This window comes from Pseudomonas sp. JY-Q, from assembly GCF_001655295.1.
Classification (GTDB): domain Bacteria; phylum Pseudomonadota; class Gammaproteobacteria; order Pseudomonadales; family Pseudomonadaceae; genus Aquipseudomonas; species Aquipseudomonas alloputida.
The window spans coordinates 973267-1017500 of sequence record NZ_CP011525.1 but is presented as its reverse complement, the minus strand read 5'-3'; the positions used below and the strand labels follow the sequence as shown (position 1 = coordinate 1017500).

39 protein-coding genes (2 of these 39 only partly in view) are annotated in these 44234 nt (G+C 61.8%); 17 read left to right on the top strand and 22 right to left on the bottom strand.

All coding sequences use genetic code 11. From position 1 onward, the window contains the following. The 9 genes from msrQ to mrcB all read right to left on the bottom strand — a co-directional run. Positions 1-566, bottom strand: partial view of a protein-methionine-sulfoxide reductase heme-binding subunit MsrQ gene (gene msrQ, locus AA098_RS04490; RefSeq protein ID WP_064613892.1) — the 5' portion only. 46 nt of this gene lie to the left of the window's left edge; the window shows 566 of its 612 coding nt (coding positions 1-566); it begins with the start codon at positions 564-566; its stop codon lies beyond the left edge, outside the window. After that, a complete protein-coding gene (gene msrP, locus AA098_RS04485; RefSeq protein WP_003250049.1) occupies positions 566-1579 on the bottom strand; it encodes a protein-methionine-sulfoxide reductase catalytic subunit MsrP in 1014 nt (337 codons plus the stop codon). The genes msrQ and msrP overlap by 1 nt, the downstream gene beginning before the upstream one ends. A gap of 79 nt (positions 1580-1658) precedes the next feature. Further along, positions 1659-2510 (bottom strand): CDP-diacylglycerol--serine O-phosphatidyltransferase, encoded by an 852-nt coding sequence (gene pssA / locus AA098_RS04480; RefSeq protein WP_003250045.1) that lies wholly within the window; start codon positions 2508-2510, stop codon positions 1659-1661. Between the two features lie 150 nt (positions 2511-2660). Further along, positions 2661-3677 carry a ketol-acid reductoisomerase gene (gene ilvC / locus AA098_RS04475; RefSeq protein ID WP_003250043.1) on the bottom strand — a complete coding sequence of 339 codons (1017 nt, stop codon included), beginning with the start codon at positions 3675-3677 and terminating at the stop codon, positions 2661-2663. A 56-nt stretch (positions 3678-3733) separates the two neighbouring features. Continuing rightward, positions 3734-4225 (bottom strand): acetolactate synthase small subunit, encoded by a 492-nt coding sequence (gene ilvN, locus AA098_RS04470; protein ID WP_003250040.1) that lies wholly within the window; start codon positions 4223-4225, stop codon positions 3734-3736. Position 4226: 1 nt separating this feature from the next. Beyond that, complete coding sequence (locus tag AA098_RS04465; RefSeq protein WP_003250036.1) at positions 4227-5951, bottom strand: acetolactate synthase 3 large subunit; 1725 nt, start codon at positions 5949-5951, stop codon at positions 4227-4229. Positions 5952-6359: 408 nt separating this feature from the next. Beyond that, on the bottom strand, positions 6360-6692 hold the full coding sequence (locus tag AA098_RS04460) for a YqcC family protein (protein ID WP_003250034.1): 333 nt from the start codon (positions 6690-6692) through the stop codon (positions 6360-6362). Beyond that, entirely contained in the window at positions 6692-7492 is an 801-nt protein-coding gene (locus AA098_RS04455; RefSeq protein ID WP_017147958.1) for a M48 family metallopeptidase, read from the bottom strand. Before AA098_RS04455 ends, AA098_RS04460 begins: the two co-directional genes overlap by 1 nt. A 15-nt stretch (positions 7493-7507) precedes the next feature. Then, a complete protein-coding gene (mrcB, locus tag AA098_RS04450; protein WP_004575791.1) occupies positions 7508-9829 on the bottom strand; it encodes a penicillin-binding protein 1B in 2322 nt (773 codons plus the stop codon). A gap of 115 nt (positions 9830-9944) precedes the next feature. Between mrcB and AA098_RS04445 the strand changes: the two genes are divergently transcribed. Further along, positions 9945-11507 carry a bifunctional aminoglycoside phosphotransferase/ATP-binding protein gene (locus AA098_RS04445; RefSeq protein ID WP_003250028.1) on the top strand — a complete coding sequence of 521 codons (1563 nt, stop codon included), beginning with the start codon at positions 9945-9947 and terminating at the stop codon, positions 11505-11507. Between the two features lie 157 nt (positions 11508-11664). Beyond that, on the top strand, positions 11665-11943 hold the full coding sequence (locus tag AA098_RS04440; protein ID WP_003250025.1) for a TfoX/Sxy family protein: 279 nt from the start codon (positions 11665-11667) through the stop codon (positions 11941-11943). A 181-nt stretch (positions 11944-12124) separates the two neighbouring features. Here the strand turns inward: AA098_RS04440 and AA098_RS04435 are convergent, their stop codons facing one another. The 4 genes from AA098_RS04435 to AA098_RS04420 all read right to left on the bottom strand — a co-directional run bounded on the left by AA098_RS04435 (position 12125) and on the right by AA098_RS04420 (position 15799). Continuing rightward, complete coding sequence (locus AA098_RS04435; RefSeq protein ID WP_004575790.1) at positions 12125-13009, bottom strand: ChaN family lipoprotein; 885 nt, start codon at positions 13007-13009, stop codon at positions 12125-12127. A gap of 104 nt (positions 13010-13113) precedes the next feature. Further along, entirely contained in the window at positions 13114-13881 is a 768-nt protein-coding gene (locus AA098_RS04430) for a heme ABC transporter ATP-binding protein (RefSeq protein WP_003250021.1), read from the bottom strand. Beyond that, positions 13881-14864, bottom strand: coding sequence for an iron ABC transporter permease (locus AA098_RS04425; protein WP_161775158.1), 984 nt, complete (start codon positions 14862-14864; stop codon positions 13881-13883). Before AA098_RS04425 ends, AA098_RS04430 begins: the two co-directional genes overlap by 1 nt. Before the next feature lie 50 nt (positions 14865-14914). After that, positions 14915-15799 carry a hemin ABC transporter substrate-binding protein gene (locus AA098_RS04420; protein WP_064613890.1) on the bottom strand — a complete coding sequence of 295 codons (885 nt, stop codon included), beginning with the start codon at positions 15797-15799 and terminating at the stop codon, positions 14915-14917. A 148-nt stretch (positions 15800-15947) separates the two neighbouring features. Here AA098_RS04420 and AA098_RS27990 point away from each other — a divergent pair, with 148 nt between their 5' ends. Next, positions 15948-16292 carry a Rieske (2Fe-2S) protein gene (locus AA098_RS27990; RefSeq protein ID WP_082431496.1) on the top strand — a complete coding sequence of 115 codons (345 nt, stop codon included), beginning with the start codon at positions 15948-15950 and terminating at the stop codon, positions 16290-16292. Here the strand turns inward: AA098_RS27990 and sfsA are convergent. Beyond that, positions 16255-16968, bottom strand: a complete 714-nt coding sequence (sfsA, locus tag AA098_RS04410; protein WP_004575787.1) for a DNA/RNA nuclease SfsA — start codon at positions 16966-16968, stop codon at positions 16255-16257. The genes AA098_RS27990 and sfsA overlap by 38 nt on opposite strands. After that, on the bottom strand, positions 16968-18140 hold the full coding sequence (locus AA098_RS04405) for a pyridoxal phosphate-dependent aminotransferase (protein ID WP_014860190.1): 1173 nt from the start codon (positions 18138-18140) through the stop codon (positions 16968-16970). Before AA098_RS04405 ends, sfsA begins: the two co-directional genes overlap by 1 nt. A gap of 210 nt (positions 18141-18350) precedes the next feature. Here AA098_RS04405 and dksA point away from each other — a divergent pair, with 210 nt between their 5' ends. The 13 genes from dksA to AA098_RS04345 all read left to right on the top strand — a co-directional run bounded on the left by dksA (position 18351) and on the right by AA098_RS04345 (position 37240). Next, on the top strand, positions 18351-18797 hold the full coding sequence (gene dksA, locus AA098_RS04400; protein ID WP_003250009.1) for an RNA polymerase-binding protein DksA: 447 nt from the start codon (positions 18351-18353) through the stop codon (positions 18795-18797). A gap of 63 nt (positions 18798-18860) precedes the next feature. After that, positions 18861-19748 (top strand): tRNA glutamyl-Q(34) synthetase GluQRS, encoded by an 888-nt coding sequence (gene gluQRS / locus AA098_RS04395; protein WP_003250007.1) that lies wholly within the window; start codon positions 18861-18863, stop codon positions 19746-19748. A 245-nt stretch (positions 19749-19993) separates the two neighbouring features. After that, positions 19994-20170 carry a hypothetical protein gene (locus AA098_RS29080; RefSeq protein ID WP_003250005.1) on the top strand — a complete coding sequence of 59 codons (177 nt, stop codon included), beginning with the start codon at positions 19994-19996 and terminating at the stop codon, positions 20168-20170. Next, positions 20154-23129, top strand: coding sequence for a sensor histidine kinase (locus AA098_RS04390; protein WP_167398651.1), 2976 nt, complete (start codon positions 20154-20156; stop codon positions 23127-23129). The genes AA098_RS29080 and AA098_RS04390 overlap by 17 nt, the downstream gene beginning before the upstream one ends. Before the next feature lie 4 nt (positions 23130-23133). Further along, a complete protein-coding gene (locus tag AA098_RS04385; RefSeq protein WP_012053739.1) occupies positions 23134-24576 on the top strand; it encodes a sigma-54 dependent transcriptional regulator in 1443 nt (480 codons plus the stop codon). A gap of 968 nt (positions 24577-25544) precedes the next feature. Beyond that, positions 25545-26927 carry a polynucleotide adenylyltransferase PcnB gene (locus AA098_RS04380; protein WP_003249997.1) on the top strand — a complete coding sequence of 461 codons (1383 nt, stop codon included), beginning with the start codon at positions 25545-25547 and terminating at the stop codon, positions 26925-26927. Next, positions 26924-27403: a 2-amino-4-hydroxy-6-hydroxymethyldihydropteridine diphosphokinase gene (gene folK, locus AA098_RS04375; RefSeq protein WP_003249995.1), complete on the top strand. Its 480-nt coding sequence runs from the start codon at positions 26924-26926 to the stop codon at positions 27401-27403. The genes AA098_RS04380 and folK overlap by 4 nt, the downstream gene beginning before the upstream one ends. A gap of 262 nt (positions 27404-27665) precedes the next feature. Beyond that, positions 27666-28466, top strand: a complete 801-nt coding sequence (gene panB, locus AA098_RS04370) for a 3-methyl-2-oxobutanoate hydroxymethyltransferase (protein ID WP_064613889.1) — start codon at positions 27666-27668, stop codon at positions 28464-28466. Then, complete coding sequence (gene panC / locus AA098_RS04365; RefSeq protein WP_047603399.1) at positions 28463-29326, top strand: pantoate--beta-alanine ligase; 864 nt, start codon at positions 28463-28465, stop codon at positions 29324-29326. The genes panB and panC overlap by 4 nt, the downstream gene beginning before the upstream one ends. A 208-nt stretch (positions 29327-29534) precedes the next feature. Next, complete coding sequence (gene pgi / locus AA098_RS04360; protein WP_003249988.1) at positions 29535-31199, top strand: glucose-6-phosphate isomerase; 1665 nt, start codon at positions 29535-29537, stop codon at positions 31197-31199. A 180-nt stretch (positions 31200-31379) separates the two neighbouring features. Beyond that, positions 31380-33314, top strand: a complete 1935-nt coding sequence (acs, locus tag AA098_RS04355; RefSeq protein WP_004575782.1) for an acetate--CoA ligase — start codon at positions 31380-31382, stop codon at positions 33312-33314. A gap of 41 nt (positions 33315-33355) precedes the next feature. Next, a complete protein-coding gene (locus AA098_RS04350) occupies positions 33356-34225 on the top strand; it encodes an oxygenase MpaB family protein (RefSeq protein ID WP_060537788.1) in 870 nt (289 codons plus the stop codon). A 78-nt stretch (positions 34226-34303) separates the two neighbouring features. Then, entirely contained in the window at positions 34304-37240 is a 2937-nt protein-coding gene (locus AA098_RS04345; protein ID WP_064613888.1) for a DUF748 domain-containing protein, read from the top strand. A 102-nt stretch (positions 37241-37342) separates the two neighbouring features. Here AA098_RS04345 and AA098_RS04340 read toward each other — a convergent pair whose 3' ends face one another. Further along, positions 37343-37756: a VOC family protein gene (locus tag AA098_RS04340; protein ID WP_003249980.1), complete on the bottom strand. Its 414-nt coding sequence runs from the start codon at positions 37754-37756 to the stop codon at positions 37343-37345. Between the two features lie 60 nt (positions 37757-37816). Between AA098_RS04340 and AA098_RS04335 the strand changes: the two genes are divergently transcribed. Continuing rightward, a complete protein-coding gene (locus AA098_RS04335; RefSeq protein WP_003249978.1) occupies positions 37817-38119 on the top strand; it encodes a putative quinol monooxygenase in 303 nt (100 codons plus the stop codon). Between the two features lie 76 nt (positions 38120-38195). On the opposite strand, the gene AA098_RS04330 is transcribed toward AA098_RS04335, so the two are convergent. The 6 genes from AA098_RS04330 to infB form a co-directional block, all read right to left on the bottom strand. Beyond that, positions 38196-38546: a BON domain-containing protein gene (locus AA098_RS04330; protein WP_003249976.1), complete on the bottom strand. Its 351-nt coding sequence runs from the start codon at positions 38544-38546 to the stop codon at positions 38196-38198. 261 nt (positions 38547-38807) lie between these two features. Continuing rightward, positions 38808-40913, bottom strand: a complete 2106-nt coding sequence (gene pnp / locus AA098_RS04325) for a polyribonucleotide nucleotidyltransferase (protein ID WP_014859357.1) — start codon at positions 40911-40913, stop codon at positions 38808-38810. A 250-nt stretch (positions 40914-41163) separates the two neighbouring features. Continuing rightward, positions 41164-41433, bottom strand: a complete 270-nt coding sequence (rpsO, locus tag AA098_RS04320; protein WP_003249971.1) for a 30S ribosomal protein S15 — start codon at positions 41431-41433, stop codon at positions 41164-41166. A 147-nt stretch (positions 41434-41580) separates the two neighbouring features. Next, on the bottom strand, positions 41581-42498 hold the full coding sequence (gene truB / locus AA098_RS04315; protein ID WP_003249968.1) for a tRNA pseudouridine(55) synthase TruB: 918 nt from the start codon (positions 42496-42498) through the stop codon (positions 41581-41583). Between the two features lie 3 nt (positions 42499-42501). After that, positions 42502-42900, bottom strand: coding sequence for a 30S ribosome-binding factor RbfA (gene rbfA / locus AA098_RS04310; protein WP_003249967.1), 399 nt, complete (start codon positions 42898-42900; stop codon positions 42502-42504). Positions 42901-43016: 116 nt separating this feature from the next. Further along, a protein-coding gene (gene infB / locus AA098_RS04305; RefSeq protein ID WP_003249965.1) for a translation initiation factor IF-2 crosses the window boundary here: on the bottom strand, positions 43017-44234 show its final stretch. It continues 1323 nt past the right edge of the window; the window shows 1218 of its 2541 coding nt (coding positions 1324-2541); its start codon lies off the right edge, out of view; the stop codon is at positions 43017-43019.

Genomic DNA, 44234 nt, shown 5'->3' with positions numbered 1-44234 from the left:
GCAACAGCAGGTATCCGCAAGACCATCAACACAGCCCCAATAAACGCATAGATCGCCCATTCCCGAAGGTCGGAACGCACGATCCACAGGAAATGCAGCAAGCCCAACCCAAGCACCGCATACACCAACCTGTGCAGCTTCTTCCACCGCGCCCCCAGCCGCCGTTGGCTGTACCGGTTCGAGGTGACCGCCAGCACCAGCAAACCCAGGAACCCCAGCGCCCCCACGATAATGTAGGGCCGCTTGCGCAGCTCCACAGCCAACTGCCCCCAATCCAGCCCAAGAATAAAGAACAGGTAATAGAGGATGTGCAGCACTATATAAGCGAACGCCCACAACCCCAGCTGCCGGCGAACCACGATCCAACCAGACCAGCCCGTCAGCTTCTGCAGTGGCGTCATGCTCAAGGTCACCAACAGGAAGGTAAGCGCCCCAAGCCCAAGGCGGTCCATCATGATCTTCCCGGGATCAGGCCCCAGCAGGTTCATCGCCGCTTCATATAGCCACCACACCGGGAACAGGCAGCCTACGACAAAGATGGCCAAGCGAAACCAGGGGTAACGCATCAGTAGTTCTTCCGCAGATCGAGCCCGGTATACAGCGACGCCACTTCATCAGCATAGCCATTGAACATCTGCGTCTCCCGCACATTGGGGCTGAACAACCCGCTGGGCAAGCGACGTTCGCGCGCCTGGCTCCAGCGCGGGTGGTCGACTGTCGGGTTCACATTGGCGTAGAAACCATATTCATCCGGCGCCAGCCCTTCCCAGGTAGTGCCGGGCTGCTCCGCTACCAGGCTGATGCGCACAATCGACTTGATGCTCTTGAAGCCATACTTCCAAGGCACCACCAAACGCAACGGCGCACCGTTCTGGTTGGGCAGTTCCCGGCCGTACATACCCACTGCGAGAATTGCCAGCGGGTGCATCGCCTCATCCAGGCGCAACCCTTCTCTATAAGGCCAGTCGATCAAGGCGAAGCCAGAACGCTGCCCCGGCATATGCTGCGGATCCTTCAGCGTTTCGAAACGCACATAACGCGCACTGGAAGTCGGCTCGACCTGCTTGAGCACCTGAGCCAAAGGGAACCCCAGCCACGGAATGACCATCGACCACGCCTCTACGCAGCGCAGCCGATAGATCCGCTCCTCAAGCTGATAGGGTTTGACGAAGTCCTCCAGTGCATAGCGTCCGGGCTTGCCCACCTCACCATCCACCACAATGGACCACGGTTCGGTTTTCAGGCTGTCGCCATTGGCCGCCGGGTCGCCCTTGTCGGGCCCGAACTCGTAGAAGTTGTTGTAGTGAGTGGCATCCTTGAACGGCGTGATCGCCTCGTCTTTCACCGTCACCGCCTGCCAGCGCGTGGCCGCGAGCTTGTCAGTGAACCAGGCCGGCGCGGCCCCCGCCTGTACATCGGCATAACGCGACATTTGCGCCGCGCCCACCCCGCCCGGCAATGCGCCTAGCGCCAGGCCAGCCAATGAGCCACCCAGCAGGGTACGACGGGAAAGGTAAATGCCTTCGGGGGTGATCTCCGACGCCTTGCACTCGGAAGACCTGGGAAGCTTGATAAGCATGAACGGCTCCATAGCACTGAGTAACGGATGTACCAGTAAGACTATGGAGCCGTGAGGTTATTCCAGCGTTAAGTGATTTTCACGCTTTGCGACGGCGCGCCTTCAGCAGGAACTGGATCGGCCCCGATGCTGCATAGGCGAGGAAGATCAACAGCAGGATACGCGGCGGGTCGCTGAACACGACGGCAAACACCAGCACCACCGCCAGGATCGCCACGAACGGGACGCGCCCCTTGAGGTCCAGCTCCTTGAAACTGTTGTACTTGATGTTGCTGACCATCAGCATGCCAGCAGCAGCCACCAGCAGCGCGACCAGGAACGACAGCTTGGAGCCCTGGATGCCGTAATCGCTGAACGCCCATACGGTGCCCGCCACCACACCTGCGGCAGCCGGGCTGGCCAGGCCGATGAAGTAGCGCTTGTCGGCGGTACCGACCTGGGTATTGAAGCGCGCCAGGCGCAACGCGGCACCGGCCACATAGATGAAGGCAACCATCCAGCCGACCTTGCCCATGTCACCCAGCGCCCAGCCGAAGGCCAGCAAAGCCGGGGCCACGCCAAAGGCGACCATATCCGACAGCGAGTCATACTCGGCACCGAAGGCACTCTGGGTATTGGTCATGCGCGCAACGCGGCCGTCCAGGCCGTCGAGCACCATGGCCACGAAGATGGCGATAGCGGCAAAAGCGAAGTACTTGCTCGCCTCGCGCGGGTCGCCGGCACTCAGGGCGCTCTGTGCGCTCATCGAGCTGATGATGGAATAGAAACCGGCAAACAGGTTGGCGGTGGTAAACAGGTTGGGCAGCAGGTAGATGCCGCGGTGGCGCACCTTGCGGCCTTCGGCGTCATGCCCTTCTTCAACGTGCTCATCGACAGGTAGCAGGCTTTCGGCGTCGGAGGGCTTGTTCGGCTCTTCGGGACGTTCGCTCATGGAGGGTACCTTGCAACAGGATGGAAAATGTTCGACACGGGCCCGCGAAACAGGTTCTGACAGCGAGCCACTGGTCTGCTTTATACCAGAAGCTGGATGCCAGAACGAAAAAACGCGGCCGAAGCCGCGTTTTTCATCTTTCGATAAGACTTAGTTCTTGGTCTTGTCGACGATTTTGTTAGCCGAGATCCACGGCATCATCGAGCGCAGCTGCTCGCCGATGATTTCGATGCCGTGAGCGGCGTTGTTGCGGCGCTTGGCGGTCATCGATGGGTAGTTGGTAGCACCTTCGGAGATGAACATCTTCGCGTACTCGCCGTCCTGGATGCGCTTCAGAGCATTGCGCATGGCCTTGCGGGATTCTTCGTTGATGACTTCCGGGCCAGTGACGTACTCACCGTATTCGGCGTTGTTGGAGATCGAGTAGTTCATGTTGGCGATGCCGCCTTCGTACATGAGGTCTACGATCAGTTTCAGCTCGTGCAGGCACTCGAAGTAGGCCATTTCCGGCGCGTAGCCAGCTTCGACCAGGGTTTCGAAACCGGCTTTGACCAGCTCGACGGTACCGCCACACAGAACAGCCTGCTCACCGAACAGGTCGGTTTCGGTTTCGTCCTTGAAGGTGGTTTCGATGATACCGGTACGGCCACCACCCACGCCCGAAGCGTAGGACAGTGCGACGTTCTTGGCGTTGCCGGAAGCGTCCTGGTAGATAGCGATCAGGTCAGGGATGCCGCCGCCTTTGACGAACTCGGAGCGAACGGTGTGGCCCGGGGCTTTCGGCGCGATCATGATCACGTCGAGGTCGGCACGCGGAACAACCTGGTTGTAGTGGATCGAGAAACCGTGAGAAAAGGCCAGGGTAGCGCCCTTCTTGATGTTCGGCTCGATTTCGTTCTTGTACAGAGCGCCCTGGAACTCGTCCGGGGTCAGGATCATGACCAGGTCAGCCGCAGCGACAGCGGTAGCAACGTCGGCAACTTTCAGGCCGTGGGCTTCAGCCTTGGCAACGGTAGCCGAACCTTTACGCAGACCGACGGTAACGTCTACACCGGAGTCTTTCAGGTTGCACGCCTGAGCGTGGCCCTGGGAGCCGTAACCGATGATGGCGACTTTCTTACCCTGGATGATGGAAAGGTCGCAGTCTTTATCGTAGAAAACTTTCATGAAAATACCCCTGGTTATATCTCGGCCCCTGCGGAGCCATCGCTAATTTTTTGGATTTAGATGCTGAGCACTTTGTCGCCACGGGCAATGCCGGTAACGCCGCTGCGCACGGTTTCCAGAATCGATGCAGTGCCGATCGCCTGGATGAAGCTGTCCAGTTTGTCGCTGGTACCGCTCAGCTGCACGGTGTACACGCTGGCGGTCACGTCGACGATCTGGCCACGGAAGATATCCGTGGTGCGCTTGATCTCGGCACGCTGGGCACCGGTGGCCTTGACCTTGACCAGCATCAGTTCACGCTCGATGTGAGCGCTTTCCGACAGGTCGACAAGCTTGACCACTTCGACCAGCTTGTTCAGGTTCTTGGTGATCTGTTCGATCACTTCGTCATGGCCAACGGTGGTCAGCGTCAGACGCGACAGGGTCGGGTCTTCGGTTGGCGCTACAGTCAGGCTTTCAATGTTGTAGTTGCGCTGGGAGAACAGGCCGACCACGCGGGACAACGCACCTGGTTCGTTTTCCAGCAGCAGGGAAATGATGTGCCGCATATCAGGTACGCTCCGTCTTGCTCAGCCACATGTCACGCATCGAGCCATCCTTGATCTGCATCGGATAGACGTGCTCACTGCGGTCAACCGCGATGTCGATGAACACCAGACGGTCCTTCATCGCAAACGCTTCTTCCAGCTTCGGCTTGAGGTCCTTCAGGCTGGTGATGCGGATACCCACATGGCCATAGGCCTCGGCCAGCTTGATGAAGTCAGGCAGCGACTCGACGTACGAGTGCGAGTGACGACCGTTGTAGGCCATGTCCTGCCATTGGCGGACCATGCCCAACACACCGTTGTTCAGGTTGACGATCTTCACCGGCAGGCCGTATTGCATGCAGGTAGACAGCTCCTGGATGTTCATCTGGATGCTGCCTTCGCCGGTCACACAGGCCACGTCCTGATCCGGGAAGTTGAGCTTGACGCCCATCGCCGCCGGGAAGCCGAAGCCCATGGTGCCCAGGCCACCGGAGTTGATCCAGCGGTTTGGCTTGTTGAAGCGGTAGTACTGCGCGGCAAACATCTGATGCTGGCCCACGTCGGAAGTGACGAAGGCATCGCCATTGGTCACTTCACACAGTGTCTCGATGACTTTTTGCGGTTTGATGACGTTGCCATCGCCCTTGTCGTAAGGGAACAACTCGCCATTGCCACGCCATTCGTCAATCTGCTTCCACCAGGCATCCAGCGAAGCCTTGTCAGGCTGCTCGCCGATTTCCTTGAGGATGCCGAGCATTTCGCTGAGCACGCTGTCGACCGGGCCGACGATTGGCACGTCGGCCTTGATCATCTTCGAGATCGACGCCGGGTCGATGTCGATGTGGATGATCTTGGCGTTCGGGCAGAACTTGGCCGGACCGTTTACAACGCGATCGTCGAAACGCGCACCGACGGCAAAGATGACGTCGGCATTGTGCATGGCCATGTTGGCGGTGTAGCTGCCATGCATGCCGAGCATGCCGAGGAACTGGCGGTCGGTACCCGGGAAGCCACCCAACCCCATCAGGGTATTGGTGACCGGCAGGTTCAGCGACTTGGCGATTTCAGTCAGGGCTTCGGAGCCACCGCCGAGGATCACACCGCCACCGGAGTAGACGACCGGGCGCTTGGCCGCCAGAAGCATCTCGGCAGCCTTGCGGATCTGGCCGGAGTGACCACGGACCGCCGGGCTGTAGGAGCGCAGCTTGACCTTTTTCGGGTAGACGTATTCGAACTTCTCAGCCGGGTTGGTCATATCTTTTGGAATGTCGACCACGACTGGACCTGGACGACCGGATTGCGCCAGGTAGAAAGCTTTTTTCAGAACTTCAGGGATCTCGGTCGGATTCTTGATCATGAAGCTGTGCTTCACGATCGGCCGCGAGATACCGATCATGTCAGTTTCCTGGAAGGCATCGGTGCCCACCATGGTGCTAGGCACCTGGCCGGACAGAATGACCATCGGAATCGAGTCCATGTAGGCGGTGGCAATACCGGTAATGGCATTGGTTGCGCCAGGACCGGAGGTTACCAGCACCACACCGGCCTTGCCGGTGGCGCGAGCGTAACCGTCCGCCATATGGGTGGCCGCCTGCTCGTGACGAACCAGGATGTGTTCCACTTCCGGTTCTTTGAACAGTGCGTCGTAAACATGCAGGAGAGCACCACCAGGGTACCCGTAGATGTGCTTAACGCCTTCGTCACGCAAAAAGCGGACGACCATCTCAGCGCCAGATAAAAGCTCCACGTTGTTCACCTCTAAAACGCCAGAATACCGCCCTCACTGGACGGGTCTTAATAGGTTTACTGCCAAGCAGAGCATGAGCGAACGTCAGCACTGACTGAGCAAGTATTGGGAAATCCCCAGAGTGTTGCGGGGGTTTCCCACCCAGCGCGAGGTAACGCGTTGCGGGGTGTAACAGGTCGGCGCGGGTGTGCACCTCATGATCTGCTTAGCGGGTCTGCTTCTGGCAGTCCCTCTACAGCGGAAGTTGGATTCTTGTGATTCGGCGCCAACAAGTCAAGAAAAATTATTGCCAATTTTTCCTCAAGATGAATTCCTGCCACCACTAAAAATCGCTTCAGCAGCAGAATTAAGAAGATTTCCAAAAAAAAGGGCCACAATCTGCGGCCCTTGACGGAAAAACTGAAGAAATCAGGCGGAAGGAGCGATCAATTGGTCAAAAGCTGCCAACAGGCGGCGTAGCTCACGACTTTGCTCCGGCCGGTCGGTAAACACGGTTTCGGCCATGACAAGGATGCTCGATGCGTTGGGCAGCGGGTGGCCCAGCTCGATGATGATCTTCATGCGTGGCAGGAAGATCCATTGCAGCCACTGCTCAAAACTGAGGGTATCCACGGCGAACGGCACCGTACTGGCCAGTGCCTCGTCGCTTGGCGGCTCGTCATCCCACCAGCCTTGCACCTGCAGCTCGCGCTCGATCAAGAGCAGGTGGTCGGCAATATCCAGCACGCGTTGCTCGATCATCACGAATTGACCCGCGCCTTTTGCCGGGCCAGCGCAGCGCCGGCGCTGTCACCCTGCTTTTCACGGGCCTGGGCGATCGTGTTCCAAAGCTCTGCCTGCAGGCTTGGGCGGCCGTTGGCGTAGGTCAGGGCGCGGCGCGCCAACTGCTCGGCCTGCGCCGCATCACCTTGCGAGAGGCGCACCTGGGCCAGGCGATACAGCACCTGCGGCTCACGCGGAGCAATGCGCTGGGCACGCTCCAGGCTAGAGGCGGCACCGTTGAAGTCGCCACTGCCCTGCTGCGTCTTCGCAGTGGTCAGCAGTGCCAGCACAGGACCGTCCAGCTGCTCGTCGGCCGACAGGCCACCGGCGGCGGCGCTGCGCGGAATACCGGTTGGCGCACTGGCGCTTTGCGGGGTGCTGTTCATCGCAGCGATGTCGAAGGGTTCATCGGCAATCGGGTTGGGATTGGTGGTCATCGGCGCCGAACTGACAGGCCCTGCACTGATCGGCCCCGGGGTGATCGGCGAGGTACTGATCGGCGCAGCGCCATTGCCCGCCGGGAATGTCTGGATGCCCGATGCGCCTGCGCCCTGCGGGATCATCACAGTGACACCGGAATCCTCCGGCAGCGTCTGCGCCTGGGCGGTGCCGGTGTTATAGCCACCCGCCGAGCGGTTGGCCGTCACGCGTTCGCTGTTGGACACGCGGGTGCTCGAGTCGACCACCGGAATATTGCCACGCGGGACGCTGGAGCACCCCTGGAGCACAGCCAACGCCGTCACGGCAGGAAACAGCCACTTGTTCACGTCACACCTCATCAATGCAGCCTGTGCTTAATTCATCCAGCCCTTGACCCAGTCCATTACCGATTCGACTGGGTCCTGCTCGCCGCCACAGGTTGCGCCGGCCGGCGGCTCACTCCCGCGAATATACGGCATCTGCACCGCTCCCGGACAGCTGGCATCAGACCCGTGGCCTGTGTAAGGGTCGATCCAGGCCTGCACCACGTTATCCGGTTGCGGCATATCCAGCGGCAGCGGGTCGGCTTTCTTCATGAAGCTGGTCCACACCTGCAAGGCGCCGGTGGCGCCGGTAAACGGTGTCTTGCCGTTATCGTCACGGCCCATCCACACCACGGCCAGCAGATCCTGACTGAAGCCGGAGAACCAGCTGTCACGCGAGTCGTTACTGGTACCGGTCTTGCCCGCCAGAGTCAGCGAGCGTGGCAAGGTGTTGTACACCGAACGCCCTGTACCTTCGCGCATTACACGCTGCATGGCGTTCTGCACCAGGTAAATGGCACCCGGGTCGAAGGTTTGCTGGATCTGGAACGGGTAGCGCTTGAGCGGCTCGCCCTCGGCGGTGAGCACGCTGCGGATACCGCGCATCGGCGTGTTGAAGCCGCCGTTGGCGATGGTCTGGTACATGGTTGCGACCTGCATCGGCGACATGCCACCCGCCCCCAGCAACATGGCCGGAAACGCTGGCCAGTCGACATTCACGCCCAAACGACCAATGGTCTTGATCACGTTCGGCACACCCACTTCCAGGCCGAGCTTGGCGGTCGACAGGTTGTAAGAGTTGGCCAGCCCCTGGTACAGGTAGATAGTGCCATGCGGGCGGCGGTCATAGTTTTGCGGGCGCCAGACCTGGCCGTCAGCCCCTTTGACCGAAAATGGCTCGTCCTGCACCCAACTGGTCAGGGTGTACTTGCTCGGCTGCTCCAGCGCAGTCAGGTATACCGACGGTTTGACCAGGGAGCCGATCGGCCGTACAGCATCGATGGCCCGGTTGAAGCCGGCAAAACCTGCCTGGCGGCTACCGATCAGCGCCTGTACTTCACCGGTTTCAGGGTTGGTCACGACCATTGCCGCCTCGACATCGTCTGCCCCCTTGCGGCCCGCCAGGCGCTTGAAGGTCTCGCTCATCGATGTTTCGGCCTTCATCTGCAGGATAGGGTCGAAGCTGGTAAAGATGCGCAGGCCTTCTTCGGTCAAGTCTTCGTCGCGGTAGTCCTGGCGCAACTGTCGCTTGACCAGGTCGAGGAAGGCAGGGAACGAGCTGTCGGCCAGGCTGCCACGCTTGGTCACGCCCAGCGGCATTTTCTTCGCCGCATCGACTTCTGCCTGGCTGGCCACGCCCTGCTCGGCCACCAGGTCGAGCACCAGGTTGCGGCGAGCCAGGGCACGCTCGGGGTGACGCCGCGGGTTGTAGTAGGACGGGCCTTTGACCATGCCCACCAGCAGGGCGATCTGATGCAGTTTCAGCTCAGACAGCGGCTGGCTGAAGAAGAACTGGCTCGCCAGACCAAAGCCGTGCACCGCGCGTTGACCGTCCTGGCCGACGAACACCTCGTTGAGGTAAGCCTCAAGGATTTCGCGCTTGTCGTAGTGCAGTTCGAGCAGGACCGCCATCATCGCCTCGGTCAGCTTGCGGCTGAGGCTGCGCTCGCTGCTGAGGTAGAAGTTCTTCACCAACTGCTGGGTCAGGGTACTGCCACCCTGGCGCATCGAGCCGGACGACGTGTTGACCCACATGGCCCGGGCGATGGACTTTGGCGACACGCCGTAGTGGCTGTAAAACTCGCGGTCTTCCGTGGCCACCAAGGTTTCGAGCAGATATTTGGGTACCTGATCGATCTTGATCAGGATGCGGTCTTCGAGATTTTTCGGATAGATGCCGCCGATCATCAGCGGCTCCAGCCGCACCACGTCAAGCGCCTTGCCATTGGCACCGGAAAGGCCTGCAACGTAATCGCCAGAGAAGCGTACACGGACGAACTGCGCCGGCTCCATGCCCTCGTAGAACTGAAAGCCACGGGTATTGAGGTCGACGGTATTGCCGCTGACGGACGCAGCGCCCGGGCCGTTGGCCGCGTTTTCGCGACGGTAGCCGAGCGCATCGAGCTCGGTGAGGAAGTCGTTCTTGCTCAACTTCTGGCCGGTGAACAGCTCCAGCGGTCGGGCATACACTTTGGCCGGGATGGTCCAGCGCTTGCCGGAGAACTTTTCCTGGACGACGGCATCGAGGTAAACCGCGAAGCCGGCGACGATCACCAGGCCAACCAGGCTGAGCTTCAAAGCCCAGCCCAGCCAGGCGCGGGAGCGGCCGGTCGGGCGTTTCTGAGGGGTGCGGGGATTTCGGGTTCGGGTCATGGCGGCGGATTATACGCACTTTATAAAGGCTGGGCAGACGGCCCGGCGGTAGGCAGGGACGGCACCATTGACCATAATGGCGCATTCGAATTCCCTTGCCCCGGAAGGATTTGCCGTGAGCCAAGCTCTTATTACTGCGTTGCAGAACCCTGCCCTGTACCCTCACCCCGTGGAGGGGTTTCAGCTCATCGAGACGCATATCTCCTGGGTCCTGCTCACTGGCGAATACGCCTACAAGATCAAGAAACCGATGAATTTCGGCTTCCTGGACTTCACCGGACTGGACCAGCGCCAGCATTTCTGTAACGAAGAATTGCGCCTGAACCAACGCCTGACCGAAGGCCTGTACCTGGAAGTGTTGCCCATCACCGGTAGCGTCGACGCACCGCAGATCGGTGGCGAAGGCGTAGCCATCGAGTACGCGCTGAAGATGCGCCAGTTCCCCCAGGGACAGATGCTCAACACCCTGCAGGCCAATGGCGAACTGAACGCCACGCACATCGACCAGATGGCCCGGCAGATTGCCGATTTTCACCTTCAGGCTCCGCGTGTGCCGATGGAGCACCCGCTGGGCACGCCAGACAGCGTGATGGCCCCGGTGGAGCAGAACTTCGAGCAGATTCGCCCATTCCTCAGCGACAAAGCCGATCTGCAGCAACTTGACGCCCTGCAGGCCTGGGCCCGCAGCAGCTTCGAGCGCCTGCAAGGGCTGCTGGAAAAGCGCAAGGCCAATGGCTTCATCCGTGAGTGCCACGGTGACATTCACCTGGGCAACGCCACCTTGATTGATGGCAAGGTAGTGATTTTCGATTGCATCGAATTCAACGAGCCTTTCCGACTGACCGACGTCTACGCCGACACCGCCTTCCTGGCCATGGACCTGGAAGACCGCGGCCTGAAATGCCTGGCCCGGCGCTTCATCAGCCAGTACCTGGAACTGACGGGGGATTACGAAGGCCTGGAACTGCTCAACTTCTACAAAGCCTACCGTGCGCTGGTGCGGGCCAAGGTCGCACTGTTCAGCATGCCGGCCGACGCCGATGGCGTGCAACGTGCCACCACCCTGCGCACCTACCGCAACTACGCCAACCTGGCCGAAAGTTACAGCGCCATCCCGTCGCGCCTGCTGGCCATCACCCATGGTGTTTCGGCGGTGGGCAAAAGTCACGTGGCCATGCGCCTGGTCGAGGCCTTGGGTGCAGTGCGCGTGCGTTCGGACGTGGAGCGCAAGCGCCTGTTCGGCGAACAACAGCAGGCCGACGCCGGCCAACTGAGCACAGGCATCTATGACCAGGACGCCAGCGCTGCGACCTATCTGCGCCTGCACGAGATAGCTGCGACCGTGCTGCGCGCCGGCTTCCCGGTGGTGCTGGACGCCACCTACCTCAAGCGTGAACAACGCCAGGCTGCGGCAGAGGTTGCCAGCCAGACCGGCGTGCCGTTCCTCATCCTCGACTGCCACGCGCCAGAGGCGGTCATCGCCAGTTGGCTGGAGCAGCGCCAGGCTGAAAACAGCGACCCCTCGGATGCCACGCTGGAGGTGATCAAGGCCCAGCAGGCCAGCCGTGAGGCGCTGGATGCGCAGGAGCTGGTGCACAGCACCCGCGTCGATACCCAGGCTGCCGGCAGCATGGATCAAGTGATCGAGCAGATTCGCCAGCGGTTGCCTGGCCTGTAAGTTCGTCATCTTCCTGTGCCTGCCCGCGAAGGGGCAGGCACAGGCCGCTCATCACCCGATGGCAAAAAGCCGCATATTTCCCAACGCCCGCTACACTCCTCTCAGACCTGCTCGCGATTTATCCCCCATTCCCGTTCAGCCATCGCAAGGAGGCTCGATGAACGATGAATTGCAGCATCTGAAGAACCTTGGCAAGACGTCTGCGCAGTGGCTGCATGCAGCCGGCATCCACAGTGCATCGGATTTGCGCCGCCTGGGCGCGGTGGGTGCGTACCAGGCCGTGAAGACACGAGGGTTCCGTGCATCGAAGGTGCTGTTGTATGCCATTGAAGGCGCCCTGCTGGACATGCACTGGAACGATTTGCCGCTCGAACGCAAGGAAGCACTCAACCAACAATTGGACGCGAAAAACCCTGCGCAAAAAAAACCAAAATAATCGGGGTAAAGGGATTGACGGCTAAATGAGAATTGTTATGATTATCACAACTGGTCGCGAGACTGGTTGGATAAGCTAAGAGCCCCTGGTTCGGACTCTCAGATTATCTCCTCATCAGGCTAATCACGGTTATTGACCCGGCAATTTGCCGGGTCTTTTTTTTGCCTGTGCTTTTTCAGGATCAACGCCGCAGCTGCGCACAATAATCCTGCTCCGGCATCGCCGCCGTGTACCACACATAATCAGCCTCGCCAGGCTCGACTCGCTCGCCCACCTCAGCCAGCAGCAAAACCTTGCTCTCCCCCGACACCCCCAGGTCAGCCAGATGCAAGGGTATGCCCAGGTCCTTGCGCACATGGTAAGCCCCGGCAAACAGCAGCGCCGGCTGCGGTGCCGCCTGCAAGCGCTCGGCCATGCGCCGGTCGCGCTGCTGCTGAACGGCCAGCATCGCCGGTAACTGGTTTTCCGGCAGCATCCCGCAATGCCCGGCGCGCACCTGTTCCAGCAAGGCAGCCTTTACCGCGGGTGCATTGGACTTTTCGCCCTGCACCGGCGCCGGCTGTCGATAGGCCTGACGCATCTCGTCGGGCGAAAGGTTGGCGGCCAGCAACGTCACCCGATGCTGCAAGGCTTCGGTGACAATCGGCCCGTACAACTGCCAATCCCAGCCCTCCTGCCAGGCCAGTGCCTTGGGCAAGTCTTCCGGCAAAGGCTGCCCCACCAGCTTGTCCACCCGCGATTGCTGGCTGGGCTGCAGCATCTCCAGCAACAGGCTGCCCTGAGTGCGCTGGCCTTGAAGAGCGCGCAGCAGCCACAGTTGCAGCGCGTGATGGTCAGGGTTGTCATGCTTCTCGCCGACAAGCACTCGGGGCGCATCAGCCAGGCGCTGCACCAGCGTTTCAGGGCTTATGGCCTGCTCATTGGACAGGTCGACAATCTTTCCCAGCTCGGCGTGCGTGCGACCTTCACTGCTCTGCCAGGCGGGCAACGGCGGCAGGCTGGCCTGACAGCCGCCTATCGCCAGTACCAGGCACAGCGAGAAACCGGATAGCATCGGGTGTCGCATCGGCAGTTACTCCATGTCATCCACACTTTAAATGGCCTGCACCGGGGGCGGGCCGGTCGCAAGACAAGGCCACTTTCACAAAGGCCATGCACGCGTTGAGAACATCAACGGGTGATGATCAGCGGGTGCCCGCGCTCGGGGTGCGCCTGCACCAACACGTCAATACCGTACACCGCCTTCAGTGCCGCTGGGGTCAGTGCCTCTTCGGGCGTGGCAAACGCGTGGCAGCGCCCCTGTTCCAGCAACAGGATACGGTCACAGTAACGTGCCGCCAGGTTCAGGTCATGCAGGATCACCAACACTGCAGCACCGCAGTCGGCGAAGCGGCGTACGGCTTCCAGGGTGGTGTGCTGATGCAGCGGGTCGAGCATCGAGGTCGGTTCGTCGAGCAACAACGTGCTGCCCTCCTCCCCCGGCCATAGCTGCGCCAGCACGCGGGCCAGGTGTACCCGTTGCCGCTCGCCACCGGAAAGCGCCAGGTAGCTGCGCTCCACCAGGTGCCAGGCATCTGCCGCCCGCAACGCCGCTTCGACAATTTCCGCATCGCGCCGCTGACCGGTGCCATGAGGCATGCGCCCCATGCCTACCACTTCCTCCACCCGAAACGAGAAACCCAGGCTGGACACCTGCGGCAACACTGCCAGGCGCCTTGCCCGTTCCTGTCCGGCCCAATCGGCCAGCGGGCGGCCCTGCAGCGTTACCCGCCCGCGGTCGGGCGCCAGTTCACCGCACAGCACACTCAGGAGGCTGCTCTTGCCGGCACCGTTGGGACCGAGCACACCCACGACCTGCCCCGGAGGCAACTGCAGGTGAATGTCGTGCAGCACCTCATTGCTGCCCCTGCGCAGGTACAGGCCCTCTACATGCAACATCAGCCGCGCCCTCGCATCAGCAGGAACAGGAAGAACGGCGCACCAATGAAGGCCGTGACGATACCAATCGGCAGCTCGGCAGGCGCCAGCAGCAGCCGCGCCGCCAGGTCGGCGAACAACATCAGTACACCGCCGGCCAGCAGCGAGGCAGGCAGCACCACACGGTGATCAGGCCCGGCCAGCAGACGTACCAGGTGCGGCACTACCAGACCGATGAAGCCGATCAACCCGGCTGCCGCCACTGCCGCCCCCACGCCCAGCGCCGTGCAGAACACCAGCTCACGCTTGAGCCGCTCCACGTCAACGCCCAGGTGACGGGCCTCCGACTCACCCAGCAACAGGGCATTCAGCGCCTTGGCCCGGCGCGGCAGCCACACCGCTACCCCTGTCGCCACCAGCAACAATGGCCACAGCCGCTCATAGCTGGCGCCATTGAGGCTGCCAAGGTTCCAGAACGTCAGCGTGCGCAAGGTGGCGTCATCGGCCAGGTAAGAGAACAGCCCCACGGCCGCGCCCCCCAGCGCGGTCATGGCCACGCCAGCCAATAGCATCGTGGCGACGTTGGTCTGGCCATCGCGGCGCCCCAGGCGGTAGACCAGCGCAGTTACCCCAAGCCCGCCGACAAACGCGCAGAACGACAGCAGATAAGGCGCGAAAGCATCCGGCATGCCGCCAAACCAGGCGCCGCCAACAATGGCAACCGCTGCCCCCATCGCGGCGCCGGCGGCAACCCCTACCAGCCCGGGGTCGGCCAGCGGGTTGCGGAACAGCCCCTGCATGGCCACCCCGGACAGCGCCAGCACCGCGCCCACCGCCAACCCCAACAAGGTACGGGGCAGACGGATCTGGCCAAGGATCATCTCGGCCTGCTGCAGGCCATCTTCGGACACAGGCAATCCCAAAAGGCGCAGGCCAGCGCGCAGCGTATCGAACATCGGCAGGCTGACTGGCCCCAGCGCCAGTGACAGCCAGATCGCCAACAGGCACAGCAGGCTCAGGCCAATGAACAACGTACGTGGCGAGACCCGCTGTTTCATTGCGCGAAGCTGGCCTGAGCAGCCGGGTAGAAGGTGGCTGCCAGCGACTGCAAGGTCGCCGGTAGCCGAGGCCCGAGCCCGCCGACCAGCAGCGTCGGGTCCAAGGAGACCAGGCGTTTCTCACGCACGGCCCGCGAGGCAGCCAGCGCGGGGTTTTCTTTCAACAGCGCCTGCAAGGCCTGTTCATCGGCCAGCGCCCGATCGGAAAACACGATCACATCCGGGTCAAGCGCCGCCAACGCTTCGTTGGAGAAGTTCTTGTAGCCTGGGTGCGCGGCCAGGTTACGCCCACCCGCCTGGCTCAGCAGCCAGTCACCGGCAGTGCCTTGCCCGGCGATCAGCGGCTTGGCCCCGGCATGGCCGACCAGCAGCAACACCCCGGGAGCCTGCTGCCCAGCCTGGGCCAGCTTGACGTTGGCATGCAACGCATCGAGCCGCTGGCGGTAGTCCGCAGCAAGCGCGGACGCTTGCTGCTCTGCACCGAGCAACTGCCCCAGGTGCCTGAGGTTTTCATCTACTGCCGGCAGCTCGGCCTTGCTGGAGAACAACTCGACCCGCACGCCGGCCTTGCGGATTTGCGCCAGTACCGGTGGCGGCCCCATTTCCTCGGTGCCCACCAGCACATCCGGGCGCAGGCTGAGAATGCCCTCGGCCGACAGTTGCCGCTGATAACCCACACTGGGCAAGGCTTTCAACGAGGCCGGGTGCTGACTGGTAGTGTCCACACCGACCAGGCGCGCTTCACCCCCCAATGCGGTTATCCACTCGCTCAAGGCGCCACCCGCGCTGACCCAGCGTTGCGGCAGCTCGGCTGCCAAGGCTTGGGTAGAAAGCACAAGGCTTGCACACAGAGCGAGAAAAGCAGCTGGACGGCGCATCATCGGGTTCCTTCTGAAGACGGGCTACACGCCTTGTGGCGAGCAGCGGAACTGCGCACCATAGGCAGCCAGGCGCAGCGAATGCGATCAATTTGATAATTATTCGCATTGGAGCGTCAAGCCATCACGTGTTTCACAGGTCATCCTTGCCATGCACTTCCTTTGTCCATCCCTCGGCCTGGCCGAGGGCCAAAGCCGCGCCTTCAGCGTAGACGGCCTCGAACTGTTCGGCGTGCGTCGCCATGGCCAGGTGTACCTGTACCGCAACCGCTGCCCACACCGGGACATCCCGCTGAACTGGGCAGAGGACGCGTTTCTGGATGACAGCGCCAGCCTCATCCACTGCGCCCATCACGGTGCGCTGTTCCTGATAGAAAGCGGCGAATGCGTGGCAGGCCCCTGTGAGGGTGAGCAGCTGCAGCCCCTGGGCTGCCACGAAGACAGCCAGGGCATCTGGTTCAAGGGGTCAGCAGCACCGGCAAGCGGCGATCGATGACGATACCCTCGGCGTCCAGCCGAGTGCCATAGGCCAGCACCTCCACCCCGTCCGCTACGGCAGCGCGCAGCGCTTGGGCGTAGGCCGTATCGATTTCTTCAGCCGGGCGCACAGCGTCGATACCGGTCAGGTTCACGCAATACAGCTGCACGGCCCGCACGCCCTGCCGGGCCAGCTTTGCCAGCTCGCGCAGGTGTTTCGCACCGCGTTGAGTCACCGCATCAGGGAAGGCCGCAACTGCAGTGTCGGGGTAGCCCAGCGTCACACTCTTGACCTCGACATAGGCCGGGGCACCCTCGAACTCCAGGCGAAAGTCGATACGGCTGCCTTCTTCGCCATAGGCCACTTCGCGCTTGAGTGCAGTGAAACCGGCCAGTTCAGTGATTGTGCCGGCGCGCAGGGCCTCTTCGACCAACGCATTGGCCCGCCCGGTATTCACGCAGGCCAACCGCCCCTGGGGGGTTTCGCTGATTTCCCAGGTCCCTGGCAGCTTGCGCTTGGGGTCGTTGGAGCGGCTGAACCACACCTGCCCACCTTCACGCATGCAGTTGAGCATGGAGCCGGTATTCGGGCAGTGGATAGTCATTTGCTCGCCGCTGGCCAGTTCGATATCGGCCAGAAAGCGCTTGTAGCGACGCAACAGGCGGCCCTGCTCGAGTGAAGGAGAGAAACGCATCAGCCTTGCCAGCTCTGCAGGCCACGGGCAATACGCTGCACCGCTTCTTCCAGGCGCGGCAGGCTCTGGGTGTAAGCGAAGCGCACATGGTGCCCGGCCAGGTGGCGACCGAAGTCCAGGCCCGGCGTGAACGCCACGTGCTCGGTTTCCAGGAAGTGTCGGCAGAATGCGAACGCATCCCCGCCGAAAGCACTGATATCGGCATACAGGTAGAACGCGCCTTGCGGCTCGACGGCAATGCGGAAGCCCAGTTCACGCAGGGCGGGCAGCAGGTAGTCGCGACGGCGGGCGAATTCGGCGCGGCGCTCTTCGAAAATGGCCAGCGCCTCGGGCTGGAAACAGGCCAGCGCGGCATGCTGGGCCATGCTCGGCGCACTGATGTACAGGTTCTGCGCCAGTTTCTCCAGGTCGGCGACCGCACCGGGCGGGGCCACCAACCAGCCAAGGCGCCAACCGGTCATGCCGAAATACTTGGAAAAACTATTCAGGACGAATGCCGAGTCGTCGACTTCCAGCACGCTCGGCGCGTCCATGCCATAGGTGAGGCCGTGGTAGATCTCGTCCACGACCAGATGGCCATGCCGCTCATGGGTGGATTTGGCCAGGCAGGCCAACGCATCGCGCCCCAGCACGGTACCGGTCGGGTTGGCCGGCGAAGCGACCAGGGCACCGACGGTGTCCTTGTCCCAGTAACGCTCAACCAGGTCGGCAGTCAGCTGATAGTTCACATCCGGGCCCACCGGTACCAATTGGGCCCCGCCCTCGACCAGGCGCAGGAAGTGGCGATTGCACGGGTAACCCGGATCGGCCAGCAGCCAGTGCTTGCCCGGGTCCACCAGCAGGCTGCTGGCCAGCAGCAGCGCGCCGGAGCCACCTGGGGTAATAAGGATGCGTTCCGGGTCGATGTTCAGGCCATAGCGCTGCCCATAAAAGCCGGCAATTGCCTCACGCAGTGCCGGCAGACCGCGTGCAGCGGTGTAGCGCGTGTGCCCGGCGGCCAGCGCGGCCTGGCCGGCCGCAACGATGGGTGCGGCCGTGGTGAAATCCGGTTCGCCGATTTCCAGGTGGATCACGTCGTGCCCGGCCGCCTGCAGCTCATTGGCCCGGGCCAGCAGCGCCATGACGTGGAAAGGTTCGATGGCGCGGCTGCGCGCACTGTAGGGTTGGGCCATGACCTTCTCTCAATTGGGTCTAAACTGGAGATTCTACCTCTGCACACCACCGAACGTACCGCTCAGGCCGGTGTCAATTAGCAGGATCGGGCGGGGTAGCGCACCCCCGATCTATCTGGTAAGTTCGGCGGCTCGCAGTCGCAGGGCCGGCGGTCGCCGGAGATGGAGCATCCTGCGCATTGGATCAGATGAGTGAGAGGCGGTCTATTCATGTCCACCCTAGAAAAGCAAAAAGCCAACCAGAATCTTTATGGGGTTGCACCCTATCAGGAGACCAAGGGTGAGGAGTACATGGGTGAGCCCATGCGCAAGCACTTCACCAAGATCCTCACTGGCTGGAAGCAAGAGCTGATGGTCGGCGTCGACAAGACCGTTGACCATATGAAAGAAGAAGCAGCCAACTTCGCAGATCCCGCAGACCGCGCATCCCAGGAAGAGGAGTTTGCCCTCGAACTGCGCAACCGCGACCGCGAGCGCAAGCTGATCAAGAAAATCGATAAAACCCTGCAGAAGATTCAGGACGAAGAGTACGGCTGGTGCGAGTCGTGCGGCATCGAGATCGGCTTGCGCCGCCTGGAAGCCCGCCCAACCGCCGACCTGTGCTTCGACTGCAAGGAAATTGCCGAGAAAAAGGAAAAAACGGTCGGCAAAGGCTGATCTTTCTTCCACCTGAACGGGGCGCATCATGCGCCCCGTTTCATTTATATGCCCAGCCTGACCATGACCGACTCCAGCTACATCGGGCGCTTCGCCCCCACCCCTAGCGGCTTCCTGCACTTCGGCTCGCTGGTCGCCGCCCTCGCCTCCTGGCTCGATGCCCGCGCCGTCAACGGCCGCTGGCTGCTGCGCATGGAAGACACCGACCCGCCCCGGGAAATGCCCGGCGCCCGCGATGCCATCCTCCAGACACTGGAACGTTATGGCCTGCACTGGGATGGCGAGGTGGTATTCCAGAGCCAGCGCCACGATGCCTATGCTGCCGTGGTAGACCGCCTGTTCAACATGGGCCTGGCGTATGCATGCACCTGCTCGCGCAAGCAACTGGAACGCTACAACGGCATCTACCCGGGCTTTTGCCGTAACGCCGGGCATGCCCGTGAAGGGGCGGCCATCCGCTTGCGGGTGCCAGAGCTGATCTACCGCTTTACCGACCGGGTGCAGGGTGAGTACCAGCAACACCTGGGGCGTGAGGTGGGCGACTTCGTCATCCAGCGTCGTGACGGGTTGTACGCCTACCAGCTGGCCGTGGTGCTGGACGATGCCTGGCAGGGTGTTACCGACATCGTGCGGGGTGCCGACCTGCTCGACAACACCCCGCGCCAGCTGTACCTGCAGGAGTTGCTGGGCTTCTCACAGCCGCGTTACCTGCATATTCCGCTGATCGTGCAGCCGGATGGGCACAAGCTGGGCAAGTCGTACCGTTCGCCGCCACTGCAGGCGGAGCATGCTACCCCCCTGCTGCTGCGGGCATTGCGGGCGCTGGGGCAGGAGACAGACCCGGAACTGCTGTTGGCGACACCGGCAGAGGTGCTGGCAGTCGCGCGCACGCAATGGCGGCCGGAGGCGATCGCGCAGCGGACCACCGTGCCAGAGGCTGATTTGCGCTAAACCTTTACCGGCCTCTTCGTGGGTGCGCCCGCGCCCACAGGGTCCTCAATAAACCTAGAGGCGATGCTTTACCTGTAGGAGCGGGCTCACCCGCGAAGAGGCCGGCACATTCATTCCACCTCTCAAAAACAAAAGCCCAATAAATTCAAACCCTTGGCGAACGCTGTGGATTCCCGCTAGCATCCCCCCTGCCATTTGCGCCAATAATAAGTTCAAGCCCGCAGCGCCCAACCATCGAGGCCAGCATGTACATCTATCGTTTGGTCCTGCTTCTGGTCGTGGGGATCTACCTGTTCTCCCCGGCCATCATGGACTGGTGGATCGAACCGACCGGAGCCTGGTACCGCCCCTACCTGCTCTGGCTGATCCTGATCGTCGTCACCTTCATCCTGCAGAGCCAAAGAGATGCCGATGAGCTTTAGCCTGACCCAGATGATCCTGATCAGCGCCGGGTACCTCATGGTGCTGTTCGGCGTGGCCTGGATCAGCGAGCGCGGGCTGATCCCGCGTTCGATCATTCGCCACCCACTCACCTACACCCTGTCACTGGGCGTCTACGCCAGTGCCTGGGCCTTCTATGGCTCGGTTGGTCTGGCCTACCAGTACGGCTACGGCTTCCTTGCCTGTTACCTGGGGGTGTCTGGCGCATTCCTGCTGGCGCCGGTGCTGCTCTATCCGATCCTCAAGATCACCCGCACCTACCAGCTGTCATCCCTGGCCGACCTGCTGGCCTTCCGCTTCCGCAGTACCTGGGCCGGGGCCTTGACCACCATCATCATGCTGATTGGCGTGCTCCCGTTGCTGGCCCTGCAGATCCAGGCGGTGGCCGACTCGATCAGCATCCTTACCGGTGAACCGGTCAAGGCCCGGGTGGCCTTTGCCTTTTGCACGCTGATCATTCTGTTCACCATCTTCTTCGGCTCGCGGCACATCGCCACGCGCGAGAAGCATGAGGGGTTGGTTTTCGCCATCGCCTTCGAGTCGGTGATCAAGCTGCTGGCCCTGGGCGGCATCGGCCTGTATGCCTTGTATGGCGTATTCGGCGGCCCGCACGAGCTGGAAGTCTGGCTGTTGCAGAACCAGACCGCCCTCGCCGCCCTGCACACCCCCCTGCAGGAAGGCCCATGGCGCACCCTGCTGCTGGTGTTCTTCGCCTCGGCCATCGTCATGCCGCACATGTACCACATGGCCTTTACCGAGAACCTCAACCCGCGCTCGCTGGTCAGCGCCAGCTGGGGCCTGCCGCTGTTCCTGCTGCTGATGAGTCTTGCCGTGCCGCTGGTGCTGTGGGCCGGCCTGCGCCTGGGCGCCAGCACCAACCCCGAGTACTTCACCCTGGGCCTGGGCATCGCCGCCAACAACCAGGCATTGGCACTGCTGGCCTACATTGGCGGCCTGTCGGCAGCCAGCGGCCTGATCATCGTCACCACCCTGGCGCTGTCAGGCATGGCCCTGAACCACTTGGTGCTGCCGCTTTACCAGCCCCCGGCCGAAGGCAACATCTACCGTTGGCTGAAGTGGACCCGCCGTGCATTGATCGTCGCCATCATCACCGCCGGCTTCATGTTCTACCTGAGCCAGAACTACCACCAGAGCTTGGCCAACCTGGGTATCGTCGCGTTCGTCGCCACCTTGCAGTTCCTGCCTGGGGTGCTGTCGGTGCTCTATTGGCCAACCGCCAACCGCCGCGGTTTCATCGCCGGGCTGCTGGCCGGTACGCTGGTGTGGATGGTGACCATGCTGCTGCCGCTTCTCGGCAATTTGCAGGGCTTCTACATCCCGCTGCTGGACATGATCTATGTGCTGGACGACACCAGCTGGCACATGGCAGCCATCGCCTCGTTGGCGGCCAACGTGCTGCTGTTCACCCTGATCTCACTGTTCACCAACGCCAGCACCGAAGAAGTCAGCGCGGCCGAAGCCTGTGCCGTGGATAACGTGCGCCGCCCGCAGCGCCGCGAGCTGCACGCCGCCTCGCCGCAGGAATTCGCCACCCAGCTGGCCAAGCCGCTGGGCGCCAAGGCCGCGCAAAAGGAAGTCGAGCAAGCGCTGCGCGACCTCTACCTGCCGTTCGACGAGCGCCGCCCCTATGCCCTGCGCCGCCTGCGCGACCGCATCGAAGCCAACTTGTCCGGCCTGATGGGGCCGAGCGTCGCCCAGGACATGGTCGAGACTTTCCTGCCGTACAAGTCCGGTAACGAAAACTACGTGACCGAAGACATCCACTTCATCGAAAGCCGCCTGGAAGACTACCACTCGCGCCTGACAGGGCTGGCCGCCGAACTCGATGCCTTGCGCCGCTACCATCGCCAGACCCTGCAGGAATTGCCCATGGGCGTCTGCTCACTGGCCAAGGACCAGGAAATCCTGATGTGGAACAAGGCCATGGAAGAGCTCACCGGCATCGCCGCCAAGCATGTGGTCGGCTCGCGCCTGGTCACCATCGACGAGCCTTGGCGCGGCCTGCTGCAAGGCTTCATCAACGTGCCCGACGAGCACCTGCACAAGCAGCGCCTGGCGCTGGACGGCCAGCCACGCTGGCTGAACCTGCACAAGGCAGCCATTGACGAGCCACTGGCACCCGGTAACAGCGGGCTGGTATTGCTGGTGGAGGACCTTACCGAAACCCAGGCACTGGAAGACAAGCTGGTGCACTCCGAACGCCTGGCCAGTATCGGCCGCCTGGCCGCCGGCGTGGCCCACGAGATCGGCAACCCGATCACCGGCATCGCCTGCCTGGCGCAAAACCTGCGCGAGGAACGCGAAGGCGATGGCGAAATCATCGAGTTGTCCAGCCAGATCCTGGACCAGACCAAGCGCGTATCGCGCATCGTCCAGTCGCTGATGAGCTTCGCCCATGCTGGCGGCAGCCACCAGAACAGCGAGGAACCGGTGTGCCTGGCCGAAGTGGCACAAGACGCCATCGGTCTGCTGGCGTTGAACCGGCGCAATTTCGAAGTACAGTTCTTCAACCTTTGCGACCCGGACCATTGGGCCGAAGGTGACCCGCAGCGCCTGGCCCAGGTGCTGATCAACCTGCTCTCCAACGCCCGCGATGCCTCGCCGCCCGGTAGCGCCGTGCGCGTGCGCAGCGAGGTTAACGAGCACACCGTCGACCTGATCGTCGAAGACGAAGGCAGCGGGATTCCGAAGAGCATCATGGACCGCCTGTTCGAACCCTTCTTCACCACCAAGGACCCGGGCGAAGGAACCGGACTGGGGCTCGCTCTGGTCTATTCCATCGTGGAAGAGCATTATGGGCAAATCACCATCGACAGCCCGGCCGATATCGAACGGCAACGTGGCACACGGATCCGCGTGACCCTGCCCCGGCATGTCGTAGCGACGTCCCCTGAAATTCGAGACCGTCGAGAGAATTGAATCAATGCCGCACATTCTGATCGTCGAAGACGAAACCATCATCCGCTCGGCCCTGCGTCGCCTGCTTGAGCGGAACCAGTACCAGGTCAGCGAGGCCGGCTCGGTGCAGGAAGCCCAGGAACGCTTCAGCATTGCCACTTTCGACCTCATCGTCAGCGACCTGCGCCTGCCAGGCGCGCCCGGCACCGAGCTGATCAAGCTCGGCCAGGGCACCCCGGTGCTGATCATGACCAGTTACGCCAGCCTGCGCTCAGCGGTGGACTCGATGAAAATGGGCGCGGTGGACTACATTGCCAAGCCCTTCGACCATGACGAGATGCTACAGGCCGTAGCGCGTATTCTGCGTGACCGGCAGAACGCCCCCGCTGCAGCACCGCCTGCCGAGCCACGCGCCAGCAATGGCAAGGCTACAGCGTCCGACAAAGGCAGCGCGGCAACGGCCAATGGCGAGATCGGCATCATCGGCTCGTGCCAGCCCATGCAGGACATGTACAGCAAGATCCGCAAAGTCGCGCCTACCGACTCCAATGTGCTGATCCAGGGCGAGTCCGGCACCGGTAAAGAGCTGGTGGCCCGCGCCCTGCACAACCTGTCTCGCCGGGCCAAGGCACCGATGATCTCGGTGAACTGCGCGGCCATCCCCGAAACGCTGATCGAATCCGAACTGTTCGGCCACGAAAAAGGCGCGTTCACCGGCGCCAGCGCCGGGCGCGCCGGCTTGGTGGAGGCCGCCGATGGCGGTACGCTGTTCCTCGATGAAATTGGCGAACTGCCGCTGGAAGCCCAGGCTCGCCTGCTGCGTGTGCTGCAGGAAGGCGAGATACGCCGGGTAGGTTCGGTGCAGTCGCAAAAGGTCGATGTGCGCCTGATCGCCGCGACCCACCGCGACCTGAAAAACCTGGCCAAGGCCGGCCAGTTCCGTGAAGACTTGTATTACCGACTGCACGTCATCGCCCTGAAGCTGCCGGCCCTGCGCGAGCGTGGCAGCGACGTCAACGAGATCGCCAGCGTCTTCCTCGCCCGCCAAAGCGCTCGCATCGGCCGCGACGACCTGCACTTCTCGGCCGAGGCCGAGCAAGCCATTCGTCACTACAGCTGGCCCGGTAACGTGCGTGAACTGGAAAATGCCGTGGAGCGCGCGGTGATTCTCAGCGAGAGCGCAGAAATTTCCGCCGAGCTGCTGGGCATCGACATCGAGCTGAGCGACCTGGAAGAGGACGACATCCTCGACAATGCCCTGGTGGTGGCCAACGCGGGCAATGCCAGCCACGAGCCGACCGAAGACCTGTCGCTGGAAGACTACTTCCAGCACTTCGTGCTTGAGCACCAGGACCACATGACCGAGACCGAACTGGCACGCAAGCTCGGCGTCAGCCGCAAGTGCCTGTGGGAACGCCGCCAGCGCCTGGGCATACCACGGCGCAAGAGCAACGCTACCAGCGAATAACCGACCTGCGCACCGTACGCCGTAGCCTATGCGGCGTCGGTGAGACCGAGCGCCGCCCGCGCGGCGCTTCGCGGCTAAAGCCGCGCCTACATTTGTTTCGGGCCAGTCCCTCCTGTGCCACACGCGCGCGACCGCCTTGTTGTACGACGCAATCTCGAGCCATGCGCCAAGGCGTTCGCGCTCAAATCCCACAGAAAAAATTAGCCCGAACACATGTAGGCGCGGCTTTAGCCGCGAAGCGCCGCGCGGGCGGCGCTCGGCCTCACAGGCGCTGAACGTGTCACGGCGAACACCCCAGGTAACACCTCACCTCCCGTAAAAATCTGTTACCCAAGCTTTCCGCCGTAACAGTCCCCGAGGCGTACGGTAACGAAATTGCGACATTTTCGACCTGCCAAAAATTGCAGAACCCGCCCAACCCCTTGATTTTATTGAGTTTTGAAAAGTTGGCACGGCACCTGCTATATGTTTGGTACAAGAACAATAACAAGCACTGCAACTCAGAATAAGAACAAGACGAAACGGCTCACGCACAATAAAAACAAGATGGCGGAGGCGCAGCTAACTGATTCTTTTGGAGAGGATGCGTGTTTGGGGCTTGCCCCACAACCAGGTAGAGAACAACAAAAACTGCACTAAAAGCAGCGCCTGAACTGGTTGGATCGACAGATCAACGTGTCATCAGCGGCCAAAGCAATCCGTTTGCTCTTTACCCCCGGTTTGGGGGTCGTCCACAAGCTTCGAGATTTGTGGACAGGGCACTCAACAAAAACAAGAAGCCCAGCAAAAAAACAATAAGAGCACGCAACGACTTCTTGGGGAGCTTAGGCTCCCCTTGTCGTTTCTACCCTTCTGGCAGGCATCCTGCTACCCGCCTACACCATTCCCCGAGTAAATGCTAGAATCCCCGCCCATCATGCGGCCATTCTCCTATTCTTGGCCGAACATTCCTTCACACAGTGCATCCCATGCTGAAGAAGCTGTTCCAGTCTTTCCGCCCGCCCGTACCGGGCCCGCACCACAGGCGCACCACGCCCGAGGTGATCAACAAGAGCCAGCACTCGCTGCAGCGCCACCAGTTCAGCCGTCATGCGGTGAACATCGTGGAGCGCCTGCAAAGCGCCGGCTACCAGGCTTACCTGGTCGGTGGCTGTGTCCGCGACCTGATGCTGGGCATCACGCCGAAGGACTTCGACGTCGCCACCAGCGCCACCCCCGAACAGGTCCGTGCAGAGTTCCGCAACGCCCGCATCATTGGTCGTCGCTTCAAATTGGTCCATGTGCATTTCGGCCGTGAGATCATTGAAGTCGCCACCTTCCGCGCCCACCACTCCGAGGACGACCAGGGCGATGCCCACCGTTCGTCGCATAACGCCAGTGGCCGCATTCTGCGAGACAACGTGTACGGCACCCTGGAAGAGGACGCGCAACGCCGCGACTTCACCATCAACGCCCTGTACTACGATCCGGTCAGCGAGCGCATTCTCGATTACGCCAACGGTGTGCACGACGTGCGCAATCGCCTGCTGCGGCTGATCGGGGACCCGACCCACCGCTACCAGGAAGACCCGGTGCGCATGCTGCGCGCGGTGCGCTTTGCTGCCAAGCTCGACTTTGGCATCGAAAAGCACACCTACCTGCCAATTCGCGGCCTGGCCCCGATGCTGCGCGAAATTCCACCCGCGCGCCTGTTCGAGGAATGCCTCAAGCTGTTCCTCAGCGGCCAAGGTGCCATCGCCTTCGAAATGCTGGTTGACCTGGAGTTGTTCGAACCGCTGTTCCCGGCCAGTGCCCACGCGCTGGATGAGCGGCCGACCTACACCCACACGCTGATCAGCCAGGCACTGAACAACACCGACCTGCGCGTGAAGCAGGGCAAGCCGGTGACGCCAGCCTTCCTGTTTGCTGCTCTGCTCTGGCCAGCTCTGCCGGCCCGTGTGCTGCACCTGCAGAACCAGGGCGTGCCGCCGATCCCGGCCATGAACGGTGCAGCCCACGACCTGATCGCCGAGCAGTGCGCGCGCATTGCCATCCCCAAGCGTTTCACCCTGCCGATCCGCGAGATCTGGGACATGCAGGAGCGCCTGCCGCGCCGCAGCGGCAAGCGCGCCGACATGCTGCTGGACAACCCGCGTTTCCGCGCCGGTTACGACTTCCTGCTGCTGCGTGAAAGCGCCGGGGAAGAAACCGACGACCTGGGCCAGTGGTGGACCGATTACCAGGAGGCAAACGACAGCGAGCGCCGCGAGATGATCCGCGAGCTTGGTAGCCGTGACGACAGTGCCGGCCCGCGCAAGCGCAAGCGCAGCGGCAGCAAACGCAAGCGCAGTGGCGACGAGGCGTTCGAGTGACCATTCGCGCCTACGTAGGTCTGGGCAGCAACCTGGACGCACCTGCCGAGCAGTTGCGTAGCGCCTTGCAGGCGCTGGACCAGGTCGAAGCCACGCGCCTGGTAGCCGCCTCGGCCCTGTACACCAGTGATTCGCTGCTGCCCGGCCAACCGCGCTACACCAACGCTGTCGCCGCCCTGGACACCACCCTGGCGCCACTGGCATTGCTCGATGCGTTGCAGGCCATCGAAAACGACCAGGGCCGCGTGCGCAAGGAACGCTGGGGCCCACGTACGCTGGACCTGGACATCTTACTGTTCGGTGACCAGGTGCTCGACCAGCCACGCCTGAAAGTGCCGCATTACCACATGCATGCCCGCCCCTTCGTGCTGTATCCGTTGGCCGAGCTGGTACCGGGCGATTTCCGCCTGGCCGATGGTCGTGCCCTCGCGCAACTGCTCGACGAATGCCCATTCGTCGGCCTGGAACGCCTGTAGACCGGGCGTTCCAGCCTGCATTACCACCTCGGTAACGCCAGTAACACCCTGATCGTAACAATGCGGTAACAGGGTGATTGACTTCCCCCACCTCGCTCACGACTATAGGCGTCCCGTGTGGCACCAAAGTGCCGCATACCCGTATTTAGGCCCGGACGGACCTGTGCCCGAACATCACGCGCGATGATGTGCCGCTCCGGAAGATGACTACACGCGTTGAATGCAGTCGTTTTTTACAGCGCCTGAACGAGGAATTTCCTACATGCCTGAAGTAACCCTTACCACCCTTAACGGCCTCAAGGCCAAGGGTGAAAAAATCACCATGCTGACCTGCTACGACGCGACCTTCGCCAAGGCCGCCAGCCAGGCCGGCGTTGAAGTGTTGCTGGTGGGCGACTCGCTGGGGATGGTCCTGCAGGGCCACGACAGCACCTTGCCGGTCACCACGGCGGAGATGGCCTACCACACCGCCAGCGTCAAACGCGGCAACGACGGCGCGCTGATCCTCACCGACCTGCCGTTCATGGCCCACGCCACGCCGGAGCAGGCCTTTGCCAACAGCGCCACACTGATGCAGGCCGGCGCCCACATGGTAAAAATCGAAGGCGCAGCCTGGCTGGCCGAAACCATCAGCTTGCTGGCCGAGCGTGGTGTGCCGGTGTGCGCGCACATGGGCCTGACCCCGCAAACCGTCAACGTGCTGGGCGGCTACAAAGTGCAGGGCCGCCAGGAGGCCCAGGCCCGGCAGATGCGCGCCGACGCCATTGCCCTGGAACAGGCCGGTGCGGCCATGCTGCTGCTCGAGTGCGTACCCAGCGAGCTGGCAGCGGAAATCACCAATGCCGTTGGCATCCCGGTAATCGGCATTGGCGCCGGCAGCGCCACCGATGGCCAGGTACTGGTACTGCACGACATGCTCGGCCTGTCGCTGAGCGGCCGGGTACCGAAGTTCGTGAAGAACTTCATGCAGGGCCAACCGGATATCCATAGCGCCCTCGTCGCTTACGTTGAGGCGGTCAAGCAAGTCAGTTTCCCAGGCAGCGAACACGGGTTCAGTGCATGAATACAGTCAAGACCGTCCGCGAACTGCGCGCGGCAGTGGCCCGCGCGCGCGGTGAGGGCAAACGCATCGGTTTCGTGCCGACCATGGGCAACCTGCACAGCGGCCATGCAGCCTTGGTGACCAAGGCTGCCCAGCGCGCCGACTTCGTGGTCGCCAGTATCTTCGTCAACCCGCTGCAGTTCGGCGCCAACGAAGACCTCGACAAATACCCACGCACCCTGGCAGCCGACCAGGAGCGCCTGGTGCAGGCCGGCTGCAACCTGCTGTTCGCGCCCACCGTGGAAGAGATGTACCCCGACGGCATGAGCGTGCAGACACGCGTCAGCGTGCCGCAGCTTTCCGAAGGCCTGTGCGGCGCCAGCCGGCCTGGGCATTTCGAGGGCGTGGCCACCGTGGTCAACAAGCTGTTCAACATGGTCCAGCCAGACCTTGCCGTGTTCGGCGAGAAGGACTATCAGCAGTTGGCGGTGATCCGCGCCATGGTGCGCGACCTGAACATGCCGATCCAGATCATCGGCGAACCCACCGTGCGTGCCGAAGACGGCTTGGCGCTGTCGTCGCGCAATGGCTACCTCACGCCAGAGCAGCTTACTGTTGCACCAGCGCTGTACCGCACACTGCAGCACATTGCAGCGGGCATCGGTCATGGCCAGCGAGATTTTGCCGCGCTGGTCGCTGAAGGCCAGGCGCAACTGAGCGCAGCGGGTTTCCGCCCGGATTACCTGGAAGTACGCCATGCCGTAAGCTTGCGCCCGGCAGTGATCGATGATCGAGACCTGGTGGTGATTGCGGCGGCTTACCTGGGTAACACACGCTTGATCGACAACCTCTACCTGCATGTGGAAGAGAAGACCGCATAACGGTCTTGGGCTGCCTTGCAGCCCATTCGCGGGCAAGCCCGCTCCTGCACGTTTACCTGTAGGGGCGGGCTTGCTTGCAATGCCCCACCAAAATCCCCCTGCCATACCCATTCCCAGCACGTGGCCTTTGCCTATAATGGTGCCAGCCTGAACCCGGCAACGACTGCCGTGTCCAAGCCCTCACCACGCACCAAGGGAACCCCGCGCAATGGCGTATTACCGTACACCCCACGATGTGACGGCCCTGCCCGCCTGGCAGGCGCTTCAGAAACACCGCGACGCCATGCAAAGCTTCAGCATGCGCGAAGCCTTCGCCGCCGATGCCAAGCGCTTCGACCAGTTTTCCCTTAGCGCTTGCGGCCTGTTCCTCGACTACTCAAAAAACCTGATCACCGAGCAAAGCCGCGAGCTGCTGGTCAGCCTGGCCAATGAAGTGGGCCTGCAAGACGCCATCAAGTCGATGTTCAGCGGTGAGATCATCAACGCCTCCGAAGGCCGCCCGGTGCTTCACACCGCCTTGCGCCGGCCCGTAGGTGACAAACTCAGCGTCAACGGCGTGAACGTCATGCCGGAAGTGCACAAGGTGCTCAACCAGATTACCGAACTGGTTGGCCGCATTCACGATGGCCTGTGGCGCGGCTACAGCGAAAAACCGATCACCGACGTGGTCAACATTGGCATTGGCGGTTCGTTCCTCGGCCCCGAGCTGGTGTCCGAAGCGCTGCTACCCTACGCCCAGCGCGGCGTGCGCTGTCACTACCTAGCGAATATCGATGGCAGCGAGTTCCACGAACTGTCGGCCAACCTGCGCGCCGAAACCACCCTGTTCATCGTCTCGTCGAAGTCGTTCAACACCCTCGAGACGCTGAAAAACGCCATGGCCGCGCGTACCTGGTACCTGGCCCAAGGCGGCTCGGAAGCCGAGCTGTACCGCCACTTCATTGCAGTGTCCAGCAACAAGGCCGCTGCTGTAGCGTTCGGTATCCGCGAAGAAAACATCTTCCCGATGTGGGACTGGGTGGGCGGGCGCTACTCGCTGTGGTCGGCCATCGGCCTGCCGATCGCCCTGGCCATCGGCACTGCCAACTTCAAGGAACTGCTGTCCGGCGCCTACACCATGGACCAGCACTTCCAGACCGCACCGTTCGACAAGAACATGCCGGTGCTACTGGCCCTGCTGGGCGTGTGGTATGGCAACTTCTGGGACGCAAACAGCCACGCGATCCTGCCGTACGACCACTACCTGCGCAACATCACCAAGCACTTGCAGCAGCTGGACATGGAATCCAACGGCAAGAGCGTGCTGCAAGACGGTACCCCGGTGAAGACCGACACCGGGCCGGTGATCTGGGGCGGCGTGGGCTGCAACGGCCAGCATGCCTACCACCAGTTGCTGCACCAGGGCACCCAGTTGATTCCGGCCGATTTCATCGTGCCGGTGGTGAGCTTCAACCCGGTGGCCGACCACCACCAGTGGCTGTACGCCAACTGCCTGTCGCAGAGCCAGGCGCTGATGCTGGGCAAAACCCGCGAGGAAGCCGAAGCCGAATTGCGCGCTAAAGGCCTCAACGAAGCGGACATCGAAAAGCTGGCCCCGCACAAGGTAATCCCGGGTAACCGCCCGAGCAACACGTTGGTGGTCGAGCGCATCAGCCCGCGCCGCCTGGGCGCGTTGGTGGCGATGTACGAGCACAAGGTGTTTGTACAGAGCGTTATCTGGGGTATCAACGCCTTCGACCAGTGGGGCGTCGAGTTGGGCAAGGAACTGGGCAAGGGCGTTTACCAGCGCTTGGTCGGCAGCCTGGAAGACAGCGCCGAAGACGGTTCCACCCAAGGCCTGATCAACTACTTCCGCGGCCGTCACCGCGGTTGATCCGAAGCCTGTACCGGCCTCTTCGCGGGTAAACCCGCTCCTACCAGGCAACGCGTTACCTCGTAGGAGCGGGTTTACCCGCGAAGAGGCCGGCCCAGGTTGAACACCGCTCCCAGCTACACTGTCCTATCGAATAGCCGTTGCAGTCCATCGCCCCTTACAAGAGCAGGACCACCCGCCATGTTCGATATCCGCAAATACCCCCAGGCCCTGGCCGTCAGCCAGTCCGCCGCCCTCACCCCCGAAGACTACCGCCGCCTCTACCGCCAGTCGGTCGAAGACCCAGACACCTTCTGGGCCGAACAGGCCAAACGCCTGGACTGGATCAAGCCTTGGTCAAGCGTGCAGCAATGCGACCTGCATACCGGCAAGGCCCGCTGGTTCGACGGTGCGCAACTCAACGTCAGCTACAACTGTATCGACCGTCATCTGGCCCAGCGCGGCGAGCAAACGGCCTTGCTGTGGGAAGGCGACGACCCCAAGGACTCCAAGGCCATCACCTACCGCGAACTGCACCGTCAGGTCTGCCGCCTGGCCAATGCAATGAAAGCGCGCGGTGTGAAGAAAGGCGACCGGGTGTGCATCTACATGCCAATGATTCCCGAGGCCGCGTTCGCCATGCTCGCCTGCACCCGCATCGGCGCCATCCACTCGGTGGTGTTTGGCGGTTTCTCCCCCGATGCCTTGCGAGACCGTATTCTCGATGCCGACTGCCGCACCGTGATCACCGCCGATGAAGGCGTGCGTGGCGGTAAACGCATCCCACTGAAACAGAACGTCGACAAAGCCTTGGCCAGTTGCCCAGCGGTCAGTAGCGTATTGGTGGTGCGCCGCACTGGCGGCGATGTTGCCTGGGCCGAGGGCCGCGACCTCTGGTATCACGAAGCGACGAAAGAGGCCGGCGACGACTGCCCCCCTGAACCGATGGAGGCCGAAGACCCGCTGTTCATCCTCTACACCTCCGGCAGCACCGGCAAACCCAAAGGGGTGCTGCATACCACCGGCGGCTACCTGCTGCAGGCAACAATGACCTTCAAGGTGGTGTTCGATTATCGTGACGGCGAGGTGTTCTGGTGCACCGCCGATGTCGGCTGGGTGACCGGCCACAGCTACATCGTCTACGGCCCGCTGGCCAATGGCGCAATCTCGCTGATGTTCGAAGGCGTGCCCAACTACCCAGACACCTCGCGCTTCTGGCAAGTGGTGGACAAACACCAGGTGAACATCTTCTACACCGCTCCGACCGCCCTGCGCGCACTGATGCGCGAGGGCTCTGCGCCACTGCAGAGCACCTCACGCAAAAGCCTGCGTCTGCTGGGCAGCGTCGGCGAGCCGATCAACCCGGAAGCCTGGGAATGGTATTTCGAGGAGGTCGGGCAAAAGCGCTGCCCGATTGTGGATACCTGGTGGCAGACCGAAACCGGCGGCATCATGCTCACCCCACTGCCCGGCACACAGTCACTCAAACCCGGCTGCGCTACCCAGCCAATGTTCGGCGTGCAACCGGTGCTACTGGACGAAAAAGGCAAACTGATCGAAGGCCCCGGCGCCGGCGTGCTGGCGATCAAAGCCAGCTGGCCGGGGCAGATCCGCAGTGTCTACGGCGACCACCAGCGGATGGTCGACACCTACTTCAAGCCCTTGCCCGGCTACTACTTCACTGGCGACGGTGCCCGCCGCGATGCCGATGGCGACTACTGGATCACCGGGCGCATCGACGATGTGATCAACGTGTCCGGGCACCGCATCGGCACCGCTGAAGTGGAAAGCGCACTGGTGCTGCATGACAGCGTGGCCGAAGCCGCGGTGGTCGGCTACCCCCACGACCTCAAGGGCCAAGGCGTCTACGCCTTCGTCACGACCATGAATGGCGTGACACCAGATGACACGCTGAAGGCCGAGCTGCTGGCCCTGGTCAGCAAGGAAATCGGCAGCTTCGCCAAGCCTGAGCTGATTCAGTGGGCGCCAGCGCTACCCAAGACGCGCTCAGGCAAGATCATGCGGCGTATACTGCGCAAAATCGCCTGCAATGAGCTGGAAAACCTGGGCGATACCTCGACCCTGGCCGACCCAAGCGTGGTACAGGGCCTGATCGACAAACGCCTCAACCAGTAACCGGCGGCCGCAAATCTGGCCGCCCTGTACAGCAGGTCGCCATGGAAGCCCTTCGTCGCCGTATCGAAACCCAGGTCATGAGCCTCACTGGGCTGGCCCTCGGCCAGCTCGACCTGGAATCGCCCAAGGGCGACCCCGGCCTGTTCGGCCCGCACAGTATTAGCTGGCGGGTACATGGCGACTTCCCGAGCATGCTGGTCGGTGGCATCAGCGCGCTGATGCTGCAGTTGTTGCATCCCCTGGCCCTGGCCGGTGTGTGGGACCACTCCAATTTTCGTGAAGACCTGCTCGGCCGCTTGCGCCGCACCAGCCAGTTCATTTCCGGCACCACCTTCGGCGCCACTGGCGATGCCGAGTGGCTGATCGACAAAGTGCGCACCATTCACCTGCAGGTCACCGGCACTGCACCCGATGGCCGCCCTTATGCGGCCAGCGACCCGGATCTGTTGACCTGGGTGCATGTAGCGGAGGTCAGCCGTTTCCTCGCCGCCCACCTGCGTTACCGCAACCCACACCTGCCACGCGCCGAGCAGGATGCCTATTACAACGAAATCGCCCTGATCGCCGAGCGCCTCGGTGCCCGTGACGTGCCGCGCTCGTGCCAGCAAGTTGAAGACTATCTGCAACACATACGCCCACAGCTGCACTGTGATACGCGCAGCCATGAGGTCGTGCGAATCCTGCTCGACGCCCCTGCACCCAGCCGCCTGGCACAGCCTGTTGGCAAACTGATGCTGCACGCGGGTATCGACTTGCTGCCCGGCTGGGCCCAGGCACTGCTCGGCCTGCAGCACGGGCCCCTGCAGCAGCGCCTGATCCGCCTGGGCCTGCGCCGCACCGCGCCGGTATTGCGCTGGGCAATGCGCGACGGCTCGGCACACCGGGCCAAACGGCGCATGGGCATTGATTGAGCGAAAAGGTTGGCCCCTGCGGAACTGATTTAACGTGCCATACTCCAAGCACTCCTGCTTAGACAGACGAAGCGACACATGTACAAAGGATTGACTCGCGCCGCTGGCGCAATCGTGGCCTTGGTAGCCCTGTATAGCCTGCTCGGCTTTCTCATTCTTCCCGGTGTCGCACTGCGCATCGCCAACCAGCAGTTGGCCCAATACGCCACCGTGCCGACCCACCTCGAACGGATCGAACTCAACCCCTTCAGCCTCGAGCTGACGCTGTGGGGCCTGCAGATCGGCGAGCCGGGCAAGGAACAGGTCGGTTTCGAGCGTCTTTATGCTAACGCCTCGCTCGACAGCCTGTGGACAAAAGCCCTGCATCTGGAAGCGGTGGAGCTCGACAAACCGCGCAACGAAGTGCTGTTCGCCAAGGACGGTACCCTCAACCTGACCGGGTTGTTCAAACTACCGGCCAGCGAAGCCAAACCCGAAGAGCCGCCCAGCGACCCGTTCCCGCTGCGTATTGGCAGCATCAAGCTCATCGACGGTTACCTGCACTTCGAGGACCTGCGGCCCAGCGAGCCGATCGAGTTCCTCTACGACAACATGAATCTGGAGCTGAAAAACCTCAGCACCCTGCCCAACGACAACGCCGACATGACCTTGGTGGCCAGCGGCCCCAATGGCGGACGCATCGACTGGAAGGGCACGCTGAGCCTGTCGCCGATCGCCTCCGAAGGCACACTGAAGGTCACTGACGGCAAGATGAAGCTGTTCTGGCCCTACGTGCGCGATGCCGTGCCACTGGTGCTGGAAGACGGCGTGGTAAGCCTCGATACGCACTACAAGCTCAACCTCGCCAAACAGACCGAGCTGCTGCTGGATAACGTCTCCGTGCGCATCGCGCCATTCGCCATCAAGGCGCCGGATGGCCGACCGTTGGCACGCCTGGCCAGCCTAGAGGTTAGCGAAACCACCATTGATCTGGTCAAACAGCAGGTCACCGTGGGCAAGGTTCGCAGCGAAAAGCTCGAAACCTGGGCGGCGCTGGAAAAAGATGGCCAGCTCGACTGGCAGAAGCTGTTCGCCAGCCAACCCGCCAAGGCCACGCCGAAGGAAAAGGCCGAGCCGGCGGCCGCAGCACCTACGCCTGAAGAGAAAGCGGTCAACGAGCCAAGCAAACCCTGGCAAGTGCTGCTCAAGGACGTGCAGTTGCGCAACTACCTGGTACACCTGGCAGATCGCAGCCAGAAGGCACCGGTAGCCTTGGACATTGGCCCTCTCAATGCCGACCTGCAAGGTTTCGACAGCCTCAACCAGTCGCCCTTCACCCTCAAACTCGATACAGGTGTGGGTAAGCAAGGCAAGCTGCAGGCTGCAGGCCAGGTCAACCTGGCACCGATATGGGCAAAGCTGGATGTGAGCACCCGCGACATCGACCTGCGTGTAGCCCAGGCCTACATCAGCCCGTTCATCCTGCTGGAGCTGCGCAGCGGCATGCTCTCGAGCGACCTCAAGGTCGACCTGAAGAACACCGCGCCGCTGGCGTTCAGTGTGACCGGCAAGGCGCAGGTCAGCCAGTTGCATACCCTCGACACCATCAAGAGCCGCGACTTCGTCAAATGGCAGCAGGTGAACGTCGACGGCTTGTCCTACGTGCACGGCGATGCTCTGTCGATCGACAAGGTGACCCTGCTGCAGCCCTATGCACGCTTCATCATCAACGAAGACCGCACCACTAACGTGAATGATCTGCTGATCCCGCAACCGGCCGACGCCCCGGCGAGCAGCCAGCCCAAGCCGACCACGGCCAGCAGCAACAAGCCGCTTGGCATCCATATCGGGCAGATAGACATCAACGACGGCTCGGCCAACTTTGCCGACCTGTCGCTAACCCCCAACTTCGCCACAGCCATCCAGCAACTCAACGGGCAGATCGGCACCATCGACAACCGCAAGCCACAGCCGGCCAAGGTCGACGTCAAGGGCAAGGTAGACCGCTACGCACCGGTTACCATCAAGGGCGCACTCAACCCGTTCAATCCACTGGCCAGCCTGGACATTGCCACCAGCTTCAAGCGCGTCGAACTGACCACGCTGACGCCCTACTCCGGCAAGTTCGCCGGCTTCCGCATCCGCAAGGGGCGGCTGAACCTGGACCTGCACTACTTGATCACCAACGGCCAGCTCAAGGCCGAGAACAAGGTAGTAGTGGAGCAACTGCAGTTGGGCGAGAAAGTCGACAGCCCGGATGCGGTCGACCTTCCGATCCGCCTGGCGGTGGCATTGCTGAAGGATACCGAGGGCAAGATCTCGATCGAGCTGCCGGTGTCTGGCGACCTCAACAACCCGCAATTCAGCGTGATGCCGATTGTTTGGCAAACCCTGCGCAACCTGGTGCTGCGCGCGGCGCAGGCGCCATTCAAATTCATTGGCGGGCTGATCAGCGGCGGTAGCTCGGAAGACCTTGGCAACGTGGCGTTCGCCCCCGGCTCCAGCGAACTCAGCGGCGAGGCCCAGTCGTCCTTGGACAAGCTGGCATCCGCGCTGAAAGAGCGCCCGGAACTGCGCCTGGAAATCGAAGGCACCAGCGCCCAGGCCAGCGACGGCCCGCTGATTGCCCAACAGCGCCTTGAGCGTGAGTACCAGGCCACCTGGTACAAGATCCTGCAGCGACGGGGTGACAAGGTGCCGGCCAATGCCTCGATGCTGGTGGTTGACGACAGTGACAAACCGGCGATGCTCGAAGGCATCTACCGCACCCGCCTGAAGCAGCAGCCGCCTGCCGAATGGGAGCAGTTGGGCCGTGACGAGCGCGCCGCCAAGCTGCGCGAGGCCGTGATCAAGTCGTGGGCCGAGAGTACCGCCTTGCTGCGTACCTTGGGGCAGGAGCGGGCCAGCAGCATCAAGGACTACCTGGTCGACAAGGGCAAGCTGGAAGACGACCGGGTGTACTTCATCGATACCAGCCTGGGGCAGCCTCAAAGCGATGGCCGGGTGGTGACACCGATGCACCTGGATGCCGAGTAATCCCCTCTGGCAGGCCTGGCCTGTTCGCAGGCACGCCTGCCCCCACAGGCCTGCGCACTACCTGTGGGAGCGGGCGTGCCCGCGAAGAGGCCAGCACGGGCTTTAAACCAAGCGCTGCCCCGACACCGCCGGGTGATACAACGGTTGAACCTTGTTCCCGGCCGGGTCCAGCAGGTGGAAGCTGCGTGCGCCGTCACCATGGTTGAACGGCCGGTCGAGCAAGGTCACGCCACGGGCCTTGAAGTAGGCATACCAGGCCTCCAGCTCCTCCACACTGTCGACAACGAACCCGTAGTGATCCAGGGTCTGCAACCCGTTGGCCGCCCCTGCCCCACGCCCCAATGACAGGTTGTCGTTACCGCAAGTGAGGTACACCAGGTCCTCATTGGCGCGATTCAGCACCTCCATGCCCAGCACATCGACGTAGAAGCGTTCACACTCTTCCAGGTTAGGCACCAGCAGGGCGATGTGGCGTAAGCCATTCAGGCGGCCAGGGCGTGCAGGCAATTCGGACATTGGCGAAGCTCCATTTTTGTATACAATTCATTATTGAATTTAAAACAAAAGGAGAGATTTGTGTATAGCCTGTTCATCAAGACCCGAGTGAAGCCTGGATGCGCCGACGCTTTCCTGAGTGCAATCAAGGTCAATGCTGCAGCTTCCGTGGCGAGTGAGCCTGGCTGTCTGGTGTTCGATGTGTCGCAGGACCGGGTTGATCCGGAGGTGATCTACCTGTACGAAATCTACCGCGATGATGCTGCGTATGAAGCGCATACCCAGACCGCGCATTTTCGCGACAGCCGCCCATTGGTGGAGCCTCTGATCCTTGAGCAGGAATGCTTCGAAAGCGATGTGATCGCGCGCAACCCAGTGTATTGAACTCAAGAAAAAGCCCTGGCACGGGCCAGGGCTTTGCTGAAAGTGGCCAAATCCATTTGGCCGACGGGACATTCCTTTACTCGGCTTTCAGGCCGTCAGACATTACGCTCTTGACGCCTTTGATGTTCTTGGTGATGCGCACCGCTTCTGCTTTCTGCGATTCGGTAACCTTCACATCAGAAGACAGCGAAACAACACCTTGGCTGGTCTCGACTTTGATGTCGCTGCCTGGGATGCCTTTTTCAGTCAGCAGATCAGCTTTGACCTTGGTAGTGATCCAAGTGTCGGAGCCTTCTTGCTTGGCGTTGTCGACGGTGTTGGCCGCCAACATGACTGGAGCCTGGGTTGGCTCAGCGGCGAATGCACCGTTAGCCATGGTCAGGGTCAGAGCGGTAGCAGTAGCGGCAGCAATGGCGAACTTCTTCATGTGGGTCACTCCTGTTTTTCGAAGGGTCTGCGCCGTATGTCCTGGCGTCAGGTATGAAGGTAGTTGCATGGGCTGTGCCAGCTTGGCCTCTTCGTTTATTTCCTTTTAAATCAATCAGTTAGCAAAACACCATCGCTGCTGCGGTCGTGCATTTTGCAATCTGCGCGGTAAACCTGCATGCAAGATGCAAGTCCGCAAAAGGTTCCCGCCCCCATGAAAAAAGGGCCCCGAAGGGCCCTTTCTCTATTGCGTGACGGTCGCTTAGACGCCCGAGGCCTTGGCCGCAGCGACGTCTTTGATCGACAGCTTGATACGGCCGCGGTTGTCCACGTCCAGTACCAGCACTTCGACTTCCTGGCCTTCTTTCAGGATGTCGGTGACTTTCTCGACGCGAGCATCGCTCAGCATGGAGATGTGCACCAGGCCGTCCTTGCCAGGCAGGATGTTGACGAAGGCGCCGAAATCGACAATGCGCTCGACCTTGCCGACGTAGATCTTGCCGATCTCGGCCTCGGCGGTGATGCCCAGGATGCGCTGCTTGGCAGCATCTGCCGCTTCCTTGGTTTCGCCGAAGATCTTGATCGAGCCGTCGTCTTCGATGTCGATCGAAGCCTTGGTCTCTTCGCAGATGGCGCGAATGGTGGCGCCGCCTTTACCGATGACGTCACGGATCTTGTCGGTGTCGATCTTCATCGCGATCATGGTCGGGGCGTTGGCCGACAGTTCGGTACGCGACTGGCCAATGATCTGGTTCATCTGGCCGAGGATGTTCAGGCGCGCTTCCAGGGCTTGGCCCAGGGCGATTTCCATGATCTCTTCGGTGATGCCGTTGATCTTGATGTCCATCTGCAGCGCGGTGACGCCTTTGGCGGTACCGGCTACCTTGAAGTCCATGTCGCCCAGGTGGTCTTCGTCACCCAGGATGTCAGTCAGGACTGCGAACTTGTCGCCTTCCTTGACCAGGCCCATGGCGATACCGGCAACTGGCGCCTTCATCGGCACACCGGCGTCCATCAGGGCCAGGGAAGCACCACAGACCGAAGCCATGGAGCTGGAACCGTTGGATTCGGTGATTTCCGAAACCACACGGATGGTGTACGGGAACACGTCAGCAGCAGGCAGCATGGCCTGAACCGAACGGCGGGCCAGACGGCCGTGGCCGATTTCGCGACGGCCAGCGCCGCCCATGCGGCCACACTCACCTACCGAGAACGGTGGGAAGTTGTAGTGCAGCATGAAGGGGTCTTTCTTCTCGCCTTCGAGGGTGTCCAGCAGCTGGGCATCACGGGCAGTACCCAGGGTCGCAACGACCAGGGCCTGGGTTTCGCCACGGGTGAACAGTGCCGAACCGTGAGTTTTCGGCAGCACACCCACTTCGATGTTCAGCGGGCGTACAGTCTTGGTGTCGCGGCCGTCGATACGTGGCTTGCCGTTGACGATGTTTTCGCGAACGGTGCGGTATTCGATTTCGCCGAAGATGTCTTTTACTTCGGAAGCCGAAGGCTGGCCTTCTTCACCGGAGAACTTGGCAACCGCCTGGTCACGCAGCTCACCCAGACGCGCATAGCGGTCGGCTTTGACGGTGATGGTGTAACCCTGCGAAACCGCTTCGCCGAACTCGGCGCGGATAGCATTGAACAGCTCGGTGTTGGCAACGGCAGGTTTCCAGTCCCAAGTCGGCTTGCCAGCTTCGGCAGCCAGCTCTTTGACAGCCTGGATAACAGCCTGGAATTCGTCGTGGGCGAACAGTACGGCACCCAGCATCTGGTCTTCGGTCAGCTCTTGAGCTTCCGATTCAACCATCAGTACGGCGTCGGAGGTACCGGCAACGACCATGTCCAGGCTCGAGGCAGCCAGTTGCTCGTAGGTCGGGTTCAGCAGGTAGCCAGTGCTTTCGTGGAAGGCAACGCGGGCAGCGCCGATCGGGCCTTCGAACGGAATGCCGGAAATGGCCAGGGCAGCCGAGGTACCGATCATCGCGGCGATGTCCGGGTCGGTCTTCTTGCTGGTGGAAACCACGGTGCAGACGACCTGCACTTCGTTCATGAAGCCTTCCGGGAACAGCGGACGGATCGGACGGTCGATCAGGCGCGAGGTCAGCGTCTCTTTCTCGGAAGGACGGCCTTCACGCTTGAAGAAGCCACCTGGGATCTTGCCAGCGGCGTAGGTCTTTTCCTGGTAGTGAACCGACAGCGGGAAGAAACCCTTGCCTGGATCAGCCTGTTTGGCGCCTACCACAGTCACCAGCACGGTGACGTCGTTGTCGACGGTAACCAGCACGGCGCCGGTTGCCTGACGGGCAATACGGCCCGTTTCGAGAGTGACGGTCGATTGACCGAACTGGAAAGTCTTGATTACCGGGTTCACGGTTTCCTACCTTTTTCAGTGGCTCTTGGGGGAACTGGTTTCTTGCGAATTCTTGGGCAGAACGGGGAATCGGCCCCATTGACCGTCCAGATACAACACGAGGCTGGGAGCCTGGCACCAAGCGGAAAAACCGCTCAGCATTGCCAGGCTGCCAACCTCGGAGATACGCGTGAAGTGCCCAACGGCAGCGCTGCAAAACAGCCCTGCCGAAGCCTGCGACACCCCACGCACACCACTGACCAGGCCGCTATTAGCGACGCAGGCCCAGGCGACCGATCAGGGCGCTGTAACGAGTGGTGTCTTTGCCCTTCAGGTAATCCAGCAGCTTACGACGCTGGTTGACCATACGGATCAGACCACGACGGGAGTGGTGGTCTTTATCGTTGGCCTTGAAGTGGCCTTGCAGCTTGTTGATGTTGGCGGTCAGCAGAGCAACCTGCACTTCCGGGCTACCGGTATCGCCGGCGGCTTGCTGGTATTCGGCAACGATCTGAGCTTTTTCTTCAACGCTGAGGGCCATTTGGCTTCTCCTGATAACGGATCCCGCAAGCGGGGTCCAATAGGCCAGGGACAAATCCCTGTATTAATAAAAAAGGTGTGACCGTGCCTACTGACAGCCACCCTTGATGCCGTGGGGCTCGGCAACTGCCTGACCCCGCGGTTTCGGTCATTCCGACCGAATCAGCCGACGCGGCGCAATGCGCCCGTCTTCGCTCACTTCACCGATACCGATGAAGCGTGCGTTGTGATCCTGTACCCGCACCATGCCAAATTGTGGCGCGTCCGGCGCGCGTACCGCCTGGCCATGCAGCCAGTAGAACGCACTGTGTTCCGACAGGCTGACCAACGGCCAGTCCTGCAGCCCGCTGTCCGATGGCATCAGGAAGCGGTCGAGCGCTTCGTTACCACCTTCGGCATGGGCCTGTTCGAGTTCCTCGAGGGTGACCGTCTGTGCCAGCGCAAAGGGCCCTGCCTGGGTCCTGCGCAGCTCGGCGACATAGGCGCCGCAACCAAGGGCTTCACCGATATCCTCCACCAGCGTGCGGATATAGGTGCCTTTGCTGCATCCTACGCTCAGCCGTGCACGGGTGCCTTCGCACTCGAGCAACTCCAAGCGGTTAATAGTAACAGAACGCGCCTCGCGCTCCACTACCTCTCCTGCACGTGCCAGTTTGTACAGCGGCTGGCCGTCACGCTTGAGCGCCGAGTACATAGGCGGTATCTGGCTGATCGGGCCGCGAAAACGGGGCAGCAGCGCTTCGATGTCGGCGCGACCAACGGTCACGTCGCGGGTCTGCAGCACCTCACCCTCGGCATCGCCGGTGTTGGTAGTCTGCCCCATCTGCATGACGGTTTCGTAGCCCTTGTCGGAATCCAGCAAGTACTGCGAAAACTTGGTCGCTTCACCGAAGCACAGCGGCAACACGCCGGTCGCCAGCGGGTCGAGGCTACCGGTATGGCCGGCCTTTTCCGCGTTCAGCAGCCAACGCACTTTCTGCAAGGCGGCATTGGACGTGAAGCCCAGCGGCTTGTCGAGCAGGATGATGCCGCTGACATTGCGGCGGATACGTTTGACCTGGGCCACCGCTTACTCCTTGGTGTCCGACTCGTCGGCATCCTTGTGCAGGCGGTCTTCGGCCACTGCACGCTCGATCAGCGCCGACAAGTGCACACCACGGCTGACACTTTCATCGAAATGGAAGTGCAGCTGCGGCACGCTGCGCAGTTGCATCGAACGCCCCAGGTGCAGACGCAGGAAGCTGGCGGCGCTATTCAATGCCTTGAGCGATTGCTGCACGGCATCCGGGGTTTCCTCGCCCATGACGGTGATGAACACCTTGGCATGGCCCAGGTCACGGCTCACGTCCACGGCGGTGATAGTCACCAGACCGACACGCGGGTCCTTGACTTCGCGACGGATCAGCTCGGCCAGCTCGCGCTGCATCTGATCGCCAATACGTTGGGTACGGCTATATTCTTTGGCCATTCTTGCTACCTGTAACTTAAAGCGGCAAACGCCCGGACAGACGAATGCCTGACCGGGCGCTACCTGAAGAGGTACCGCAAGCCGCCCTGTAGCAGGCGCTTGCGGCTCGCTCGCCCTTAAAGGGTACGAGCCACCTGGACTTTCTCGAAGACTTCGATCTTGTCGCCGACCTTGACGTCGTTGTAGCTCTTGACGCCAATACCGCACTCCATGCCCGAACGGACTTCGGAAGCATCGTCCTTGAAGCGACGCAGCGATTCCAGCTCGCCTTCGAAGATCACAACGTCATCACGCAGTACGCGAATCGGACGGTTGCGGTACACGGTACCCTCGATGACCATACAGCCAGCGATGGCGCCGAACTTCGGCGAACGGAACACGTCACGTACTTCGGCGACACCCAGGATGTTCTCGCGAACATCGCTGCCGAGCATGCCGGTCAGGGCCTTCTTGACGTCTTCGATGATGTCGTAGATCACGTTGTAATAACGCATATCCAGACCTTCCTGCTCGACGATCTTGCGCGCACCGGCATCGGCACGCACGTTGAAGCCGAACAGTACTGCATTCGAAGCCAGCGCCAGGTTGGCATCGCTCTCGGTGATACCACCGACGCCACCACCAATCACGCGCACTTGCACTTCGTCGTTGCCCAGGCCGCCGAGCGAACCCTGCAGCGCTTCCAGAGAACCACGCACATCGGTCTTGAGAACGATGTTGAGGGTTTTCTTCTCTTCCTGCCCCATGGTCTCGAAGATGTTTTCCAGCTTGCCTGCGTGAGCACGGGCCAGCTTGACCTCGCGATACTTGCCTTGACGGAACAGGGCAACTTCACGGGCTTTCTTCTCGTCGGCAACCACGGACAGCTCGTCACCGGCTTCCGGAGTACCGTCCAGGCCGAGGATTTCGACCGGGATCGACGGGCCAGCTTCCTTCACAGGCTTGCCGTTCTCGTCGAGCATGGCACGTACGCGGCCATAGTTGGAGCCGCACAGGACCATGTCGCCCTGACGCAGGGTACCGTCCTGAACCAGGATGGTCGCCACCGGGCCACGACCCTTGTCCAGGCGCGATTCGACAACCACACCACGACCTGGCGCGGTTGGGGTAGCGGTCAGTTCGAGGATCTCGGCCTGCAGCAGAACGGCTTCGAGCAGCTCGTCGACACCGGTACCCATCTTCGCCGAAACCTTGACGAACGGCGTGTCACCACCCCAGTCCTCGGAGGTAACGCCTTCGACGGACAGCTCGTTACGGATGCGATCGAGGTCAGCACCTGGCTTGTCGATCTTGTTCACTGCAACGACCAGCGGAACACCGGCTGCCTTGGCATG

What these genes read in the sequence shown, in the direction of transcription:
- msrP (WP_003250049.1), bottom strand. Translation starts at nt 1,579, where the DNA reads ATGCTTATCAAGCTTCCCAGGTCTTCCGAGTGCAAGGCGTCGGAGATC.
- pssA (WP_003250045.1), bottom strand. Translation starts at nt 2,510, where the DNA reads ATGAGCGAACGTCCCGAAGAGCCGAACAAGCCCTCCGACGCCGAAAGC.
- ilvC (WP_003250043.1), bottom strand. Translation starts at nt 3,677, where the DNA reads ATGAAAGTTTTCTACGATAAAGACTGCGACCTTTCCATCATCCAGGGT.
- ilvN (WP_003250040.1), bottom strand. Translation starts at nt 4,225, where the DNA reads ATGCGGCACATCATTTCCCTGCTGCTGGAAAACGAACCAGGTGCGTTG.
- AA098_RS04460 (WP_003250034.1), bottom strand. Translation starts at nt 6,692, where the DNA reads ATGATCGAGCAACGCGTGCTGGATATTGCCGACCACCTGCTCTTGATC.
- AA098_RS04455 (WP_017147958.1), bottom strand. Translation starts at nt 7,492, where the DNA reads ATGAGGTGTGACGTGAACAAGTGGCTGTTTCCTGCCGTGACGGCGTTG.
- mrcB (WP_004575791.1), bottom strand. Translation starts at nt 9,829, where the DNA reads ATGACCCGAACCCGAAATCCCCGCACCCCTCAGAAACGCCCGACCGGC.
- AA098_RS04440 (WP_003250025.1), top strand. Translation starts at nt 11,665, where the DNA reads ATGAACGATGAATTGCAGCATCTGAAGAACCTTGGCAAGACGTCTGCG.
- AA098_RS04435 (WP_004575790.1), bottom strand. Translation starts at nt 13,009, where the DNA reads ATGCGACACCCGATGCTATCCGGTTTCTCGCTGTGCCTGGTACTGGCG.
- AA098_RS04430 (WP_003250021.1), bottom strand. Translation starts at nt 13,881, where the DNA reads ATGTTGCATGTAGAGGGCCTGTACCTGCGCAGGGGCAGCAATGAGGTG.
- AA098_RS04420 (WP_064613890.1), bottom strand. Translation starts at nt 15,799, where the DNA reads ATGATGCGCCGTCCAGCTGCTTTTCTCGCTCTGTGTGCAAGCCTTGTG.
- AA098_RS27990 (WP_082431496.1), top strand. Translation starts at nt 15,948, where the DNA reads ATGCACTTCCTTTGTCCATCCCTCGGCCTGGCCGAGGGCCAAAGCCGC.
- sfsA (WP_004575787.1), bottom strand. Translation starts at nt 16,968, where the DNA reads ATGCGTTTCTCTCCTTCACTCGAGCAGGGCCGCCTGTTGCGTCGCTAC.
- AA098_RS04405 (WP_014860190.1), bottom strand. Translation starts at nt 18,140, where the DNA reads ATGGCCCAACCCTACAGTGCGCGCAGCCGCGCCATCGAACCTTTCCAC.
- dksA (WP_003250009.1), top strand. Translation starts at nt 18,351, where the DNA reads ATGTCCACCCTAGAAAAGCAAAAAGCCAACCAGAATCTTTATGGGGTT.
- gluQRS (WP_003250007.1), top strand. Translation starts at nt 18,861, where the DNA reads ATGACCGACTCCAGCTACATCGGGCGCTTCGCCCCCACCCCTAGCGGC.
- AA098_RS29080 (WP_003250005.1), top strand. Translation starts at nt 19,994, where the DNA reads ATGTACATCTATCGTTTGGTCCTGCTTCTGGTCGTGGGGATCTACCTG.
- AA098_RS04390 (WP_167398651.1), top strand. Translation starts at nt 20,154, where the DNA reads ATGCCGATGAGCTTTAGCCTGACCCAGATGATCCTGATCAGCGCCGGG.
- AA098_RS04385 (WP_012053739.1), top strand. Translation starts at nt 23,134, where the DNA reads ATGCCGCACATTCTGATCGTCGAAGACGAAACCATCATCCGCTCGGCC.
- AA098_RS04380 (WP_003249997.1), top strand. Translation starts at nt 25,545, where the DNA reads ATGCTGAAGAAGCTGTTCCAGTCTTTCCGCCCGCCCGTACCGGGCCCG.
- panB (WP_064613889.1), top strand. Translation starts at nt 27,666, where the DNA reads ATGCCTGAAGTAACCCTTACCACCCTTAACGGCCTCAAGGCCAAGGGT.
- panC (WP_047603399.1), top strand. Translation starts at nt 28,463, where the DNA reads ATGAATACAGTCAAGACCGTCCGCGAACTGCGCGCGGCAGTGGCCCGC.
- pgi (WP_003249988.1), top strand. Translation starts at nt 29,535, where the DNA reads ATGGCGTATTACCGTACACCCCACGATGTGACGGCCCTGCCCGCCTGG.
- acs (WP_004575782.1), top strand. Translation starts at nt 31,380, where the DNA reads ATGTTCGATATCCGCAAATACCCCCAGGCCCTGGCCGTCAGCCAGTCC.
- AA098_RS04350 (WP_060537788.1), top strand. Translation starts at nt 33,356, where the DNA reads ATGGAAGCCCTTCGTCGCCGTATCGAAACCCAGGTCATGAGCCTCACT.
- AA098_RS04345 (WP_064613888.1), top strand. Translation starts at nt 34,304, where the DNA reads ATGTACAAAGGATTGACTCGCGCCGCTGGCGCAATCGTGGCCTTGGTA.
- AA098_RS04340 (WP_003249980.1), bottom strand. Translation starts at nt 37,756, where the DNA reads ATGTCCGAATTGCCTGCACGCCCTGGCCGCCTGAATGGCTTACGCCAC.
- AA098_RS04330 (WP_003249976.1), bottom strand. Translation starts at nt 38,546, where the DNA reads ATGAAGAAGTTCGCCATTGCTGCCGCTACTGCTACCGCTCTGACCCTG.
- rpsO (WP_003249971.1), bottom strand. Translation starts at nt 41,433, where the DNA reads ATGGCCCTCAGCGTTGAAGAAAAAGCTCAGATCGTTGCCGAATACCAG.
- rbfA (WP_003249967.1), bottom strand. Translation starts at nt 42,900, where the DNA reads ATGGCCAAAGAATATAGCCGTACCCAACGTATTGGCGATCAGATGCAG.